The sequence below is a fragment of the Streptomyces xanthochromogenes genome, assembly GCF_014650455.1.
GTDB classification, from domain to species: domain Bacteria; phylum Actinomycetota; class Actinomycetes; order Streptomycetales; family Streptomycetaceae; genus Streptomyces; species Streptomyces xanthochromogenes.
This window is the reverse complement of sequence record NZ_BMUZ01000010.1, coordinates 114,178-171,012: the sequence shown is the minus strand read 5'-3', so window position 1 is coordinate 171,012 and position 56,835 is coordinate 114,178. Positions and strand designations below refer to the sequence as shown.

Genomic DNA, 56,835 nt, shown 5'->3' with positions numbered 1-56,835 from the left:
GTGTCACCACGCTAACGCCATCACTGGCGCGCTGAACAGAGGGCCCCCTGTGTTCTTGCGATGATCGGGCGGTGACCTCACCAGAACCGCACCCTCCGCACCAGCACGGCGGACACGGCCACGGGCACGGCCACTCCCACGCGCACGGGCCCGCCGCCCCCGTCTCCAAGCACCTCCGCAAGGTGATCGCCGCCGTGCTGATTCCCTTCTCCACGGCGGTACTTGTGGGTCTCGTGGTGCTCTGGCCGGGCGGGGCTCCACCGCACCAGCGCACCGGCGTCGGCTTCGACCGCCAGACCCAGCAGGCCAAGGTCGTCAAGGTCGACGAAGTCGACTGCAATTCGGCCAACGCCGGTCAGGCCCCGTCGAACGGTGACACCTCCACCGCCGAGAGCCAGCAGGCCAGGAGCACCGAACAGCGGGTGTGCAAGAAGGCCACCGTCGAGGTCACCTCGGGCAAGGAGAAGGGCCGCACCTTCACCGAGATCGTCCAGCCCGACTCGCCCCGCCAGCTGCGCACGGGCCAGGGCGTGATCGTCGCGTACGCCCCCGACGCACCCCATGACCTGCAGTATTCGGTGACCGATGTGAACCGCCGATTCCCGATGGCGCTGCTCGCCGGGATCTTCGCACTCGCGGTGGTGGCCGTCGGCCGGCTGCGCGGAGTGATGGCGCTGGTCGCTCTGGTGGTCTCCTTCGCCGTGCTGACGCTGTTCATCCTTCCGGCGGTGTTGCAGGGTTCCAACCCGCTCCTTGTAGCGGTGGTCGGGGCGAGCGCCATCATGCTGATCGCGCTCTACATGTGCCACGGTCTGTCCGCCCGGACCTCCGTCGCCGTCCTCGGCACCCTCGTCTCACTGATGCTGATCGGGCTGCTCGGCTCGCTCTTCATCGGCTGGGCCTCACTCACCGGCAACACCGACGACAACACGGGTCTGATCCACGGCCTCTATCCCAACATCGACATGTCCGGCCTGCTGCTCGCGGGCGTCATCATCGGATCGCTCGGCGTACTCGACGACGTGACGGTCACCCAGACATCGGCGGTGTGGGAGCTGCACGAGGCGAACCCGACCATGGGCCCGCGCGGCCTGTACCGGGCGGGCATCCGGATCGGCCGCGACCACATCGCATCGGTGGTCAACACCCTGGTGCTCGCGTACGCGGGCGCCGCGCTGCCGCTGTTGCTGCTGTTCTCGATCGCGCAGAGCAGCGTGGGCACGGTGGCCAACAGCGAGCTGGTCGCCGAGGAGATCGTCCGCACCCTGGTCGGCTCGATCGGCCTGGTCGCCTCGGTGCCGCTGACGACCGCGCTCGCCGCCCTGGTGGTCTCCGCCGACCGACCGGGAGCAGCGGGCGCCGCGGCGCCCCGCGTGGGGGCGCCGCGCGTAGGAGCAGGGCGCGGCGGAGGCGGTCACCGCCGCAAGAAGTAACGGATCAGCCGGCGTTCTCCTCGGCGAGAATGCGCCCGAGCGCGTCCTCCAAGTGCTCGTCGAACTCCCCGAGGGTCCACTCCTGCCCCAGCGGTACGAGCTTGTCGGTGCGGTCCAGGAAGGCGACGAGCGGCGCCGCGCCGGCCCGGAAGAGGGCGGTGTCGGCGCCCACTTGGAGCCGGATGTGGACGTCCGAGAGCTCCCCGGGCTCGGTGGGCTCGATTCTCACATCGCCGTCCCCGGTCGCCCCGTTGATGCCGTCGAGCAGCAACTCGCGGCCGAACGCCCAGGTCACGGGCGCGTCGCCCGGGAGGTGGAAGGTCATGCGCACCGCATAGGGGTCCGCCGCCTCGTACTTCAGCTCCACGGGGATCTTGAAGGAAAGCTCCTCGGAGACGAGGAAGCCCATCATCACTTCTGCCTGAACCGATTCACGCACCGCACGTACCCCGCTCTAGCCGAAACTGGCCAGGAATGATCCCGCATGGCCCTCTTGACGCAATCGTGCTGTAAGCCCAAACAGATCACAAGGAGTGATATTTCAGATACTGATAGAGAAGGCCAGGGAGCGGAAGAGACCCCCCACTTCGCCACGTAGCTGCTCAATGGCGGGAAGCAGACGTTCTTCCTGGTGAAGGGGTACGGAAATGGCAATCGTGGCGGCACTGGAACCGGCCGTGATCGGGATCGCGGCGCAGACCGTGCCCAGCGCGTACTCCTGCCGTTCGACCACGGGTTGCATACGCTCCGTAGCCGCCAACCGCTCCGAAAGGGTGTGGCGGTCCCGCACGGTGAAGGGCGTGATGGCCTCGACCGGATGCCGGTCCAGGTAGTCCTCGCGGGTGCGTTCGTCGAGCTGGCTGAGCAGACACTGGCCGATCGCGTGGGCGTGCCCGGTCTCGCGGAAGTCCGCCCACTCCTCGACGGCGGGCGCCGCGGGGGTGTCGGCCACCCCGGCGATCTCGATCTCGCCCTCGCGGTAGAGGGCGAAGTAGACGGGCACCCCGATGGAGTCCCGCCAGCGCACCAGGGAGTCGGCGATCTTGATGCGACGATTCTGCAGTGCTCCGCCGTCGGCCAGCCGCTCGGCCGCGGGCCCGAACACGAACACCCCCTGTTCGCGCCGCAGATAGCCCTCGTGGGTCAGGGTCCGCAGCAGGTGGTACGCGGTCGGCAGCGGCAGTCCGGCCTCGCGCGCCAGCTGTTTGGCGGGGGCGCCGTCCCGGTGGGACCCGACTGCCTCCAGCAGGCGCAGGGCCCGCTGGACCGAGCCGATCAGGGTAGGGACGGCGGCGTTCGAAGCCATGGCCACAGGTCACCCCCAGGCGTGCCGACGGGCAACGCGCCCGCCCGCGGGGGCCACCCCCGCGCGCCCGCCGCACGCCCGGAGAGCCGGCACGGGCCGGTCGAACCGGAGCTCGGGATCGATCGGGGCCCGTGGTTCCCAGGGGGCGGCAGAGACCAGCCACTCTATTGGCCGATCCTGACGGGAAGGGGGTTTCACCAGGTTCGTTCCCCCGGCCGGGCTAATCCCCGTACGTCCTGGGCGCGGCGTGCGCGCCGGTCCGGTAGCGGCGGGGCCGTCCCGGGCTCCGGGCGGAAGGTCTTGTTCCGCCCGGGGCCGGCTACCAGTCGCCGCGCGAGGACGACGAGGAGGACATGAACCTCCGCACCACGTAGATCAGACCGCCGACCAGGGCCACGAAGACCAGGAGCTTGAAGAGCAGCCCGAACAGGAAGCCCACCACGCTCGCGATCAGACCGCCGAACACCACCAGGGCGATGACGGGCACGGCGACCCACTTCACCCACCAGGGCATCCCCGCGAATATCTCCCGTGCCGCCATCGTCCCTACCTCTTTCGTCAGTTCACCGGTCGTGTGCTTTCGACACTCCTGATGCTAGGCGCGAGGGGGTGCCGCGCGGGGCGCTCGCAGCCCTTGAACACCCCTGATCGAACCCCTAGGGAGAATCGGGGACGACCCTCAGCTCTCAGGGGGAGAGAACACGACCAGAACCCTCAGGTCCTCGGTGATGTGGTGGAACTTGTGCGCCACTCCGGCCGGCACATAGACCACGCTGCCCCGCGCGACCTGCGTCGTCTCCAGGCCCACGGTGATGGAGGCCCGGCCGCTGACCACGAAGTAGATCTCGTCCTGGGCGTGCGGGGACTGAGGGTCGTGTGCGCCCGCATCGAGCGCGTACAGCCCCGCCGACATGGTGCGCTCCCGCAGGAACTGCAGATACGCACCGTCGTTGGCGGCCCGTTCCGCCTCCAGCTCGTCGAGTCGGAAGTCTTTCATCGCCGTCTGCCCCTGCGCTCGTGCCGATCACGTCTGCCACGATCAGACCCATGAAGAATTTCGTAGTCAAGACGATCGCCAATGCGGCCGCCCTGGCAGTGGCCATCTGGCTGGTGAAGGACATCACCCTGACCGGTGACAACACCGGCAAGAAGGCACTGACGCTGATTCTGGTCGCGCTGGTCTTCGGCGTGGTGAATTTCGTCGTGAAGCCCGTGGTCAAGCTGCTGTCGTTCCCCCTCTTCATCCTCACGCTCGGGCTGATCACGCTGGTGATCAACGCGTTGATGCTGCTGCTGACCTCCTGGCTCGCCGACAAGCTCGACCTGAGCTTCCACGTCGAGGGGTTCTGGACCGCCGTGCTCGGCGCCCTGATCATCTCGATCGTGTCCTGGGCGATGCACATCGTTCTGCCCGACGACAAGGACTGAGTCTTGGCCACCCCCTACTGCCATGAAATGGAGCGTGCGGCATGACAGGTGACGGCACCCGATCCGTACGCGCGGGGCTCCCCGAGCCGGTGGCCTATGAACCCACCCTGCCCGGGCCGGTGTTCGCCGCCCACTTCCACCTGCCGGGCGAGGCGGACGGGCCGTACACCTACGGCCGTGACACCAACCCCACGTGGACGCATCTGGAGCGGGCGATAGCCGAGCTGGAGTCCCCGGACGAGAGAGCCGAAGCGATCGTCTTCGCGTCCGGAATGGCGGCCATCTCGGCTGTGCTGCTCTCCCACGCGCGCTCCGGCGACACGGTGGTGCTGCCGGACGACGGTTACCAGGCCCTGCCGCTGATCCGCGAGCAGTTGGAGGCGTACGGCATCGAGGTGCGCACCGCGCCCACCGCCGGCGACGCACAGATCGCCCACCTGGACGGCGCGAAGCTGTTGTGGATCGAGACCCCGTCCAACCCGGGTCTCGATGTGTGCGACGTGGCCCGCTTGGCACGGGCCGCACATGACGCGGGCGCCCTGGTGGCGGTCGACAACACCCTGGCCACGCCTCTCGGGCAGCGTCCGCTCGAACTCGGCGCGGACTTCGCGGTGGCCAGCGGCACCAAGGGCCTGACCGGCCACGGCGATCTCCTGCTCGGCTATGTGGTGTGCCGCGACGCCGGCCTCGCCGCACGGGTACGCAAGTGGCGCAAGGTCGTGGGCGCCATTCCGGGCCCGATGGAGGCCTGGCTCGCCCATCGCTCCCTCGCGACGCTGCACCTGCGCGCCGACCGGCAGGCCGCGAACGCCCTGGCCCTCGCCGAGGTGCTGGCCAAGCGGGAGGAGGTGACCGGCCTGCGCTATCCGGGGCTTCCCTCCGACCCGTCCCACCGGCAGGCCTCGGCGCAGATGCGGCGTTTCGGCTGCGTGGTCTCCTTCGACCTGCCCGACCGGGGCTTCGCCGAGCGGTTCCTGGAGGCGCTGCGTCTGGTCGACGACGCCACCAGCTTCGGCAGCGTCCGCTCCACCGCGGAGCGCCGCGGCCGCTGGGGCGGCGACGCGGTGTCGGAGGGCTTCATCCGCTTCTCGGTCGGCGCCGAGGACGCCCCCGACCTGATCGCGGACGTGGAACGCGCCTTGGATGGGGCAGGCTCGACGGCCGGACCCCGTACGTAGGACGGACGGTCCGAGCCTCCCCCCTCATGGCTCGGACCGCCCCCGGTTCCCGCGTCCGGGAACCGCCCGCACAAGGCTAGTTGACTCTGCGTCAGTGTCCAATCACGGTAGCGACAGAGACCTATCGACATATTTATAGTTGTGTCCGGCCGGGGACGTCGTGAAGCAGTTCGGGACGGGAGGGCACCATGGACCTTGCCCTGCTGCGTACGTTCGTCACCGTGCACCGAGCGGGCTCGTTCACCCGGGCCGCTGCGTTGCTCGGGCTTTCGCAGCCCGCGGTGACGGGCCAGATACGCACCCTGGAGCGGCAGTTGGGCCATCCGCTCTTTCTACGCCAGGCGCGCGGGGTGACCCCGACGACCATGGGCGACGAGCTGGCCCAGCGGGCCGCGCCGCATCTGGACGCGCTGGTCGAGATCACCGAGTCCGGCCTCGGCGAGGCACCGGCCCTGCGAACCCTGCATCTGGCCGGACCGCCGGAGTTCACCGCATTGCGCGCCCTGCCCGCACTCACCCGGCTCATCCCCCAGGGCCTCGCGTTGCGGGCGTCCTTCGGGAACGCCGAGGAGACCCTCGAAGGCCTGGCTGCCGGCCACCACGATCTCGCCATCGCCACCGCCAGGCCGCGCGGCGGGCTGCTGACCTCGACCGCACTGTGCGACGAGGAGCATGTGCTGGTCGCCGGGGTGCGCTGGGCCGCGCGGCTCGGGCCTGGCGCGGTGCGGCACGGCGGGCCCGACGTCCTGGAGCCCATCCCGGTGGTGGAGGTCCACGAATCGCTGCCACTCGTCACGCGCTACTGGGCCTCGGTGTTCGACGCCAAGCCCGCCGCCGCGGGCACGGTCGTGGCCCCCGATCTGCGGGCCGTTCTCGCCGCGGTGACCGCCGGAGCGGGACTCGCCGTACTGCCGCGCTACCTGTGCGAGACGGCCCTGGAACAAGGCGAGGTGGTGGCGCTGCTCAACCCTCCGGTGCCGCCGCTGCGCACCTATTTCCTCGCGGCGCGCACCGGCACACTCGGCCTCCCGCACATCGCGCGGGCGCAGGAATGGCTGCTGCGTGCCGCGGCCGACTGGAGCTGAAGAGCGGTGGACGAGGCCCGGAGAGTTTCGCAGGCGCCCCTTCGGGCCACATTTCTCCCATGACCGTACGTCCAGTGGTCAAGCGCACCGCACGAGCCGTTCTGCTTGACGGTGACGCCCTGATCCTGATCAAGCGCACCAAGCCCGGCATGGACCCGTACTGGGTCACCCCCGGTGGCGGGGTCGAGCCCGAGGACGCCACTGTCGTCGAGGCCCTCCACCGCGAAGTGGACGAAGAGCTCGGAGCGAAGATCACCGATGTGGTGCCCTGCTTCGTCGACACCGTCGAGCACATCGGTGCCGACGGCGGCGCGACCGGCGTGAAGGTGCAGCACTTCTTCGTCTGCCGCCTCGATTCCATGGACCTCTCGCTGCGGCACGGCCCCGAGATCGAGGAGCCCTGCGGCGAGTACGAGATCGTCCGCATCCCGTTCACCCGCGTCGGGATCGCCTCGGTGCACCTCGTGCCGCTGTCCCTCCGGCACTACCTCGACGGCAACATCGAGGGCGTGCGGGCCATGCACGCACCCGACCTGGGCTGACCACAGCTCACAGAGCCGAGCGGACCAGGGCGTAGGCCTCCCGGAGGTCGTCGCCGGTGTAGGTGTGGGTGGCACGGTCCGCGAGGTGGTGGTCCGCGTTCACCGCGACCGACACGGGGACGGCCGCGAAGAGGTCCACGTCGGACATCGAGTCCCCGTAGGCAACACAGTGCCGGCTGTCGACGCCGAACTCGGCGCACAGCCGGTGCATGACGGTCACCTTCGCGGCCGGGCTCAACAGCCCCTCCTTGTCCACGGGCCGGGTGAAGGGCAACTCCGGGAAGAGCGAGCCGTGGGCCGCATGAGCGCCCCAGCCGAGCAGCCGTTCCACGAAGAAGGACGGGGACAGCGAGATCACGGCACAGTAGTCGCCCGCTTCACGAATCTCCCGCCAGACGTCCTGGATGCCTGTGATCCAGGGGGCCGTCTCGAAAGCGGTCGTCACATGCGCCTCGGTGAGCCCGGCCCACAGAGCGTGCACCCGCACCGCGTACTCCGGCGGCCCGATCCGGCCGCTGGACAGCGCCACCTCCAGCTCGCCGATCTCGTCAAGGAGCCCGAGCTGCCGCGAAATCTCGACCGGCGCGGCGGAGCCCCGCATGAGGGTGCCGTCGAGGTCGAAGAGGTGAAGTCTCGCCATGTACGCCGAGCCTAGTACGCGGGGTTACTCCCCCTGTGGGACGTCCGACGCGGGCTTCCGACGGCACGCTGTTTCACGTGAAACATCCACCTCTCCCCGCATCCGACCGCACGATCCGGTCGCCGTTTCACGTGAAACATCTGCGGCGTACCGTCCGGAAGGGCTGGCTGGTGGCCCATGTCGCCGTCTCGGTGAGCTGGCTGGGCCTCACCCTCGGCCTTCTCGCGCTCGGCATCACCGCATACACAACGGACTCGCCCGCCATGACCGACGCCGCGTACCGCGCCATGAAGGTCTTCGGCGACTGGCTCGTGCTGCCCATCGCCCTGCTGACACTGGTGACCGGAGTGGTGCTCTCGCTGGGCACCCGCTGGGGACTCGCTCGTCATCGCTGGGTCTGGATCAAGTTCTGGCTGACCCTGGTCACGCTCTGCCTGTCGGCCTTCCTGCTGCGACCGGAGATCAATGGCGCGGTCGCGGCCGGAGTGCCCGACACCAGTCTGGTGGCCGCACCGATCGTGTCCTCCAGCGCCTACTTCTTCATGACGGCAATCTCGGTGCTCAAGCCCTGGGGACTGACGCGGCGTGGGCGGAAGCACCGTGTCGAGAGCCGGAAAACGGTGGACGCCGCGCCGGTGGGTCGGACAACCTGAGCCTCATGCCGTCATCGCTCGCCGAGCTTCCCCTGCGCCGTTTGACCACCACAGACCTCGTCGCCTGCGCCGACCTGTCCGAGGACCGGGGCTGGCCACGCGAGGAGCACAAATGGGGGCTGCTGCTCGCGGCGGGAACGGGTTACGGGATCGACGCCCCGGACGGCAAGGGCCTGGTCACCGCCTGTGTCGTCACCTCGTACGGCCCCGGTCTCGCGGCCATCGGGATGGTCCTGGTCGCCGAGCGCTTCGCCCGGCAGGGCGTCGGACGCCGGCTGATGACGGACGTGCTGCGGGAGTGGGACGGCACTCCGCTCACCCTGCACGCCACGTCGAGCGGACGACCGCTGTACGAGGAGCTGGGCTTCGAGACGACCGGCCGGGCCGAGATGGTGCGGGGTCATTTCCGGCCGTCGGGCCCGGCTCCGACGGTGGCCACCCGCCCCGCGACCGCGGACGACCTGCCGGCGATCCTCCGGCTGGACACCGAAGTCTTCGGCCAAGACCGCACTCACATGATCACGCGCCTGCCGGCTTTCTGCGATCAGTTGAGGGTCGCGGAGAACGCGGCCGGGCTGACCGGCTTCGCGGCGGCTTGGCCCAACATGAACACCCATGTGGTGGGCCCACTGATCGCCCGGGACACGGAGACCGCGAAGGCTCTGGTCGCCTCGCTCGCGGCCGGCACGGACCGCCCCCTGCGCACGGACGTGGACGTACGCCACGAGGAGCTGCTGAGCTGGTTGAAGGCGTCCGGCGTCGAGTCGGCCGGCTTCAATGCGGTGATGACCTACGGCCTCCCGGCTCTCCCCGGCGACTGGACCCGCCGCTTCGCGCCGTTGACGGTGGCAGCGGGCTAGGTTCACGCGGCTCCCTCGACGGCGACCGCCCGCCCCATGTGCCGCGATCCAGCGGGCACTTGAGGGCGGGCCTCCCTGTGTCAGTGCGCTCAGCGCCGGACGAGGGCCTCCACGGCCGCGGTGGCGAAGCCGTGGTCCTGCTCTGGGGCGCCGCCGCCCACTCCGATCGCGCCGATCAGCCGTCCGTCACGGTGGACGGGCACACCGCCGGCGATGAAGAGGAGGGGCCGGTCCAGGGCCGTCGGCAGGGTGTGGAAGAGGCCGCCCGGCTGGACCGCGTCCACCAGGTCTGCGGTCGGGGTGGCCAGCTGAAGGGCGGTGTAGGCCTTGCGGGTGCTGGTCTCACCGGCGATCAGTACGGCCCGGTCGTCCCGGCGGAAGGCGAGCAGATGGCCGCCCGCGTCGAGCACGGTGACGGCTACGGTGACCCCGGCCGCCTCGGCGGCGGCGCGGGCCGCTTCGAGGAGGGCTTCCGCATCCTGGGTGGTGAGCGGGGCTACGGCGACGGTGGGGGTGCTCATGAGGGGTAACTCCTAAAGAATGCTGGTCAGTTGGTTCAGTGGTGGGACGCGGTGGCCCGGGCCGGCTCGTGCACGGTGCCCGCGACGATGCGGCTGCCGCTGCTCGTACGCCGCTCCAGCGCGCTGGAGACGAAGGCGAGCACCAGGGCGGAGGCGGCCAGTGCGGCACCGACCCAGTTGGGGGCGGTGTAGCCGAGGCCTGCGGCGATGACGATGCCGCCGAGCCAGGCGGACAGCGCGTTGCCGAGGTTGAAGGCGCCGATGTTGACGGCGGACGCCAGGGTGGGTGCTCCGGCGGCCTGGTCCAGGACACGCTTTTGCAGCGGGGGCACGGTCGCGAAGCCCAGTGCGCCGATGAGGAAGACCATGACGGCGGAAGCGAGCTTGTCGTGGGCGGCCACCGTGAACAGCGCCAGGACCACGGCCAGCCCGGACAGCGCCACGTAGAGCATGGGCATCAGCGCCCGGTCGGCGAACCGGCCGCCGATGAGGTTTCCGGTGACCATGCCGAGGCCGAACAGAACGAGCAGCCAGGTGACGGAGGTGTCGGCATAGCCGGCGACGTTCGTCATCATCGGCGTGATGTAGGTGATCGCTGCGAAGACTCCGCCGAATCCGAGCACGGTCATCGCCATGGCGAGCAGCACCTGGACATTGCGGAACGCGGCGATCTCGTGCCGCAGCCGTACGCCCTCGGCCTTCGGCATGTCCGGTACGAGCTTGGCCACCCCGAGCAGACCGAGCACGCCGAGCGATGCGACGACGAAGAACGTGGCACGCCAGCCGACCTGCTGGCCGATGAGCGTGCCGGCCGGCACGCCCACCACATTGGCGACGGTCAGCCCGGTGAACATCATCGCGATGGCCCCGGCCTTCTTCTCGGGGGCGACCAGATCCGCGGCGACGACCGAGCCGATGCCGAAGAACGCACCGTGTGCGAGAGAGGCGACGATCCGCCCGGCCAGCATCAGCTCGAAGGCGGGCGCCAGCGCGGAGAGCACGTTGCCCGCGATGAAGAAGCCCATCAGCAGCATCAGCATCCGCTTGCGGGTGATCTTCGTGCCCAGAACGGTCATCAGCGGGGCGCCGAGCATGACACCGACCGCATAGCCACTGACCAGGTATCCGGCGGTGGGAATGGAGACATCGAAGGTGCCGGCAACCTCGGGGAGCAGCCCCATGATCACGAATTCTGTGGTGCCGATACCGAACGCCCCGATGGCGAGGGCTAGGAGGGCGAGTGGCATGGGATGACCTTCCAAAACGTTGCGTGGGCCCCTTACGAGCGTTCACAATAATTGCAGACGCCGACTAATTGCAAGCGCGGGCTATTGCGTCTGTGGACTATCCTGAGGACACGCCGCTCCGGACGGAGGACACACGCATGACCGCGACGGATCCCGCACTCACCGCCCTCGCCCAGGGCTGGTGCGCGCTCTCCCTGCTGCACGGCAAGATCGATGCTCACATCGAGCGCGCGCTGCAGTCGGGGCACGACCTCAGCGTGCGCGAGTACTCGCTGCTCGATGTACTCAGCCGCCAGCACAGCGGGCCGGGCGGGCACCTCCAGATGAAGCAGGTCGCCGACGCCGTGGTTCTCAGCCAGTCGGCCACGACCCGGCTCGTGACCCGCCTGGAGGACCGCGGCCTGCTCACCCGGTACCTCTGCGACACCGACCGCCGCGGCATTTACACCGATGTCACCGAGTCCGGTCTCGCCCTGCTCGCCGACGCCCGGCCCACCAATGACCGGGCCCTGCGCGAGGCCTTGGACGAGGCGGCTGAAAACCCTCAACTCGCGCCCCTGGTACGCACGGTCGAGGCTCTGAACGTGTCGGCGTGAAGCCGTTGGGCGTACGCTCCGGGCCATGAGTGATCTTGAGATCAGGCCTGCGACACCCGACGACCTCCCGGCGATCGTGGCGATGCTCGCGGACGATCCGCTGGGCGCCCAGCGCGAGTCGCCCGACGACCTGACGCCCTACCGCGCCGCTTTCGACCGGCTCGCGGGCGACCCCAACCAGCACGTGATGGTTGCGGACCGCGGCGGCGAGGTCGTCGGCACCCTCCAGCTCACCATCGTCCCCGGGCTCTCCCGGCGCGGATCGACCCGCTCGATCATCGAAGGGGTGCGTATTCACAGCGCGGAGCGCGGCAGTGGGCTCGGCACCCTCTTCATCGAGTGGGCCGTCGCCGAATCGGCGCGCCAGGGCTGTCAGTTGGTCCAGCTGACGTCGGACGTCACCCGCGTCGATGCCCACCGCTTCTATGAGCGGCTCGGGTTCGAAGCCTCGCACGTGGGGTTCAAGAAGGCGCTGTAAGCCTGCTCCGGAAACCGCTTCGGCCCCGTTGCGGGACAAACCCGCGCAAGGCCCTGTTTCACGTGAAACAGGGCCTGCACAGCGGCCTGGTCGGCCGTTTCACGTGAAACGTCAGATTCCGCGCCACCCCTCGGGGTCCACGCCGCCCGGCACCGCGGCCGCTTCAGGTCCGTACGGCTCTCGGGTGAACACGAACGACCCGAGATCGAGGTGGCTCACCGAGCCGTCCGCACGACGCACCGCGCGGAGGGTCTCTCCCCGGTAGTAGCCCTCGAGGCCGACCCAGGCGCCGTCGGCGGCAGCCTTGAACCGGGCAGCCCGCCCGCCTCCCCGCACGGGTGCCAGGGCCACTCCGCCGTCGGCGGTCAGCCGCAGCCCGAAGGCATGGGTGCCCCAGTACCAGGGCCCGGTGAGGGCCAGGAGCTCCCTATCCGCCGCGGGAAGGGGGCGCCAGGGCTCCGGGAAGCGCGGTTCGGACTCCGCCACGATCCGTACGAGATCGGCGGCCAGCGCGCCGACCAGCAGGCCGGAGGTGGCATTGGCGAGCACGACGGCGGCCACGCCGTCCGCCACACCCACCCACAGCGTCGCGACGAACCCGGGCAACGAGCCGGTGTGCCCGACGAGTTCGCGGCCATCGGTCCGGGTGAGCTGCATACCGAGGCCGTAACCGGCGTCCCAGTCACCCGGCTCCGGCGCCACGGCAGGGGTCCTCATCTCCGCCACCGAGTCGGCGCTCAGCACTCTCTCGTCCCCTGCCGTGAGGAAGACGGCGAAGCGGCTGAGGTCCGCGGCAGTCGACCAGAGCTGCCCGGCCGGGGCCATCAGTCCGAGGTCCTCGGACGGCTCCGGCAGCAACACATCGGCCCACGGGTGGACGGCCCAGCCGCCTGCATGGGGATGTACCGGCTCCGTGCTCGTGCGGTGCATGCCCAGGGGTTCGAGGATCTCCGTCCGCAGCGCATCCTTCCAGGGCACTCCGCGCACTGCCTCCACCAGGGCACCGAGCACCGCGTAACCCGGATTGGAGTAGTGATGGAGCAGCCCTACGGGATGCAGTTGCGCCTGGTCCCCCAGCACATCACCGAGCTCCGGGCGAAGGTCACCAGGTGTCCGTTCCCACCAGGGCGCTGGCGCCTCGGCGGTCAACCCGGCTGTGTGGGAGAGCAGTTGGGCGATAGTGGCGCCGCCCACCGCGGTACCGGGGAGGTACTTCTCCAACGGATCCCGGAGGTCGAGGAGCCCCTCGTCACGCAGCCTCAGCACCAGCACGGCCGTGAAGGTCTTGGTGATGGAGCCGATGCGGTACTGGACATCGGCGTCCGGCCCGTGCCCGTCGACGCAGGAACGCGAACCGGACCAGACCATCCGGCCGTCCCGCACCACGGCCGCCACCAGTGAGGGCGCCCGCCCTTCGGTCTGGGCGACCGCGATGCGGTGCAGGAGAGCACGCTCTGTGGAAGGCAGGAGGTCTTCGAAGGGGGCCGGCGATACGGGCGCATGCGATGAGGTCATGGAGCAAGTGTCTAATCGCGCAGCCGCGCCGAGTCGACCGCTTTTCGCCGGAGTCGTCCTCTCTGACCCACCATGACCTGCCCAGGGCTCCGGCCAGGGAAGCGTCGGAGCGATCAACTCGGCCCGAGGGGAGGGAATTTGATCACGCAGAACTCGAAGGTGCGACTACCGTCCGCGCGATCCCGGGCCGTCGACGTGCGGAGACGATCGCACCGAGCGGACTCTCGGCCGAGCTGAGTGTCGTCTGCGCCTCGACTGTAAAGCCGGCGTCATCGAGCCAGGCAGCCACCTGTGCGGGCTGACGCCGATGCACATGGACGTTCATGGGTTGGCCGCCATATCCCCGCGTCTTCAGCCGGGACCCGTCCCCCACGTGAAAGGCGAGCAGCACAAGGCCGCCGGGGCGCACGGCCCGATGGAAGTGGGCGAGGACGGGCCCCATCGCATGATCCGGGATGTGGATCAGCGAGTACCAGGCCACAAGGCCCGCCAACGAGGCTTCGGCAACGTCCAGTTCCGTCATGGAACCGACCGCGAACCGCAGACCGGGGTACTCACTCCGGGCCGTCTCGATCATCCCCGGCGACAGGTCGATACCGAACGCGTCCACGCCGAGCCCCCGTAGATGGGCCGCGATCCTTCCGGAACCGCATCCCACGTCCGCGACCTGCCCTCCGCCGGCCGCCCGCACCAGTTCGGCAAACAGAGCCAAGGCCGAGCGCTCACAGGGCGTTTTGTTCAGAAGGTCGCGCACCCGCTCCGCATAGCCGACGGCGACGGTGTCGTAGGACGTGCGGGTGTCGTCCAGCCAGCCTTCCATCTCCATGTGCGGCCACGGTAGTTGACGGCCGACGACGTCCTGGGATCAGGTCGCGGCCATGTCGACGAAGCGTGAGTAGTGGCCCTGGAAGGCGACGGTGATGGTCGCCGTCGGACCGTTACGGTGCTTGGCCACGATCAGGTCCGCCTCGCCGGCGCGGGGGGATTCCTTCTCGTAGGCGTCCTCACGGTGGAGCAGGATGACCATGTCCGCGTCCTGCTCGATGGAACCGGATTCACGCAGGTCGGAGACCATCGGCTTCTTGTCGGTGCGCTGCTCGGGGCCACGGTTCAGCTGCGAGAGCGCGATCACCGGCAGCTGGAGCTCCTTGGCGAGGAGCTTCAGGTTTCGCGACATGTCCGAGACTTCCTGCTGACGGCTCTCGGCGCGCTTGGAGCCGCCCGACTGCATCAGCTGCAGGTAGTCGATGACGACGAGGCGGAGGTCGTTGCGCTGCTTCAGACGGCGGCACTTGGCCCGGATTTCCATCATCGACAGGTTCGGCGAGTCGTCGATGTACAGCGGCGCCTGGGAGACGTCCGGCATGCGGCGGGCCAGCCGCGTCCAGTCGTCGTCGGTCATGGTGCCGGAGCGCATGTGGTGGAGCGCGACCCGGGCCTCGGCCGACAGCAGGCGCATCGCGATCTCGTTGCGCCCCATTTCGAGGGAGAAGATCACGCTGGGCAGGTTGTGCTTGATGGAGCACGCCCGTGCGAAGTCCAGCGCGAGGGTGGACTTACCCATGGCGGGACGGGCGGCGATGACGACCATCTGGCCGGGGTGCAGGCCGTTGGTGAGCGAGTCGAAGTCGGTGAAACCGGTGGGCACTCCGGTCATCTCACCGCTGCGTGAGCCGATCGCCTCGATCTCGTCGAGCGCGCCCTCCATGATGTCGCCGAGCGGCAGGTAGTCCTCGCTGGTGCGCTGCTCGGTGACCGCGTAGATCTCGGCCTGGGCGGAGTTGACGATGTCGTCGACGTCGCCGTCCGCCGCGTATCCCATCTGCGTGATCTTGGTGCCCGCCTCCACGAGCCGCCGCAGGACCGCCCGCTCGTGGACGATCTCCGCGTAATAGGAGGCGTTGGCCGCGGTGGGGACCGACTGGACCAATGTGTGCAGATAGGAGGCGCCGCCGACCCGGGTGATCTCGCCGCGCTTGACCAACTCGGCGGCGACCGTAATGGGGTCGGCCGGCTCACCCTTGGCGTAGAGGTCGAGGATGGCCGTGTAGACGGTCTCATGCGCCGGCTTGTAGAAGTCGTGGCCCTTGATGATCTCCACGACGTCCGCGATGGCGTCCTTGGAGAGCAGCATGCCGCCGAGCACGGACTGCTCGGCATCGATGTCCTGGGGCGGTACGCGCTCGAATCCGGAGGACCCGCCGTCCCAGTCGTCCTGCCCCCGGTCGTGCTGGTCGTCACGGCCTCTGCCACGTCCGCGGCCGCGGACCTCGCTGTCGCCGCGCTGGCGGGAAACAGGCAGACGGTCACTTGGACCGGTGTCGGCCCAGGGCTCGTCCAACGGCTCGGGAATGCTCACCGGGCCACCTCCTCCCGTCCGCTCCGCGGACCTAGCCGTGCCACTCTTTCTACGGCACGACACTGACAAATCGATGTGCCCGACTCCGGTTCCGGCGCGTCGGGCGCCGGACCACGTTAGGCCCGTGAGCGGCGTCAGCCAATCTGGTTATCCACAGGGCATGTGGACGAACGACCGGATGCTGTGGAGAAGTCTCCGGAACCTGTGCACGGACCGGGGGACAGCACTGTGGACAAAGTCATAGCCACTCACCGAAGGCCACTCTGACCTGCACTTTCTCCGTCCACCGGCTGTGGGGGAGAAAAACTTTCCCGACTGGCTCAAGATCCCGACGAGCGGCGTCTGCAAGAACCGGACACAGGACCTAAAGTAAGGATCGAAGAGCCATTGCATCTATTACCTGTGGAAGATTAGATTGACCCCATGAAACAGGCCCCCACGGCACCGGAGAACGACTGGCGGACCTCCCGGCGCCGGCACGACCGCGAGATCGTGTCCCTCGCCGTTCCCGCCTTCGGCGCCCTCGTCGCCGAGCCGCTCTTCGTGATGGCCGACAGCGCGATCGTGGGCCACCTCGGCACCCCGCAACTGGCCGGTTTGGGTATTGCCGCGCCGCTGCTCACCACGGCCGTGAGCATCTTCGTCTTTCTCGCCTACGCCACCACCGCCGCCGTTTCCCGACGGGTCGGCTCCGGCGATCTTCGGGCCGCGATCCGCCAAGGCATGGACGGCATCTGGCTGGCCCTGTTCCTGGGCGCCGTGGTCGTTGCCGCCGTACTTCCCACCGCCCCCTGGCTGGTCGCGCTGTTCGGCGCCTCGGACACCGCAGCCCCCTACGCCACCACCTATCTCCGGGTCTCCGCACTCGGCATCCCCGCCATGCTCGTCGTACTCGCCTCGACGGGTGTTCTGCGGGGTCTGCAGAACACCCGAACTCCGCTGTATGTGGCCATAGCGGGCTTCGCGGCCAACGGCGTGCTCAACGTGGGGCTCGTCTATGGTGCCGGGCTCGGCATCGCGGGGTCTGCCTGGGGCACCGTCATAGCTCAGTTCGGCATGGCCGCCGTCTATCTCGTCGTAGTCGTACGCGGGGCCCGGCGTCATCACGCCTCCCTGCGACCCGATCTCGCGGGCATAAGGAACAGCGCGCAGGCCGGCGTCCCCCTCCTGGTCCGCACCCTCTCGCTGCGAGCCGTTCTGATGATCGCGACCGCCGTCGCCGCCCGGCTCGGCGACGCCGACATCGCCGCGCACCAGATCATCCTGTCCCTGTGGAGCTTGATGGCCTTCGCGCTCGACGCGATCGCCATCGCCGGGCAGGCGATCATCGGCCGCTATCTGGGCGCGGACGACGCCAAGGGTGCCAAGCAGGCCTGTCGCCGCATGGTGGAGTGGGGCATCGCGTTCGGCGTACTGCTCGGTGTGCTCGTGGTGGCGGCCCGGCCACTGTTCGTCCCGCTCTTCACCGGCGACCACACCGTCCAGCACACTCTGACGCCCGCCCTGCTCGTGGTCGCGCTGATCCAGCCGGTCGCCGGAGTGGTCTTCGTGCTCGACGGCGTACTGATGGGCGCCGGCGACGGCCCCTATCTGGCCCGGGCCATGCTGGTGACCCTGGTCGTCTTCGCCCCGGTAGCACTGCTCGTACCCACCTTCGGCGGCGGCCTGACGGCACTTTGGTGGGCCATGGCCCTGATGATGGTGGTCCGCATGCTGACTCTCGGCTGGCGGGCCCGATCCGGGCGCTGGCTGGTCACGGGCGCGTCGCGCTGAATGCGTGGCGGCGGATCCTCTGTTTCACGTGAAACAGAGGCGTGAAACAGAAGAAGGGCCGCACCCCGAGGGGTACGGCCCTTCTTGTTGCGCTGAGCGGCGCTTAGGCGGCGATGACCTCGACGCCAAGCTTCGCGACAACGTCGGCGTGCAGACGCACGGACACCTGGTGAGCACCCAGGGTCTTGATCGGCGCACCGAGCTCGACGCGGCGCTTGTCCACGTCGGGGCCACCGGCAGCCTTGATCGCCGAAGCGACGTCAGCCTGGGTGACGGAGCCGAAGAGACGGCCGGCGTCGCCGGAGCGAACAGCCAGACGCACCTTCACGCCTTCGAGACGGGCCTTGACCTCGTTGGCCTGCTCGATGGTCGCGATCTCGTGGATCTTGCGCGCACGACGGATCTGCGCGACATCCTTCTCGCCACCCTTGGTCCAGCGGATCGCGAAACCACGCGGGACCAGGTAGTTGCGAGCGTAGCCGTCCTTGACGTCAACGACGTCGCCGGCAGTGCCGAGGCCAGAGACCTCGTGGGTGAGGATGATCTTCATTTTTCGGTCACCCTTCCCTTATCGCGCGGTGGACGTGTAGGGCAGCAGCGCCATCTCACGGCTGTTCTTGACGGCCGTGGCGACGTCACGCTGGTGCTGCGTGCAGTTGCCGGTAACGCGGCGGGCACGGATCTTGCCGCGGTCGGAAATGAACTTCCGCAGCATGTTCGTGTCCTTGTAGTCCACGTAAACGGTCTTGTCCTTGCAGAAAGCGCAGACCTTCTTCTTAGGCTTGCGCACAGGCGGCTTCGCCATGGTGTTTCTCCTGTGTGATCAAGAAGTGGGGATGACGAGTGCCCTAGAAGGGCGGCTCGTCCGAGTAGCCGCCGCCGGAGCTTCCGCCCCAGCCGCCACCGCTGCCACCCTGCGGCTGTCCGCCACCGGCCGGCGCGCTCGAGGCCCAGGGGTCGTCGGCGGGAGCACCGCCGCCGCTCTGCTGGCCACCGCTGGGGGTTCCGCCCCAGTTGCCGCCGCCCTGCTGCTGACCGCCGCCACCGCCGCCGCCGTATCCGCCCTGGCCGCCGCGACCGGTGGTCTTGGTGACCTTGGCCGTGGCGTTCTTGAGGCTGGGGCCGACTTCCTCGACGTCCAGCTCGAAGACCGTGCGCTTGACACCCTCGCGGTCCTCGTAGGACCGCTGCCTCAGCCGGCCCTGCACGACTACGCGCATGCCTCGCTGAAGCGACTCCGCGACATTCTCCGCCGCCTGACGCCAGACCGAGCAGGTCAGGAACAGGCTTTCGCCGTCCTTCCACTCATTGGTCTGCCGGTCGAAGGTGCGGGGAGTGGACGCGACACGGAACTTCGCGACGGCCGCACCGGAGGGGGTGAAGCGCAGCTCGGGGTCGTCGACGAGATTGCCGACGACCGTGATGACGGTCTCGCCTGCCATGGATGAACCTCTCGGCGGGGATTGCTGCTGGCTGCTGTGTTGCTACTCGAACCCGATTACCGCTGAGCGGAAGCTCAGTGGGTCTCGGGGCGGAGGACCTTGGTCCGGAGGACCGACTCGTTCAGGTTCATCTGACGGTCGAGCTCCTTGACGACCGCAGGCTCGGCCTGCAGGTCGAGGACCGTGTAGATGCCCTCGGGCTTCTTCTTGATCTCGTAGGCGAGACGCCGACGGCCCCAGGTGTCGACCTTCTCGACCTTTCCGTTGCCCTCGCGGACGACGGAGAGGAAGTTCTCGATCAGGGGAGAGACAGCGCGCTCCTCCAGATCGGGGTCGAGGATGACCATCACCTCGTAGTGACGCATGTGGAACCCACCTCCTTTGGACTCAGCGGCCACGGTCGTTCCGTGGCAGGAGGGTCGTGATGCGTAAGCAACGGTATCGGCCCCCACTGACAATCCCCCTCCGAGAGGAGCGGGAGGGCATGCGGGCACGGCTGACACCGGTGCAGACCGTCCAGAGTACCTGTTGACCCGCTTCCGGTTGAAATCCGGTGGGCAGGGGACGCAATCTGTACAGATCGGGTGTGTGCGGCGTCACCAGGCGCCGCCTTCCGCCAGGAGGTGCCCCATGGCACAAGCAGTGCGACCCAATGCCCCCGTCTCCCTCTTCGCCACCGACGGCAAGCCCCATCCGCTCCAGGACACGCTCGCGGCCGTCACGGTCGTCCTGGGCGTGCTGGCCTTCACCACCGCGTGGTTCTACAACCTCCACCTGGTCAGCTCGTGGGCCGGCCTGATCGGCATCGTCACGGGCGCCTACGGCCAGTTCATCTCGGCGACGACGCGCGAGCGGTTCCTGCTGATCCTCGGACTCGGCGCCTCCGCCGTCGGCTTCTTCCTCGGCATGGCACACGGCGGCCTCTTCGGCGGTGTCGTCGGCGGCTGACGGCCGCACATCCCCCACCACCACGGAAATCCCGTACGCCACTGAGCCGTACGGCCATCCGGGGCGCTCCTGTGGCCCAGTAGGCTTCGGCACGAGAGCCGGAGCCCCTGTACCCATGGGGACACACCTGCCGAGGAGCGCCCCGCATGAGCCTGACCCTGAGGACCATCAGTCGTGAGCAGCATCTGGCGTACATCCAGACCCTGCCCGCGGCGAGCCACTGCCAGGTCCCGGCGTGGGCTGACGTCAAGACGGAATGGCGTTCGGAGAGCCTCGGCTGGTTCGACAAGAGCGACCAGCTCGTAGGCGCCGGCCTGGTCCTGTACCGCCAGCTCCCCAAGGTCAAGCGCTACTTGGCGTACTTGCCCGAGGGCCCCGTCATCAACTGGTACGCGCCCAACCTGGACGAGTGGCTGAAGCCGATGCTCGCCCACCTCAAGCAGCAGGGCGCGTTCTCGGTGAAGATGGGCCCGCCGGTCGTCATCCGCCGCTGGGACTCGACCGCCATCAAGTCCGGCATCCAGGACCCCGATGTGAAGCGCCTGCGCGATGTCGAGGCCACCCACATCGAACCGCGGGCCTTCGAAGTCGCCGACCGGCTGCGCAAGATGGGCTGGCAGCAGGGCGAGGACGGCGGTGCCGGGTTCGGCGACGTGCAGCCCCGCTACGTCTTCCAGGTGCCGCTGGCCAACCGCTCGCTCGACGATGTCCTCAAGGGCTTCAACCAGCTGTGGCGGCGCAACATCAAGAAGGCCGAGAAGGCCGGCGTCGAGGTCGTCCAGGGTGGCTACGAGGATCTCGCCGAATGGCAGCGCCTGTACGAGATCACCGCGGTGCGCGACCACTTCCGACCGCGTCCGCTCTCGTACTTCCAGCGCATGTGGACGGTCCTCAACTCCGAGGACCCCAACCGGATGCGGCTCTACTTCGCCCGCCACAACGGCGTGAACCTCTCGGCCGCGACCATGCTCGTCGTCGGCGGGCACGTCTGGTACTCCTACGGCGCCTCCGACAACATCGGCCGCGAGGTGCGGCCGTCCAACGCGATGCAGTGGCGGATGCTCCGCGACGCGTACGCGATGGGCGCGACGGTCTACGACCTGCGCGGCATCTCCGACTCCCTGGACGAGACCGACCACCTCTTCGGTCTCATCCAGTTCAAGGTGGGCACCGGTGGTGAAGCAGCCGAGTACCTCGGCGAGTGGGACTTCCCGCTGAACAAGCTCCTCCACAAGGCGCTGGACATGTATATGTCGCGCCGCTGAGCGGTTGCGTAACCTCGTTCCTCGTACCTCCCACACATCGCAGCCATCAGAAAGGTCCGGACGGCCATGGCGCTCACCCTCTATGTCGACTCCGCTCGCTGGCGGGCGCACCAGAAGTCCGTGATCGACCAGTTCCCGGGCATCGTCCCGGTCTGCAAGGGCAACGGCTACGGCTTCGGCCACGAGCGGCTCGCGGACGAGGTGTCCCGCTCCGGCTCGGACATCCTGGCGGTCGGCACCACCTACGAAGCCGCCCGGATCAAGGACTGGTTCAGCGGCGATCTGCTCGTCCTGACGCCGTTCCGGCGCGGTGAGGAGCCGGTGCCGCTGCCCGACCGGGTCATCCGCTCGGTCTCCTCCGTGGACGGCGTGCACGCCCTGGTGGGCGCCCGTGTAGTCATCGAGTGCATGAGCTCGATGAAGCGCCACGGCGTGAAGGAGGAGGAGCTCGGCATGCTCCGCTCCGCCATCGAGGACGTACGCCTCGAAGGCTTTGCGCTGCACCTTCCGCTGGACCGCACCGACGGCTCGGACGCCGTCGAGGAGGTCATCGCGTGGATGGACCGGCTGCGCGCGGCCCGGTTGCCGCTGCACACCATGTTCGTCAGCCACCTGCGCGCCGAGGAGCAGGCCCGGCTGCAGCAGCAGTTCCCGCAGACCCGCTTCCGGGCCCGCATCGGCACGCGGCTGTGGCTCGGCGACCACGAGGCGACCGAGTACCGGGGATCCGTCCTCGACGTCACCCGTGTCACCAAGGGCGACCGGTTCGGTTACCGCCAGCAGAAGGTCGCCTCCGACGGCTGGCTGGTCGTGGTCGCCGGCGGCACCTCGCACGGGGTGGGCCTGGAGGCTCCGAAGGCCCTGCACGGTGTGATGCCGCGCGCCAAGGGCGTCGCCCGCGCGGGGCTCGCCACCGTCAACCGCAACCTGTCGCCCTTCGTCTGGGCGGGCAAGCAGCGCTGGTTCGCCGAGCCGCCGCACATGCAGGTCTCGATCCTGTTCGTGCCGTCGGATTCTCAGGAACCGCACGTGGGCGACGAGTTGGTGGCCCATCTGCGGCACACCACGACGCAGTTCGACCGTCTCATCGAGCGCTAGTAAGCCGCCTCCGGGCACTCACGACATCGGGCCCCTGACCGACGACAGCCGCCGTCGGTCAGGGGCCCGAGCCCTGTCCGCGCTGCTCTAGGGGGCCGGGGTCCGCGTGCCCCAGTCGACCCGCGGTCCCTCTTCGAGCAGGGCCGCGTGCCGCGGCGGATGCGCCGCGTGGCCCAGGACGAACACGTCCTCCGCCCGGTCGAGGACACCACCCGACGGATCGTCGGAACCGTCCCGGCGTACGACGTCCCGGTCCGGCAGCAGAATGTCGCGCACCACGACGGCGCACAGGTAGAGCGTGGTCAACAGATGTGCCGCGATGGCCAGTTGATAGCCCTCGGGGGGCAGGCCCTGATGTTTCTCCCCGCTCATCGTGTAGGCGAGGTACAGCCAGATCCCCAGGAAGTAGACGACTTCTCCGGCCTGCCAGATCAGGAAGTCCCGCCAGCGCGGCCGTGCCAGCGCGGCCAGCGGGATCAACCACAGCACGTACTGCGGTGAGTAGACCTTGTTGGTGAGGATGAAGGCCGCGACGACGAGGAATGCGAGCTGCGCGAAGCGCGGCCGACGCGGCGCGGTGAGGGTGAGGACCCCGATTCCCGCGCAGGCGAGCACCATCAGGACCATGGCCAACGTGTTCACCATGTCGGTGTCCAGGCCCTTGCCCGTACGCTGCGAAATGACCAGCCAGAACGACCCGAAGTCGACGGACCGTTCCTGGCTGAACGTGTAGAACTTCTTCCACCCCTCGGGGGCCAGCATCATCACCGGCAGGTTCACGACCAGCCAGGCGCCGGCGGCACCCAGCGTCGCGGCCCCGAACTCCCGCCACTTTCCGGCCCGCCAGCACAGCACGAGCAACGGCCCGAGGATCAGTACGGGATAGAGCTTGGCAGCCGTGGCAAGGCCGATCAGGATGCCGAAGGCGAGGGTCCGGCCGCGCGACCACATCAGCATCGCGGCCGCGGTGAGGGCGACGGCGAACAGGTCCCAGTTGATGGTGGCCGTGAGCGCGAAGGCCGGAGCCAGGGCGACGAGGAGCGCGTCCCAGGGCCGACGGCGGTGGGTCCGGGTGACACAGACGGCGATGACGGCCGTGCAGGCCATCAGCATCCCCGCGTTGACCAGCCAGTACATCTGCTCGCGGTGCTGCATGTCGCCGCTGCCCGGCGTCAGCCAGGAGGCGACTTCCATGAACAGCCCGGTCAGCACCGGGTATTCGAGATAGTTCATGTCGCCGTTGAGCCGGTCGAAGTACGGCACCAGATTGTCGGCGAAGCCGCGCAGCGAGTAGAGGTGCGGGATGTCCGAGTAGCAGGCGTGGGTGTACTGCGAATTGGCGCCCCGGAACCACGCCCAGTCGTAGCAGGGCAGCTTCTGGACCATCCCCAGAGCGAACATGCCGATCGCGACAAGCACTACGACTCGAATCGGGATGAGCCAGTGCCGCCCGGGCTTGGCCCAGCGTCCGAGCGGGCCCCCGATCAGCTGACTGCCGGCCGCGGCGACCTCGTCCTGTTCGGTCGGGCGCACGACGGGTTCCGCGCAGGCTCCGCGTCGATCCTCGTACGCACGGGGGCTCGTCTCGCTCGTCATGCCGACATCCTGCCGTACAGCGCTGTGGATACGGGGAGCGGCCGTGTTTCACGTGAAACGACGAAGCTGTTTCACGTGAAACAGCGGGGGCGGTGTTTCACGTGAAACACCGCCCCCGCCGTCAGTCTGCCGAGCTAGCCACCGGTATTGCCGAACCAGCCACCGGTTCCGCCACCGCCGGGCCCGCTACCGGGTTTCGACCTGCTGGGCGACGGGCTGGGCGGCGGCCCGCCGTCCGTTCCCCCGGTCGCCGGGTCCCCGTTGGCGCCGCCCGTGTTGTTGCCGCAGGTCCAGTCCCACTTGCTGCAGGAGGCGCTGGGGCTCGGAGACGGGGTGAGCGAGGGGCTGGGGGACGGCTTGAGGGACGGGGAGGGCGAAGGAGCCGGGGCGCTCGGGGTCGGGGAGGGGGTGGGGCTGGGGGACGTCCCACCGCCGTACACCTTGTCGCCGATCTTCTCTGCGGTCGGGAACGACTCGGCGGGGGAGTCGCCCAGCGCCTCCTGCATGTAGTCGTGCCAGATGGTCGACGGGAAGGAGGCACCGTGGATCTTCTTCTGGTTGCCCGTCCCGAACATGCTCAGGAACTCGCGCTTCTTGCTGGTCTCGTTGTCGTCGAGGCGGTACATGCCGACGGCGGTCGAGTACTGCGGGGTGTAACCGACGAACCAGGCCGACCGGTTGCCGTCGGTGGTACCGGTCTTGCCCGCCACCTGTCGGCCGCTGAGCTGGGCGTTCGTGCCGGTTCCCTTGTCGACCACGCCCTTCAGCACGTCCGTGACGTTGTTGGCCACCGCGGCAGGGAAGGCGCTCTTCGCGTCGTCCTTGTGCTCGTAGATGGTGGCCCCGCTCTTGAGGACCTTGGTCACGGAGTACGGGTCGCGCTGTGTGCCGCTGGCGGCGAAGGTGGCATACGCCCCGGCCATCCGGATCGCGCTGGGCGACGACGTACCGATCGAGAACGACGGCACGCTGGAGGAAGCCATGCTGGTCTTGTTGTCGCGCAGCCCTGCCGCCATGGCGGCCTGCTTCACCTTGTCAGTGCCTACGTCCATACCGAGTTGCACGTAGGGGCTGTTCACCGATTCCTGCATCGCATAGCGAAGGTCGATGCCGAAGCTCGGCGGGTTGTACGACTGGTCGCCGTCGTTGGTCTGGAGCCACTCGCCGCCGTGCTCGTCCTTCCAGACGGTCCCGTCGTAGTTCTTGATCTTCAGCTTGTTCTTGCCGCTGTAGATACTGTCCGGCGAGACGGGGGTGCGGGACGAATCGCTCTGCGACGCCGGCTTGCTCGGGTCGCGCTTTCCGTACTGCATCGCGGCCGCGAGGACGAAGGGCTTGAAGGTCGAGCCGACCTGGGCACCGGTCTCATCGGCGTTGTTGGTGAAGTGCTTGGTCGCGTCCTCACCGCCGTAGATGGCCACGATGGCGCCGGTCTTCACATCCACCGACGCGGCGCCGAACTGGACGAACGTGTCCTTGTCGGGTCGCTTCTTCGGGTCGATGTTCTTCTCCCGGACCTTCTTGACCACGCCTTCCATCTCCTGGACCTTCTTCTTGTCGAAGGTCGTGTAGATGCGGTAGCCGCCCTTGGCCAGGTCGATGTCCGGGTTGCTGTTCTTCGCCGACGCCTGCGCGAGGGAGACGAGATAGCCGATCTGACCGCTGAGGTTCGCGTTCTTCTTCGGTTTGTCGGGCATCGGGAAGGTCCGGTACTTGTCCCGCTCCGCCTGGGCCAGGTGCTTGTCCTTGACCTCCTGGTCGAGGATCCAGCCCCAGCGCTCCTTGGCGTTCTTGGTGTTCTGCTCGGCCGTGGCCGCCGGGTCGATCTCGGGTGCGCCGGCCGGGTCGAAGTAGGTGGCGCCCTTGAGGAGGGAAGCCAGGAAGGCGCACTGACTCGGATCGAGGTCCTTGGCGTCCTTGCTGTAATACGTGCGGGCAGCGGCCTGCAGGCCGTAGGCGCCTCGGCCGTAGTACGCGGTGTTCAGGTATCCGGCCATGATTTCGCTCTTCGGCTGGGTCGCGCCGACCTTGATGGAGATGAAGAGCTCTTTGAACTTGCGGGAGATCGTCTGCGACTGGTCGTCGAGACGGGCGTTCTTCACGTACTGCTGGGTGATCGTCGAACCGCCCTGCGTCTGGCCGCCCTTGGCCATGTTCACCAGGGCCCGAGCGATGCCCTGGGGATCGACACCACTGTCCGTCTCGAAGGTCTTGTTCTCGGCCGAGATGACCGCGAACCGCATCGCCGCCGGGATCTGCTCGTACGTGATGATCTGCCGGTTGATCTCACCACCAGTGGCGACCATCTCCGTGTTGTCGGACCAGTAGTAGACGTTGTTCTGGGCCGTGGCAGCCTTGGCGACATTTGGAATGGCCACCAAGTAGTACGCGATCCCGATGAAGGCGATCAGCAGGCCGAAGCAGCCCAGGCTGCAGGCGGTGACGAGCTTCCAGGACGGCACCCAGCGTCGCCAGCCGTGTCGGCCGTACCGCGGATAGTCGACGAACCGCTTCTTGCCCGGCCGGTCGCCGCCCGCACCGCCCCGGCCCGCCCGGCGTCCCGGACCCCCGGGAGGCCCCGCGCCGTCGGGTGCGCGCCTGCGGCCGCCGCCCCGCTGGGCCCGCCGCGCTTCGGCACGCCCGCCGTAAGCGGGCTCCTCCGCCGGCGATGCTGAGGTCGATCCGTGCGAACCTGACGGCGACTGGGCCGACGGCTCCTGGGATCCGGCCGCCTGCCGGGCCGCCCGACGGCCGGAGGGCTGCTGCGCGGCGCGTCGGGCCGCGGCACGTCCACCGCCCTGAGGCTGCGGCGGTTTGCGACGGTGCTCGCTCATCGAACGACTACTCCTCGGGCAGGCGAAAGCGCCTGGAAACGGCAGCTGAGTTCCTGTCCCCCCAGTGCACGAGCCGTCCCTGCGAAGGAACCGGCCGCACTGCAGCCCGTGTGCCGATGACGCTGAACACGCCGACGCCCCCTGACGTCACTCGGCACACAGTGATCTGCATGGCGCACAGACTACGCACGCTCAAAACCTCCCTAGGGCCGAAGTTCACCCCAAATCAGGCAACTTGCCTCCTGTGAATTGATGATGTGACGCCGTTCACCATGGCCCCTCTTGTCGCAGCCGCTACTCGGCTCTATCGTGCTGATGTATCGAGTCGATACATCAGCACGGCATAAAGGTCCCCGACGAACGAGGAGGCGAAGGATGAGCAGGCGCTCCGGCATCCTCGAATTCGCCGTACTCGGGCTGCTCCGCGAGGCTCCGATGCACGGTTACGAGCTGCGCAAGCGGCTCAACACCTCGCTGGGAATCTTCCGGGCCTTCAGTTACGGGACCCTCTATCCCTGCCTCAAGACGCTGGTCGCGAACGGCTGGTTGATCGAGGAGCCGGGCAGCGCTCCCGAGGATGCGCTCGCCGCTTCACTCGCAGGGCGCCGCGCCAAGATCGTCTACCGGTTGACGGCGGAAGGTAAGGAGCACTTCGAGGAGCTGCTCTCCCACACCGGCCCCGACACCTGGGAGGACGAGCACTTCGCCGCCCGTTTCGCCTTCTTCGGCCAGACGGAGCGAGAGGTGCGGATGCGCGTGCTGGAAGGTCGCCGCAGCCGGCTGGAGGAGCGCCTCGAAAAGATGCGCGCCTCCCTGGCCCGTACGCGCGAGCGCCTGGACGACTACACGCTTGAGCTGCAGCGCCACGGCATGGAGTCCGTGGAGCGCGAAGTGCGCTGGCTGAACGAGCTCATCGAGAGCGAGCGGGCGGGACGGGATCAGCGATCCGGCCCCGCCACCGGCTCCGCTCAGCAGGACCACACATCAGGAGAGACGGGCGGTCTGCCCCGGCACCGGGACAGCACCCGGCCGGATCCGTCCGAGGACACCGCCAACTGAAGGCCCTGCGTACGCAGGACTTCGAAGAGATCGAACAGGGAGCAACCGGAATGGGTTCGGTTCGCGTAGCCATCGTCGGCGTGGGCAACTGCGCCGCCTCGCTGGTGCAGGGCGTCGAGTACTACAAGGACGCCGACCCGGCCACCAAGGTCCCGGGTCTGATGCACGTCCAGTTCGGCGACTACCACGTCGGTGACGTGGAGTTCGTCGCCGCGTTCGACGTCGACGCCAAGAAGGTCGGCCTCGACCTCTCGGACGCCATCGGCGCCAGCGAGAACAACACCATCAAGATCTGCGACGTCCCGAACAAGGGCGTCACGGTCCAGCGCGGCCACACCCTGGACGGTCTCGGCAAGTACTACCGGATGACCATCGAGGAGTCCGCCGAGGCTCCCGTCGACGTCGTCAAGGTCCTCAAGGACCAGCAGGTCGACGTTCTCGTCTGCTACCTGCCCGTCGGCTCCGAGGACGCGGCGAAGTTCTACGCCCAGTGCGCCATCGACGCCAAGGTCGCCTTCGTCAACGCCCTTCCGGTCTTCATCGCGGGCACCAAGGAGTGGGCGGACAAGTTCACCGAGGCGGGCGTCCCGATCGTCGGCGACGACATCAAGTCGCAGGTCGGCGCCACCATCACGCACCGCGTGATGGCCAAGCTGTTCGAGGACCGCGGTGTCCGTCTTGAGCGCACCATGCAGCTCAACGTCGGCGGCAACATGGACTTCAAGAACATGCTGGAGCGCGACCGCCTCGAGTCCAAGAAGATCTCGAAGACGCAGGCCGTCACCTCGCAGATCCCGGACCGCGACATGGGCGAGAAGAACGTCCACATCGGCCCCTCGGACTACGTGGCCTGGCTGGACGACCGCAAGTGGGCGTACGTGCGCCTCGAGGGCCGCGCCTTCGGCGACGTTCCGCTGAACCTGGAGTACAAGCTCGAGGTCTGGGACTCCCCGAACTCCGCGGGCGTCATCATCGACGCGCTGCGCGCCGCGAAGATCGCCAAGGACCGCGGCATCGGCGGCCCGATCCTGTCGGCGTCGAGCTACTTCATGAAGTCCCCGCCGGTCCAGTACTTCGACGACGAGGCCTTCGCCAACGTCGAGAAGTTCATCAAGGGTGAGGTCGAGCGCTAGAGCTCGCACCCCTGAGAACGGCTGAGGGTCCCCGTGCGCCAGGTGTGCACGGGGACCCTTTTCATATGTGACGCTTGCTCACATGCCTGTCGTACGTGACCTATGCGTGCTCCTGCGACTGAAGCACTTCCGGCGCCTGCTGACCGTACGACTGTTGTCCCAGGCCGCGGACGGTGTTTATCAGGTCGCCCTGGCCACCTACGTCGTCTTCTCCCCCGAGAAACAGGCCTCTCCCGGCGCGATCGCCTCCGCCATGGCCGTTCTGCTCCTGCCGTACTCGCTCGTCGGACCGTTCGCGGGAGTCCTGCTCGACCGCTGGCAACGGCGTTCGGTCTTCCTGTACGGCAACCTCCTACGGGCCCTTCTCGCCGGCTGCACGGCGCTCCTCGTGCTCGGGTCCGCGCCCGACTGGCTCTTCTACGCCTCCGCCCTGGCCGTGACGGCCGTCAACCGCTTCGTCCTCGCCGGGCTCTCCGCGTCCCTGCCCCGGGTGGTCGACGCCGAGCGGCTGGTCATGGCCAACTCGCTCTCCCCCACGGCCGGAACGCTGGCCGCCACAGCAGGCGGCGGCCTGGCCTTCGTCCTGCGGCTGGTGATCGACGCGGATGCCGCCACCGTCGTTCTGGGCGCCGTCCTCTATCTCTTCGCCTCCCTCGCCTCTCTGCGACTTCCGCCCGCCCTGCTCGGGCCCGACCCCACGGACGCCCGGCCCGGCCTCGCCACGGCGCTCCGTTCCACGGTCCGCGGACTCGCCGACGGCGTGCGGCACTTGAGCCGGCGCAGGCCCGCGGCCCTTGTGCTCACCGCGATGACCCTGATGCGGTTCTGCTACGGCGCGCTGACCGTGATGCTCCTGATGCTGTGCCGGTACGCCTGGTCCGACGGGCCGGAGAAGAACAGCGGCACGGGCGGCCTCGCGCTCCTCGGGCTCGCCGTGGGTGTCTCCGGAGCGGGCTTCTTCGCGGCGGCGGTCCTGACCCCGTGGGCAGTGGCGCGGCTCGGCCCGTTCCGGTGGATCGTGGTGTGCTCGGTGGCTGCCGCCGTCCTCGTGCCGGCCCTCGGCCTGCCCTTCGAGCCCACGCCGATGCTGGTCGCCGCCTTCGTTCTCGGCCTCGTCACACAGGGAGCGAAGATCACGACCGACACGGTGATCCAGTCCACGGTGGACGACTCCTATCGCGGCCGGATCTTCTCGCTCTACGACGTCCTGTTCAACATGGCCTTCGTCGGCGCCGCAGCGGTCGCCGCCCAGATGCTCCCGGCAGACGGCCGCTCCGCCACCCTCGTCGTCACGGTGGCCCTCATCTACGCGGCGGTAGCGGCGTTTATGACCCGGTTTTCGCGCGCCTGAGTGTCACATCGGGGATACGGAGTGGCCTGCGGTGTCGGCGAATTCCTGGGAGCCCGCTAACTTACGGGCGTCATACATCGCCATCTTTTTAGGGGGACCTTCTCCGTGACCACGCCGCCCCAGGGCCAAAACCCGTACGCCCAGACCCCGAACGCCCCGTACGGACAGCCCGGACAGCCCGGCCAGCCCGGCCAGCCCGGCCAGCCCGGCTTCCCGGCGCAGGGCGCGCCTTACCAGGGCGTTCCGATGGCCCCGCAGGGCACACCGACGCGCGGCGGCGGCAGGAAGGTGGTCAAGGCCATCGGCATCGCCGTCGGCCTGGTCGTCATAGCCGGCGCCTGGTACTTCAACCACGACAGCGAGGACGCCAAGCAGCTGGCCGTCGGCGACTGCCTGTACAACAAGGGCAGCGACAACAAGCCCGACATTCAGCAGGTGGACTGCACGGACTCCAAGGCGACCAACAAGGTGCTCAAGAAGAGTCCCGGCGCGAGCGTTCCGCAGTTGACCTGCCAGAACGTCACGGGCACCACCGCGGCCTTCACCTGGGACGAGAAGGGCAACTCCTTCACCCTCTGCCTGGGCGACGCCAAGTAACTCGTCATGCGTGGGGGCGGTGTTTCACGTGAAACACCGCCCCCACGTCATGCCGACTCGTCATGTTTCACGTGAAACATGACCTCAACCCTGCGCGGCCCACCACTCCTTCAGCGCTGCGACCGCCGCGTCATGCTCCATCGGACCGTTCTCCAGGCGCAGTTCCAGCAGGTGCTTGTACGCCTGACCGATCGCCGGACCCGGGCCGACTCCCAGGATCTCCATGATCTGGTTGCCGTCGAGGTCGGGCCGGATCGAGTCCAGCTCCTCCTGCTGCTGAAGCTCCGCGATCCGGTCCTCCAGCCCGTCGTAGGCACGGGACAGAGCAGCCGCCTTGCGCTTGTTCCGCGTGGTGCAGTCCGAGCGGGTCAGCTTGTGCAGCCGGTCGAGAAGCGGGCCGGCATCACGGACGTAGCGGCGCACTGCCGAGTCGGTCCACTCCCCGGTGCCGTAGCCGTGGAAGCGGAGATGCAGTTCCACCAGCTTCGAGACGTCCTTGACCATCTCGTTGGAGTACTTCAGCGCGGCCATCCGCTTCTTGGTCATCTTCGCGCCGACCACCTCGTGGTGGTGGAACGAGACCCGTCCGTCCGACTCGAAGCGCCGGGTCCTCGGCTTGCCGATGTCGTGCAGCAGCGCCGCGAGCCGCAGCACCAGGTCCGGCCCGTCCTGCTCCAGATCGATCGCCTGGTCCAGCACGATCAGCGAGTGCTCGTAGACGTCCTTGTGCCGGTGGTGTTCGTCACTCTCGAGCCGCAGGGCGGGCAGCTCCGGCAGAACGTGATCGGCCAGACCCGTGTCGACGAGGAGCCGCAGCCCCTTCTTCGGCTGGGCCGAGATCAGCAGCTTGTTGAGCTCGTCCCGTACCCGCTCCGCCGAGACGATCTCGATGCGGCCGGACATGTCCGTCATGGCGGACACGACCTCGGGCGCCACCTCGAAGTCCAGCTGGGCGGCGAAGCGCGCGGCCCGCATCATCCGCAGCGGGTCGTCGGAGAAGGACTCCTCGGGCGTCCCCGGCGTGCGCAGTACCCGCGCGGCGAGGTCTTCGAGGCCTCCGTACGGGTCGACGAACTCCTTCTGCGGCAGCGCCACGGCCATCGCGTTGACGGTGAAGTCCCGCCGCACGAGGTCTTCCTCGATGGAATCGCCGTAGGACACCTCGGGCTTGCGGGAGCTGCGGTCGTACGCCTCGGACCGGTAGGTCGTGACCTCGATCTGGTAGCCGCTCTTCTGGCAGCCGACCGTGCCGAAGGCGATCCCGACCTCCCAGACCGCGTCCGCCCAGGGCCGCACGAGCTTCAGCACGTCCTCGGGACGGGCGTCCGTAGTGAAGTCCAGGTCGTTGCCGAGCCGCCCGAGCAGAGCGTCCCGGACCGAGCCGCCGACGAGGGCGAGCGAGAACCCCGCCTCCTCGAATCGGATGGCGAGGTCGTCCGCGACGGGGGACACCCGCAGCAGTTCGCTCACCGCGCGGCGCTGCACCTGGCTCAGTGCACTGGGATTGTCTTCATTGGCGTTCGGCACAACAGAAAAGGGTACGTGGCCCGGCCGACCGGGTCGTCACCGTTTATAGCGGGACCCGGTATGCGTCACCGGCCGGCGGTACGGCACTCTTCCGATCATGTGGAGCAGTCCGCGGCACTTCGCCACAGTCCGCATCGTTACCATGCGTGGACGCAGCAACCGACAGCGAGGGACGGGCGAGCGCGTGGCCGAGGCGGCAGATTCCCAGGGGATGACTCCCTCTCCTGCCCGCCGGTGGCTCCGGCGTACGGCGGCACTGCTCGTCGGCGCCCCCTTGTTCGCCGGCCTGCTGTCCGCCACGGCCGCCCCGGCGGCGCACGCGGCCACGGAGGCGGTGAGCGGTCAGAGCGTCCAGGTGTCGCTCGACTCGGTGGCCCCCCAGGCCCCGGTCAAGAGCGACACGCTGACGATCTCCGGCACGGTGACCAACAACGGCAAGCAGGCCGTCACCAGCGCCCATGTGGGACTGCGGGTAGGACAGAAGCTGTCCGGGCGCTCGGCGATCGACGAAGCGGCCCGTCACAGCGCTTCCCCGTCGGCGAGTGACGGCGCCGAACTCAGTGACGGCCCGACGGCCAAGTTCGCCAAACTGGACGCAGGCGTCAGCCAGGACTTCACGCTCTCCGTACCCGTGTCCAAGCTGGGCCTGGGCGACGACGGGGTGTACCAGCTCGGCGTGTCCCTGTCGGGTCAGAGCGCGAACCAGCACTACGACCAGATGCTCGGCATCCAGCACACGCTCCTCCCTTGGCAGCCGGACGCAGTCGAAAGCAAGAAGAGCCAGCTCACGTTCCTGTGGCCGCTGATCTCCTCGTCCCACCTCACCGCCCAGACCGGCTCGGACGCCCAGCAGACGCCGGTGTTCGCCGACGATTCCCTGGCGCGGGACATCGGGCCCGGCGGCAGGCTGGAGCAGATGGTCTCGCTCGGCAAGCAACTGCCCGTGACCTGGGTGATCGATCCGGATCTGCTGGCCACGGTCGACGCGATGACCCGCAATTACAAGATCAAGGTCGGCGACACCCTGGTCAACGGCACCAGCCAAGACGTCGCTAAGGCCTGGCTGAGCCAGTTGGAGGCCGCGGTCCAGGGCGAGAAGGTGGTCGCACTGCCGTTCGCCGACCCCGATCTGGCCTCGCTCGCCCACCACGGCAGGGACGTCCCCGGCTCCCTCGGCCATCTGCAGACCGCCACCGAGGTCGCTCAGAAGACCATCGACACGATCCTGCACGTGACCCCGTCGGTCGACTACGCCTGGCCCGTGGACGGTGCCGTCGACCCGTCGATCGTGGACGTGGCCACCTCGGCCGGCGCGCACAACGTGATCGCGCGCAGCGACAGCCTGCGCGACGGCGCCCTGGCCTACACACCAACGGCGGCCAGGCCGATCGGCGGTGGCGCCAACGCCATCGTCGCGGACGCCCGGCTCTCCACCGCCTTCCAGGGCGATATGTCCATGGCGAACAACTCGGCCCTGGCCGTTCAGGAATTCCTGGCGCAGACCCTTGCGACCACCCTGCAGGACACCGACAAGCAGCGCAGCATCGTCGTCGCCCCGCAGCGCATGCCGACGGTCAGCCAGGCCCAGACGATGGCCACCGCGCTGCATGCTCTTGATCCGCAGCGCTGGACCCAGCCCCTTGTCGACCTCGGCGCGGCGGCCGCTGCCAAGCCCGATCCGCTCGCCACGACACGCGTGCCCGGTACGAACGCGTACCCCGACGCACTGCGTCAGCAGGAACTGCCGCTCGACGCCTTCCAAGACATGAAGGACACCCAGGGCACCCTGGAGCGGTTCAAGGTGATCCTGACCGCGCCCGACCGGGTGGTCACTCCCTTCGGCAACGCGATCAACCGGGAGATGTCGACCTCCTGGCGCGGCGACTCGGGCGGCGCGCAGAACTACCGTTCCGGCGTCCAGCTCTATCTGGACGGCCTGGCCGATCAGGTCCATCTCATCCAGAAGTCGACCGCCACCATGTCGGGGCGCAGTGCGACGATCGCCGTGACCGTGCAGAACAAGCTGGTGCAGGGCGTCGACCACCTGGTGCTGAGGATCCAGCCGAAGAGCCCCACCCGCCTGCAACTGGGTGACGACGGCGACGCGGTCGGCGAACAGCCCGTGAAGGTGGACGGCGACCGCAGCCAGTCCGTGAAGTTCACCGCGATCGCCAACGCCAACGGCCCCGTCCCGGTGACGGCACGGCTCTATACGCAGGACGGCACGCCGTACGGTGAGCCGATGGAGTTCACCGTCCAGGTCTCCGAGATCACTCCGACGGTGATGCTGGTCATCGCGGGCGGCGTCCTGCTCCTGGTGCTCGCCGGCATCAGGATGTACACCCATCGCAAGCGTTCCATGGCTCGTGAGGAGTCCGAGGGCGACGACGATCCGGGGCAGTCGAACGGTTCGGCGGACGCCGATCCCGGGCAGCCGAGTGACCCGACACCGGACACCGGTCCGGAAAGCGGGGCCACGCCCGGCCCGGGTGAGAAAGTGGACCATTGAGCTATGTCGTGGCCGGTCGGCCGGGGACGATGAGGTGGGGTAACCATGAACGCGCCGTACGACGGTGACCGTGGGCAGGGTGGCGGCAGCGGCGCCGCGCCCTCCGGGGGCACGCCCCCGGCACCCGCCCAGGCGGGGCAGATCCCGCCGCCGCAGTCCGCGCCGGACCCGTATGTCCAGGACGCCTACGCCTACGACCCGTACCGGTCGCAGGACCTGTCCGCCCAGGACCCGGTGACCGAGGCGCTCTACGACCGCGCGGCACACCCGCCGCCGCCCCCGGGCACCTACGCGGACCAGCAGCCGCTCTACCAGCAGCCCGCCGCGCAGCAGTACGCGCCCGATCCGCGGATCTGGGCACAGACACCGCCGCCCGAGCCCGAGGGCCCTTCGCGTCATCTGCCCTACGGCGACGACGCGCGGACCACCCAGTTCGTGGGCGTCGACGACCTGGTCACCCAGGCGGGCGAGGAACTGCCCGAGCAGGACGCCTTCGCACACCTCTACCGGGACCAGCAGGAGGCGGGCCAGCCCCCGGCCCCCGCCGTGCCGGAACCCGTGCCCGCGCCGCCCCGCAAACCGGCCGGCCGTGCCTCCAGCCTGATGAAGTCCAGCGCGGTGATGGCCGCGGGCACCCTGGTGTCCCGGCTCACAGGCTTCGTGCGCAGCCTGGTGATCACCGCGGCGCTGGGTGCCGCCCTGCTCGGTGACACCTTCACCATCGCGCTCACCCTGCCGACGATGATCTACATCCTGACCGTCGGCGGCGGCCTGAACTCGGTGTTCGTGCCGCAGCTGGTGCGCTCCATGAAGGACGACGAGGACGGCGGCGAGGCCTACGCCAACCGTCTCCTCACGCTCGTCATGGTGGCTCTCGGCACCATCGTGGCGCTCGCCGTCATCGGAGCCCCGCTGCTGATCCAGCTGATGTCGCCCACCATCGGCAACGACGCGGCGGCCAACAGCGTGGCCGTCACCTTCGCCCGGTACTGCCTGCCCACGATCTTCTTCATGGGTGTGCACGTGGTGATGGGCCAGATCCTCAACGCACGCGGCAAATTCGGCGCGATGATGTGGACCCCGGTCCTCAACAACATCGTGATGATCTGCACGTTCGGCCTGTTCATCTGGGTCTACGGCACGTCCGCCGAGTCCCACATGGGCGTCCAGACGATCCCTCATGACGGTGTCAGGCTGCTCGGCATCGGCACCCTGCTCGGCCTGGTCGTGCAGGCCCTGGCGATGCTTCCCTATCTGCGGGAGACCGGCTTCCGGTTCCGGCCGCGCTTCGACTGGAAGGGCCACGGGCTCGGCAAGACGGTCAAGCTCGCCAAGTGGACCGTGATGTTCGTGCTCGCCAACCAGGCCGGCGTCATCGTGGTCACGCGGCTCGCCACCGCGGCGGGCAAGGAGTCGGGACGCTCCGGCGCCGGTTTCCTCGCCTACTCCAACGCCCAGCTGATCTGGGGCATGCCGCAGGCCATCATCACCGTCTCGGTCATGGCGGCGCTGCTGCCGCGCATCTCGCGTGCCGCTCACGACAACGACCCGGGCGCGGTCCGCGACGACATCTCGCAGGGCCTGCGCAACTCGGCGGTCGCCATCGTGCCGGTCGCCTTCGCGTTCCTCGCGCTGGGCGTCCCGATGTGCACCCTGCTGTACGCCTCCAGCGGCATCCAGGCCGCCCAGTCCATGGGCTTCATCCTCATGGCGTTCGCCCTCGGCCTGATCCCGTACTCGGTGCAGTACGTCGTGCTGCGCGGTTTCTACGCGTACGAGGACACCCGCACGCCGTTCTACAACACGGTGATCGTGGCGGCCGTCAACGCGGCGGCCTCGGCCGCCTGCTACGTAGTGCTGCCCGCCCGATGGGCGGTCGTCGGCATGGCCGCCGCGTACGGCCTGGCGTACGCCGTGGGCGTCGGGGTGGCCTGGCGGCGGCTGCGCAACCGGCTGGGCGGCGACCTGGACGGCGCACACGTCCTGCGTACGTACGCCCGCCTCTGCCTCGCCGCGGTCCCGGCCGCGGTGGTCGGTGGCGCGGTGGGCTTCGGTCTGCTGAAGTTCCTGGGCGAGGGTGCGGGAGGATCGGTCGTGGCGCTGGTCGTCGGCGGCGCCGTACTGCTCGGAGTCTTCTTCGTCGCGGCCAAGCGGATGCGCATCGAAGAGCTCAACGCGATGCTCGGCATGGTCCGGGGGCGGCTCGGCCGCTGACGCCGCAGCCCGCGCACAACCATCGACGGCCACCGCGTGTCGTGCATAGTGCCGGACTGTGGGCACAATTGGCATGACTTTGCATGGCTGGCCTACAGCACGCAACGGATGGGGAGGCAGGAGCGACGGTGGCGGAACGTAGCACGGCTGCCGTCGACGTGGCCGACAACAGCGGCGACAACCCGCTGACCGCCAAGGCGGACAAGGCGACGACCGACGGGGTGACGGAGTCCATCGACACGGCAGACGCGGCGGAGCAGGGCGCGAACGGCGGCGGCGGCGAGCGCAAGGCCACCGAGCCGTCCATCGCGACGCCCGAGCTGCACAGCGGCCACAAACTGGCCAGACGCTACCGTCTCGAGGAGTGCGTCACCCGTCTGGACGGTTTCAGCAGCTGGCGTGCCGTCGACGAAAAGCTCCGCCGGGCCGTCGGCGTCCATCTGCTGCCCGCCGACCACCCGCGGGCCCGCTCCGTACTGGCCGCCGCCCGTTCCTCCGCACTGCTGGGTGACCCCCGCTTCGTACAGGTCCTCGACGCCGTCGAGGAGAACGACCTCGTCTACGTCGTCCACGAGTGGCTGCCGGACGCGACCGAGCTGACCGCCCTGCTGGCGCTCGGGCCGCTGGAGGCGCACGACGCCTACCAGATGGTCACGCAGGTCTCGCAGGCCATGGCGGCCGCCCATCGCGAGGGCCTCGCGCACCTCCGGCTCACCCCGAGCGCGGTCCTGCGGACCTCTACGGGGCAGTACCGCATCCGCGGGCTCGCCGTAGCCGCCGCCCTGCGCGGCATCAGCTCCGACACCCCGCAGCGCAGTGACACCGAAGCCATCGGCGCGCTCCTGTACGCCGTGCTCACCCAGCGCTGGCCGTACGAGAGCGACGCCTACGGGCTGCACGGGCTGCCCAAGGGCGTCGGCCTGATCGCCCCCGACCAGGTGCGGGCGGGCGTCCACCGGGGACTGTCGGAGCTCGCCATGCGGGCGCTGGTCAACGACGGGGCCACCGCGTCCCGCCAGGAACCCCCGTGCACCACCCCGGACGAGCTGGTCAAGGCCATCGGGGAGATGCCGCGCATCCGCCCGCCGGAGCCGGCGTTCACCGCGCCGCCCGAATACCAGCGCACCACCTACCAGCAGGGGACGTACGGCCGTCCGGCCACCGGTCCGGGCCCCTCGGTCGCCCAGGCCGTGACGCCGCCGCCTCCGCCGCTCCAGGGGCGCACCGGCAAGGCACTCAAGTGGGCCGTCTCGGCCCTCCTGATCGCCGCGCTGGGCCTCGGCAGCTGGCAGCTCGCCGACGCCCTGCTGCAGCACGACAAGGGCAGCTCCAACGAGACGGGCAACACCCGGACCACGGACCAGAACGGCGACGACGGCGACAAGCCGAAGGCACCGCTGCCCCTCGCGATCCAGGGCGCCCAGGAGTACGCGCCGGACGGGTTGCCGCAGGACACCGCCGACGTCGGCAAGACCTACGACGGCAACACCTCGACCTACTGGCGCACCAAGAGCTACGACGACGGCCCGGACCTGGCGCCTTCGGTGAAGGCCGGTGTGGGCATCGTCTACGACCTCGGCTCCGCCAAAGACGTCTCCACCGCGTCGATACTGATGCGCTACGGCGGCGATCACACCACGATCACGCTGTATGCGGCGGACTCGCTCTCGCCGTCCGCACCGGTCGGCTCGATGAAGCGGATCGCCACCGTCCAGACAAGTGACACAAAGGCTGCTCTCAAGGCGAGCACCCCGGTCAAGTCGCGCTACGTACTGCTCTGGATCACAGCGATGCCTGATTCGCCCAAGGACGAATACAGTCGGGCGGGGCACAAGCAGGCCATCACCGATGTGAAGTTCGCCGGCTGACCGAACGGCAGGGGGAGGCTCACCGTTGGACGAGGCCACACTGGGCGACATAAGTGACCAGGATCTCCTGGCCCGCCATGTCGCAGGAGACCCCGACGCCTTCGGTGAGATCGTGCGGCGTCACCGCGACCGATTGTGGGCGGTGGCGCTGCGCACGCTGGGGGACCGCGAGGAGGCCGCTGACGCCGTCCAGGACGCGCTCGTCTCCGCCTACCGGGCCGCCCACACCTTCCGCGGCCAGTCGGCCGTCACGACCTGGCTGCACCGCATCACGGTGAACGCCTGCCTCGACCGGGCCCGCAAGGCGGCGTCCCGCAAGACGTCCCCGGTCGACGACACCGAGCGCTTGGACCAGCTCATCGAGCCGCACGAGTCGGCCGAGGCTCCGGCCGAGCGACAGGATCTGCACCGCCAGCTCATCGAGGCCCTGGGCACCCTCCCGCCGGACCAGCGCGCCGCGCTCGTGCTCGTCGACATGCAGGGCTACCCCGTGGCCGAGGCCGCCGAGGTGCTCGATGTCCCCACCGGCACGGTGAAAAGCCGCTGCGCACGGGGGCGAGCACGGCTGTTGCCGCTCCTCACTCATCTGCGCGCCGATACGGGGGGTAGCGGTGAGTCCAGTGGGGGAAGGAACCGGACGCCGGGGACATCCGTCCCACCGGCGTCGGAAACGAACGACGCAGGACCGAGCGGTTCGGCTGCCGTGAAGGGCGGAGGTGGGCGCGCGTGACAACCACGACCGGAACGACACAACACCCGGACGTCTCGGAGATCTCCGAGCTCACCGAAGGGCTTCTGCCGCCGTCCCGCTCCGCGGACGTCCGTCGGCATCTGGAAGGCTGCGCGCTCTGCACCGACGTACGGGCCTCACTCGATGAGATCCGCGATCTGCTCGGCACACTGCCCGGGCCGCAGCGGATGCCCGCCGATGTGGCGGGACGCATCGACGCGGCCCTCGCCGCAGAGGCGCTTCTCAACTCCACCGTCCCCGACACCGGCGAGCGGGAAACCGCGCATGTTTCACGTGAAACAGCCCCCGCGCCGAACGCGTCGGCGAGCGAGGACGCCCCCGTGAGCCAACCTGCGGCCGAGGCTGCTACGGGCTCCGCCGGTCCGACTCCGTCTCCGGCCGGGCGCCCCGCCGGGCACAGTCGCGCGGCCACGGGCCCAGGACGCGCCACCAGGGCACGCCGCCGCCGGACGGCCGTGCTCAGCGCGGTGATCGGCGTCGCCGCCGTCGGTGCCGGGATCTTCTTCGTGCAGAACAGCCACACCTCTTCGTCGTCCCCGCAGGCCCAGCGAGCCTCCTCCCCGGCGTCCTCGCCCGGCGGCACCGTGTTCTCCACGGGCACGATCGAAGGCCGGGTCCAGTCGCTGCTGGCCCAGCACGGCGGCCAGAGTTCCGGGAAGGCTCCCTCGGCACAGATCGCGCCCTCGACGAAGAACGCCCCCGACAGCGACAACCCTTCGGACAGCCTGCGCTCCGCCGCCAGTGTCCCGCCCTGTGTCCAGGCGGGCACGGGACGCCCCTCCCAGGCGCCTCTCGCGGCCGAGCAGGGCACGTACGAGGGAACGAAGGTGTATCTCGTCGTGCTGCCCGACCTGGCGAATCCCGCGAACGTGGAGGCGTACCTCGTCGACGCGGCCTGCGAGAACACCGGCTCATCGGCACCGGGCAAGCTGTTGCTGACGCACTCCTATCCTCGGCACTGAGAGGTCTCGGAGGACCTGGCTCCGTGCTGCCCGTCCGGCTCGGGAATGCATCCCCCGTAGGATCCGTTGGGTGGGGTGAGAGTCCTGGACCGGGGCCCCGACAGGCAGTAGGCAGTCCGTAGAGACGAGGAAGAAACCCGTGAGCGACGTCCGTAACGTGATCATCATTGGCTCGGGGCCGGCCGGATACACGGCCGCGCTGTACACCGCACGTGCGTCGCTGAAGCCGCTGGTGTTCGAGGGCGCCGTCACCGCGGGCGGTGCGCTGATGAACACCACCGAGGTGGAGAACTTCCCGGGCTTCCAGGACGGCATCATGGGCCCGGAGCTCATGGACAACATGCGTGGCCAGGCAGAGCGCTTCGGTGCCGAGCTGGTCCCGGACGACATCGTCGCCGTCGACCTGACCGGTGAGATCAAGACCGTCACGGACACCGCCGGCACCGTCCACCGTGCCAAGGCCGTCATCGTGACCACCGGCTCGCAGCACCGCAAGCTGGGCCTGCCCAACGAGGACAAGCTCTCGGGCCGCGGCGTCTCGTGGTGCGCCACGTGCGACGGCTTCTTCTTCAAGGACCAGGACATCGCCGTGGTCGGCGGCGGCGACACCGCGATGGAGGAGGCGACCTTCCTCTCGCGGTTCGCCAAGTCGGTCACGATCGTCCACCGCCGCGACAGCCTGCGCGCCTCCAAGGCGATGCAGGAGCGCGCCTTCTCCGACGAGAAGATCAAGTTCGCATGGGAGAGCGAGGTCGCGGAGATCCACGGCGACCAGAAGCTCTCAGGTCTGACGCTGCGGAACACCAAGACCGGTGAGACGTCCGAACTCCCCGTGACGGGCCTGTTCATCGCCGTGGGCCACGACCCGCGCACCGAGCTCTTCAAGGGCCAGCTCGACCTGGACGACGAGGGCTACCTGAAGGTCGACGCTCCGTCGACCCGCACCAACCTGACGGGCGTCTTCGGCGCCGGTGACGTGGTCGACCACACCTACCGGCAGGCCATCACCGCGGCCGGCACCGGCTGCTCGGCCGCTCTGGACGCGGAGCGCTTCCTCGCCGCCCTCGCCGACAGCGAGAAGGCCGCCGCCGGCGTCTGAACCGCCCCTTCCAGCTCCCCTCCTCCCCCAACACCCCTTAGGAGACTGCCGTGGCCGGCACCCTGAAGCACGTAACCGACACCGACTTCGACGAGGTCGTCCTCAAGAGTGACAAGCCCGTTCTCGTGGACTTCTGGGCCGAGTGGTGCGGCCCGTGCCGCCAGATCGCCCCGTCGCTCGAGGCCATCGCCGCCGAGCATGGCGACGAGATCGAGATCGTCAAGCTCAACATCGACCAGAACCCGGCGACGGCCGCAAAGTACGGCGTCATGTCGATCCCGACGCTCAACGTCTACCAGGGCGGCGAGGTCGTGAAGACGATCGTCGGTGCCAAGCCGAAGGCCGCGCTGGTGCGTGACCTCGACGGCTTCATCAGCGCGAAGTAAGTCGCGACGCGTTCGTTAGCGCGAAGAGAGTCGCGACGCGGTCGCTGTTTCACGTGAAACGGGCCCGCCCCCCTCGCGAGGGGGGCGGGCCCGTTTCGCATGGAAGCACCTTCTTCAGCGGCCCGACTACAACGGCCTGAGAGCAGGTTCCTTCTGGACCGCCCCGAGCAGCCGGTCCAGCGCCAGCTCGACGTCTTCCTTCCAGGACAGCGTCGTCCGCAGCTCCAACCGCATCCGCGGATACCGTGGATGCGGCCGTACGGTCTTGAAGCCCACAGCCAGCAGATGATCCGCCGGCAGCACACAGGCGGGCTCGGCCCAGCGAGCGTCCCCGAACGCCTCGATCGCCTTGAAGTTGCGCCGCAGCAGGTCCTTGGCGACGGTCTGCACCAGCACTCTCCCCAGCCCCTGGCCCTGATAGCCCGGCATGATCCAGGCGGTGATCAGCTGGATGGCGTCGGCGGCCACCGGGCTGGTGGGAAAGGCGGTGGAGCGGGGCACATAGGCCGGGGGCGCGTAGAGCACATAGCCGACCGGAATGTCATCGACATAGACGACCCGTCCGCAGGAGCCCCATTCCAGCAGCACGCCCGAGATCCAGGCCTCCTTCTCCAGTTCGGGTCTGCCGGCCTTTACCGCGGCTTCTCCGCTGACCGGGTCGAGTTCCCAGAAGACGCAGCCGCGGCAGCGCTTGGGGAGGTCCGGAAGGTTGTCCAGCGTGAGCGGTACGAGCCGACGCCCCATGGAGGCTGTTCCTCACTTCCCTCGCCTGCCGCACTCTGCGCGGCCGACAGCGCGCTCCGCTCCCGCAGCAGACTGCCGACGAACCCGCCGACCGCCCCGAGACCGAGTCCCGCCGTCACCAGATGAGTGCGGCTCACCGTTCGCATGGCCCTCGCCCTCCCTCAGAGGATGGATCAAGGTGGATGTGCCATACCAGAACGCATCGTATCCAGCCCCTCATGACGGGGGATACCGTCCGCATGCAAAGGGCGGGCCGTGTTCCGGTATGCACCGGAGCACGACCCGCCCGTCAAGCGGCATTGCAGGGAGCTCAGCTGTCGCCGTCCGCCGACGTCTCCTCGGCAAGGCCCTTTTCCAGGACCCGTCCCTCGCCCGGGGCGAGGGTGCCGAGAATCCGCTCCAGATCCTCCATCGAGGCGAACTCGACGACGATCTTGCCCTTCTTCTGGCCCAGGTCGACCTTCACCCGCGTCTCGAAACGATCCGAGAGACGGTGTGCCAGATCGGAGAGCGCGGGGGCGACACGCGTCCCCGCCCGCGGCCCCTTGGCCTTGGGAGCAACCTGAGGCTCCGAGGACATCAGGCTGACGATCTCCTCGACCGCCCGCACCGACAGCCCCTCGGCCACGATGCGGTGGGCGAGCCGGTCCTGCTCCCCGGTGTCGTCCACCGACAGCAGGGCTCGCGCATGGCCCGCCGAGATGACGCCGGCGGCGACCCGGCGCTGCACGGGGGCCGAAAGGCGCAGCAGACGCAGCGTGTTGGAGACCTGCGGCCGGGAGCGGCCGATGCGGTCGGCCAGCTGGTCATGGGTGCACTTGAAGTCCCTGAGCAACTGGTCGTAGGCGGCGGCCTCTTCCAGCGGGTTCAGCTGGGCCCGGTGCAGGTTCTCCAGGAGGGCGTCGAGCAGGAGCTTCTCGTCGTCCGTCTCGCGGACGATCGCGGGGATCCGCTCCAGCCCCGCCTCGCGGCAGGACCTCCAGCGCCGCTCGCCCATGATGAGCTCGTAGCGCTCGGGGCCGGTCTGGCGGACGACGACGGGCTGGAGCAGCCCGACTTCCTTGATGGAGGTGACGAGCTCCGACAGGGCGTCCTCGTCGAACACCTCACGCGGCTGGCGCGGGTTGGGCGTGATCGAGTCGATCGGCAGTTCGGCGAAGAACGCGCCTGCCGGGCCGATCGGCTCGGGTGTGGCCTCCGGCTCCGGCTCGGGAGTCGTTTCACGTGAAACAGAGGCCGCGGGCAGCGTCGTCACCTTCGCGGCCGCCACCCCTCGCTCCGCGGTCAGTACCGGCACCGACGAGGGGGACGTGGAAGCCGTCCCCACCGAAGAGCCCGGCTTTTCCTGCGCGGCTGATGGGATCAGCGCACCGAGCCCACGCCCCAGTCCTCTGCGTCGCTCACTCACTGGATCCCCTCCGACATGCTGTGCTGGTTGTTCTGGCTGACCACATGCGCGTGCGTGGGGTCGTACTGCATTCCGACACCGCGCAGGGCGATCTCTCGGGCAGCTTCGAGATACGACAGTGAGCCACTGGAACCCGGATCGTAGGTGAGAACCGTCTGTCCGTAGCTCGGCGCCTCGGAGATGCGCACCGAGCGCGGAATGCTCGTGCGCAGCACCTCCTTGCCGAAGTGACTGCGCACCTCGTCGGCCACCTGAGAGGCGAGCCGGGTCCTGCCGTCGTACATGGTGAGCAGGATCGTCGAGACGTGCAGCGTGGGGTTGAGGTGGCCGCGTACGAGATCGACGTTCCTCAGGAGCTGGCCCAGGCCCTCCAGCGCGTAGTACTCGCACTGGATCGGGATCAGGACCTCGGCCCCGGCCACCAGCGCATTGACTGTCAGGAGGCCCAGCGAGGGCGGGCAGTCGATCAGGATGTAGTCCAGCGGCTGCTCGTACGCCTGGATGGCGCGCTGCAGCCGGCTCTCCCGGGCCACCAGGGACACGAGTTCGATCTCCGCACCGGCGAGATCGATCGTGGCCGGGGCGCAGAAGAGGCCCTCCACGTCCGGGACGGGCTGGACGACTTCGGAGAGCGGCCTGCTCTCCACCAGTACGTCATAGATCGACGGGACTTCGGCGTGGTGGTCGATACCCAGTGCCGTCGAGGCATTGCCCTGCGGATCGAGGTCGACGACCAGCACCCGGGCGCCGTGCAGGGCCAGGGATGCGGCGAGGTTGACCGTGGTGGTGGTCTTCCCTACGCCGCCCTTCTGGTTGGCAACGACCATGATTCTGGTCTGCTCCGGCCGGGGCAGACCCTCACCGGCCCGGCCGAAGGCTTCCACCGCCAGCTGGGCAGCACGACCGATGGGGGTGTCGTCCATCGGGGGCGGTGTTTCACGTGAAACATCCTCCCCCGCCGATTCGGTTCGGGGACCGGGGACCGGGTCGGTCATCGGTCCCGCGATGTTGGCGTCGGACCGCAAGGATTCACTCTCCTCGACTTCAGGCTCGCAATGAGCAGAGCCTCCCATGTCTTCGGGGTCGTGAACCAGCGAGGCCCGGTCTTCTGTGGATGAATCCACCTCTGTGGACAACTCCGTAGCCCTCGTGGGGGACTCAAGGCCCCCCGCGAACGGCTTGCGGTCGCGCGGCGAGGAAGCCGCACGGCCGCGGCTGATGATTCCATGCAGCAGTGAGCGACGTTTCACGTGAAACACGATGCATCCGCGCTACCGAGAGACCGTTACGACACTCCGAAATGCGTACGTATACGGCCTTCTATGGAGCATTTGCCCATGTAGCGCCCGATATCGCGGCCCAAGTTCAGCGTCGGCGTCGCGTACGGCTCGTCCGGGCGGCCTTGGCGCGCTTCGCGGCGAACCGCACACCGCCCGGGCTCTCGCCGACCTCGACCCGTACGACCGTGGAAAGCGGGTCCACCACGCCCTCGCCCACATGCAGCACCGTCGTCTCCACCACGCCGAGCTTGCTCAGCGCGGCGCGGGCGCCGACGATCTCCTCCTCGGCCGTGTCGCCCTTGAGCGCCAGCATCTCGCCGTAAGGACGCAACAGCGGAACGCCCCAGCCGGCCAGCCGGTCGAGCGGCGCCACCGCGCGGGCGGTCACCACGTGGACCGGAGTGACCTTGCCCAGCATCTCCTCGGCGCGGCCCCGCACCACGGTGACGTGGTCGAGCCCCAGCAGCTCCACGACCTCCTGGAGGAAGTTGGTCCGCCGCAGCAGCGGCTCGAGGAGCGTGATCTTCAGATCCGGGCGCACCAGCGCCAGCGGGATACCGGGCAGCCCGGCCCCGGAGCCGACGTCGCACACCGTGACGCCCTCGGGCACCACCTCGGAGAGCACCGCGCAGTTGAGCAGATGCCGCTCCCACAGGCGCGGTACCTCGCGTGGGCCGATCAGACCTCGCTTGACCCCCGCATCCGCGAGCAGCTCCGCATACCGCACGGCCTCGGGGAAGAACTCCCCGAAAACCTCCCGCGCCTCCTCGGGCGCCGGGGGAAGCTCCGCTGCTGCCTCTGCCTCCGTCACGGGGACCGTCCTTCCCTACCTATGCGTGACCGCACTCCGGCGGCTGACTATCAGGCTGACAAAGATCGGCCCCGCCTGCGAACAGACGGGGCCGACAAAGCAATGACCGCTCAGGCGGGCAGTACGACGACGAAGCGCTGCGGCTCCTCGCCCTCCGACTCACTGCGCAGTCCCGCGGCCGCGACGGCGTCGTGCACGACCTTGCGCTCGAACGGCGTCATGGGGTCCAGCTTCACCGGCGCACCGGTGCTCTTGACCTCGTCCGCCGTCTTGGCGCCCAGCTCGGCCAGCTCCGTGCGCTTCTTGGCCCGGTAGCCGCCGATGTCCAGCATCAACCGGCTGCGGTCGCCGGTCTCCCGGTGCACTGCCAGGCGCGTGAGCTCCTGAAGCGCCTCAAGCACCTCGCCGTCGCGGCCGACGAGCTTCTGCAGATCGCGCCCGCTGTCGCTGATGATCGAGACCGCGGCCCGGTCCGCCTCGACGTCCATGTCGATGTCGCCGTCGAGGTCGGCGATGTCGAGCAGGCCCTCGAGGTAATCGGCGGCGATCTCCCCTTCCTGCTCCAGGCGGGAGAGGGTGTCGACGCCCTCAGCGGCCGGGGAGGTGGTGCCTTCCGTCACGGATGGACTCCTTCTTACTTCTTGGTCGGGTGCTTGGGCCGCTGCTGACCCTTGCGCTGACCCGACTTGGCTCGTGCCTGGCCCGCGGTGGGCTTGCCCTGCTTCGGCTTGGTGTCCTGCTTGGGCTTGGCGTCCTGCGGCGCGGCCTGCTCCTCCGAAGACGCCGCGTCCGAGGTCTCGGCGGAGTCCTTGGTCAGCGAGGTCTTCGCGACCGCCTCGTCCTGCTGGGCCGCACCGGCCTGGCGCTGCGCCTTGGTCTGCCGCTTGGGCTGCTGACGCTTGGGAGCCGCGCCCTCGGCCTCCAGAAGTGCCGTGTCGCTCTTCACCACGGAGCCGTCGGCCTGGGCCGCGAAGCCCTGCTTGGAGAGGCCGGTGACGAACTTGCGCTCGTTGTCGTTGCGGTCCGGGCCCTTGGCCACGATCGCCTGGACGACCGCGCGCCGCCGCTTGCCGCGCACCTCACCGTGCTGGGTGACGCTCTTGACCAGGCGCTCCAGGTAGTGCTCCTGGGCCTTGGAGCCCGGCGTCGGGTTCTGGTTGATGACGTACATCTGCTGGCCCATGGTCCACACGTTGGTGGTCAGCCAGTAGACGAGGACACCGACGGGGAAGTTGATGCCCATCACGGCGAACATGACCGGGAAGACGTACATCAGCATCTTCTGCTGCTGCATGAACGGCGTCTTGACCGTCAGGTCCACGTTCTTCGTCATCAGCTGGCGCTGGGTGAAGAACTGCGAGGCCGACATCATCACGATCATGATCGCGGTGACGACCCGCACGTCGGTGAGGGAGGCGCCGAGGCCCTCGACCTTGGAGGCGCTGTCCATGAACTTCGCGGCCAGCGGGGCACCGACGATGTGGGCCTTCTGGGCGCTCTCGAGCAGCGGCTGGTTGATGACGCCGATGGTCTTGCCGTTGGCGATGCCGGCGAGCACGTGGTACAGCGCAAAGAAGAACGGTGACTGCGCGAGGATCGGAAGGCACGAGGAGAGCGGGTTGGTGCCCGTCTCCTTGTACAGCTTCATCATCTCTTCGGACTGACGCTGCTTGTCGCTCTTGTAGCGCTCCTGGATCGCCTTCATCTTCGGCTGGAGCGCCTGCATGTTCCGGGTCGACTTGATCTGCTTCACGAAGAGCGGGATCAGGCAGATACGGATCAGCACCACGAGGGACACGATCGACAGGCCCCAGGCCCAACCCGTGTCCGGCCCGAAGATCGCGCCGTACAACTTGTGGAACTGGACGATGACCCAGGAAACGGGCCAGGTGATAAAGCTGAACAGACTGGCAATCGTGTCCACTAATCAGGCTCCTTGAGCATTGGGCGGGGTCTCTGCGGCCGGGCTTGTCTCGGTCTCAGCGGCGGACTGCCCGCCCTTGTCACCTCGCCAGGCAGCGCGCAGCGCCTCGTGCCAACGAGGTCGCTTGCGCTCCGGCACGTAGTCCACGCCACCGGGCGACCACGGATTGCACCGCAGAATGCGCCAGGCGGTCAGGGCGGTGCCTTTGACGGCACCGTGCCGGTCGATCGCCGTATATCCATAGTGGGAACACGACGGGTAGTACCGGCAGACGGGCCCCAGAAGTGGGCTGATCGTCCACTGGTACAGCTTGATCAGGGCCAGCAGCGGGTACTTCATCGCGCGCCCCCTCCCAGTAGCCGCGCGAAGGCGGCATCCAGGTCTCGGGCCAGCTGTGCATGGTCTGCATCGCCCGCACCGGGCAATGCCCGTACGACCACCAGGCTACCGGCGGGCAACTGAGGCAGCCGTTCGCGCATGAGGTGGCGAAGCCTGCGCTTCACCAGATTGCGGACGACAGCCACGCCGACAGCCTTGCTGACAACGAAACCCGCACGCGTCGGGGGAGCGCTCTCCCCAGGCGCATGCGGGTCCGTTGTACCGCTGCGTAGATGGACGACGAGGAGCGGGCGGCCGGCCCGGCGTCCTCGGCGTACCGCGGTCGCGAAGTCCTCGCGCCGCCTCAGCCGATTCTCGGTAGGCAGCACGTCATGACCTTTTGCTGTTTACGCGGACAGGCTCGCGCGACCCTTGCCACGGCGGTTCGCGAGAATCGCGCGGCCGGCGCGGGTACGCATCCGCAGGCGGAAGCCGTGGGTCTTGGCGCGGCGACGGTTGTTCGGCTGGAAGGTGCGCTTGCTCACTCGGGGGCTCCAGAAATGATTCGTTGGCGGCGGGACATCGCCTGGCTGTCACCGTGCGCCCACGAGTAGCTCGCGTATACGCCCGTGTGCACCGCTTCACGATCACAGATCGTGATCTTTGCCCATCGGAGGCAGGCGGCAGCAGCCATCGACAACTCGACCTGGTTACGGTACGCGCGGCTACGCCATCCGGTCAAACCGGCGTCGCTCCGGGCCCCGGTATGCACAGGCTGTGGACAACAACTTGAACCACGTCAGTGGGCCCGACTACCGTGGCTGAACTCCGAATCTTTTCCCGTTGTGTCCTTGCCTGTCTGTCTATGCCATCCCATCCCGTCCCGAGAACCACACATTCGTGGGACCTGCGAGAGAGCGTGCCCTGTGGCTGACGTACCTGCCGATCTTGCCGCAGTGTGGCCACGAGTGCTGGAGCATCTCCTCGGAGAGGGGCAGCAGGGCATCGAGCCCAAGGACAAGCAGTGGATCGAGCGCTGCCAGCCGCTCGCACTGGTGGCCGACACGGCGTTGCTCGCCGTCCCCAACGAATGGGGCAAGCGCGTCCTGGAGGGCCGGCTGGCCCCGCTGATCAGCGAGACGCTGAGCCGCGAGTGCGGCCGCACCATCCGCATCGCGATCACCGTCGACGACTCGGTGGGCGAGCCCTCCCCACCCGCCCCGCAGCAGCAGCCCTCCCAGCAGCCGCGCTACCAGGACGACCCCTACGGCCGGCCCTCCGACGACGGACTGCCGACGGCCCGCCCCGCCTACCCCGGCGAGTACCAGCAGCGCCCCGAGCCCGGGGCCTGGCCGCGGGCCCAGGAGGACCTCTGGCAGCAGCCTCGGCTCGGCGGCTTCCAGGACCGCGACTCCTCGGGCGAGCAGTGGCGCGAGCCCTACGGCGGCGCCCGTCCGCAGCAGCCCCAGCACGACTACCGCTCGCCCCCGCCGCCCGAGCGCGGTCAGTACGACCAGGACCACAGCCCGTACGACCAGGGCCGGGGCTCCTACGAGCAGCCCAAGCCGCAGCCCTACGAGCAGCAGCGGCACGAGCAGCGCCCCGAGCGGCGTGAGCTGCCGGACGGGCAGCCCCCGCAGCGCGGCGGGTCCGGCCATCTCGCGCCGTCGCCGTCCGGTCAGGCACCCGCGCAGGGCGGTCCGGGCGAGCCGCACGCACGGCTGAACCCGAAGTACCTCTTCGACACGTTCGTCATCGGCTCGTCGAACCGGTTCGCGCACGCCGCGGCCGTCGCGGTCGCCGAGGCGCCGGCCAAGGCGTACAACCCCCTGTTCATCTATGGGGAGTCGGGCCTCGGCAAGACGCACCTGCTGCACGCGATCGGGCACTACGCGCGCAGCCTGTACCCCGGCACGCGCGTGCGGTACGTGAGCTCCGAGGAGTTCACCAACGAGTTCATCAACTCGATCCGCGACGGCAAGGGCGACACCTTTCGCAAGCGGTACCGCGATGTCGACATCCTCCTGGTGGACGACATCCAGTTCCTGGCGAGCAAGGAGTCGACGCAGGAGGAGTTCTTCCACACCTTCAACACCCTGCACAACGCCAACAAGCAGATCGTGTTGTCCTCGGACCGGCCGCCCAAGCAGCTGATGACCCTGGAGGACCGGCTGCGCAACCGCTTCGAGTGGGGTCTGACCACCGATGTGCAGCCGCCCGAACTGGAGACGCGCATCGCGATCCTCCGCAAGAAGGCGGTGCAGGAGCAGCTCAACGCCCCGCCGGAGGTACTGGAGTTCATCGCGTCCCGCATCTCGCGGAACATCCGTGAGCTGGAGGGCGCGCTGATCCGGGTGACGGCGTTCGCCTCGCTGAACCGGCAGCCGGTCGACCTGGGGCTCACCGAGATCGTCCTCAAGGACCTGATTCCCGGCGGCGAGGACGCGGCCCCGGAGATCACCGCGAGCGCCATCATGGCGGCGACCGCCGACTACTTCGGTCTGACGGTGGAGGACCTCTGCGGATCCTCGCGCAGCCGCGTCCTGGTGACGGCCCGCCAGATCGCGATGTATCTGTGCCGCGAACTCACCGATCTCTCGCTGCCCAAGATCGGGGCCCAGTTCGGTGGCCGCGACCACACGACGGTGATGCACGCCGACCGCAAGATCCGCGCGCTGATGGCGGAGCGCCGCTCCATCTACAACCAGGTCACCGAGCTCACCAACCGCATCAAGAACGGCTGACCACACCGGCACGGACACCCCGAAGGGCGCCCAGGGATCGATTCTCCGGGCGCCCTTCGGCATGTGTGGCCCCGATCCGGGCTTGTGGGGAACCTCCTGAGGGCGCCTCGGCGGCCCGAAGCGGGCTCCGCGGAGCGCCGAAATCCGCGCGTACGACGGCGAAGGAAGCGTGTGTACGACCCCGGCGGAGGCTCCGATGTTCGAATACCGGCTGGTCAGAGGCCGTTCTCCACAGATCCGGCTACTTTCTTCCATCCACACCCTGGGGACCGCGAAGTTGTCCAGATTGCTTCCACAGGCGCCACGGCTGATACTCCATCACCCCAGGTCAACAGCCTGTGGATTTGTGGGCATCGCTGCTCCACAGCTTGTGGACGAATCCTCTGTCCACAGCCTGTGGGCGAAGTTTTCCACCGGCGGCCCACAGGTCTTGATCCGTTGTCCCCAGCTTCTCCACAGCCCTGTCCACTGTTCGGCAACGAAACGCCCGGGGTCACCGGGGCGAGTGAAAGCCGTCACACGAAGGAGACGGGTTGGGCTGTGGGGAACCGGGGTAAAGCTGGGGACAGGGCTGGGGAGAACTACCCCTGTCCTGTGCACGGGATGTGCAGAACTTTCGGGCGTCCACAGAAACCCCGAGTTGTCCACCGGTGCCACCCACAGGGGCAGTGGACAAAAAACGGGGCTTGACCTGCGAAAACGGGGTTATCCACGGTTTCCACAGGCCCTACTACTACTCCCACTTAGAGTTAGCTGGGAATCCGTTTCGAAGTGGGGCCTGTGCACAACTGGCCGCCGGAGCTCCCGACACCGCTCGACGCGACTTGACCCCGACGCGCACCGACTGTCAGCGGCGTACGTCAGACTGGTCCCCGGCGATACAGCCGACGACGAAAGCCAGCAGGGCGAGCCAGCAACAGCAGGAGGCGGTTCCGGTGAAGATCCGGGTGGAGCGCGATGTACTCGCGGAGGCGGTGGCCTGGGTGGCCCGCAGCCTCCCGGCCCGTCCGCCCGCGCCCGTACTCGCGGGCCTTCTTCTGAAGGCGGAGGACGGCGCGCTCAGCTTCTCCAGCTTCGACTACGAGGTCTCGGCGAGGGTCTCGGTCGACGCCGAGGTCGACGAGGACGGCACGGTGCTCGTCTCCGGCCGCCTGCTCGCCGACATCTGCCGCGCCCTGCCCAACCGGCCGGTGGAGATTTCCACAGACGGTGTACGGGCGACCGTGGTCTGCGGCTCCTCCCGCTTCACCCTCCACACGCTCCCTGTGGAGGAGTACCCGGCGCTGCCGCAGATGCCGACCGCCACGGGCACCGTTCCCGGTGAGGTCTTCGCCTCGGCCGCCGCCCAGGTGGCCATTGCGGCCGGCCGGGACGACACCCTGCCCGTGCTCACCGGTGTGCGCATCGAGATCGAGGGCGACACGGTCACCCTCGCCTCCACCGACCGCTACCGCTTCGCGGTCCGCGAGTTCCTGTGGAAGCCGGAGAACCCGGACGCCTCCGCGGTCGCCCTGGTCCCCGCCAAGACGCTCCTGGACACCGCCAAGGCGCTCACGAGCGGCGACACGGTCACCCTGGCGCTGTCGGGCTCCGGTGCCGGTGAGGGTCTGATCGGTTTCGAGGGCGCGGGCCGCCGCACGACCACACGTCTTCTCGAGGGCGACCTGCCGAAGTACCGGACTCTTTTCCCCACCGAGTTCAACTCGGTCGCGGTGATCGAGACCGCGCCGTTCGTCGAGGCCGTCAAGCGCGTGTCCCTGGTGGCCGAGCGCAACACCCCGGTGCGGCTCAGCTTCGAGCAGGGCGTCCTCATCCTGGAGGCCGGTTCCAGCGACGACGCACAGGCTGTGGAAAGGGTCGACGCCAACCTGGAGGGTGACGACATCTCGATCGCCTTCAACCCGACCTTCCTGCTCGACGGCCTGAGCGCCATCGATTCGCCGGTCGCCCAGCTGGCCTTCACCACCTCGACCAAGCCGGCCCTGCTCAGCGGCAGGCCCGCCCTGGACGCCGAGGCGGACGACGCGTACAAGTACCTGATCATGCCGGTGCGCCTGTCCGGCTGAGTGGCTTGAGGACGTACGTCCCGGGCACCCGGGGCGTACGTCTGAGCGGCTGACCCCGCAGGTGTGTACCAGGGTCCCGGCGTAGGCTCGGACGCGGGTACGAAACGCCACAACGTCAAAGGATCATGTGATGGAGCTCGGTCTCGTCGGCCTCGGCAAGATGGGCGGCAACATGCGCGAGCGCATCCGCCGCGCAGGCCACACCGTCATCGGTTACGACCGCAACCCGGACGTCGCTGATGTCCACAGCCTCAAGGAGCTTGTGGACAGTCTCAAGGGCCCGCGCGTGGTGTGGGTGATGGTCCCGGCCGGTGCCGCGACCCAGTCCACGATCGATGAGCTCGGCGAGCTCCTGTCCCCCGGCGACGTCGTCGTGGACGGCGGCAACTCCCGCTGGACGGACGACGAGAAGCACGCCGTCGAGCTGGGCATCAAGGACATCGGCTTCGTCGACTGCGGTGTCTCCGGCGGCGTCTGGGGCCTGGAGAACGGCTACGCGCTGATGTACGGCGGCACCGCCGAGAACATCGCCAAGGTCCAGCCGGTCTTCGACGCGCTGAAGCCCGAGGGCGACTTCGGCGCGGTGCACGCGGGCAAGGTCGGCGCCGGCCACTTCTCGAAGATGGTCCACAACGGCATCGAGTACGCCATGATGCAGGCCTATGCCGAGGGCTGGGAGCTCCTGGAGAAGGTGGACTCCGTCACCGACGTCCGCGAGGTGTTCCGCAGCTGGCAGGAGGGCACGGTCATCCGTTCCTGGCTGCTCGACCTCGCGGTCAACGCCCTGGACGACGACGAGCACCTCGACAAGCTCAAGGGCTTCGCGCAGGACTCCGGCGAGGGCCGGTGGACGGTGGAGGCGGCCATCGACAACGCCGTCCCGCTGCCCGCGATCACCGCGTCGCTGTTCGCCCGCTTCGCGTCCCGTCAGGACGACTCCCCGCAGATGAAGATGATCGCCGCGCTGCGCAACCAGTTCGGCGGCCACGCGGTCGAGTCCAAGTAGCCGTAAAGAGCAGTAGGTAAGCCGGGGGAGGTCGGCGACACCATGCACGTCACCCATCTCTCGCTGGCCGACTTCCGCTCGTACGCCCGGGTCGAGGTTCCGCTCGACCCGGGCGTCACCGCTTTCGTGGGTGCCAACGGCCAGGGCAAGACCAATCTGGTCGAGGCCGTCGGCTACCTCGCCTCGCTCGGCAGCCACCGGGTCTCCTCGGACGCGCCGCTGGTGCGCATGGGTGCCGAGCGGGCCGTGATCCGCGCGGCCGTCACCCAGGGCGAGCGCTCCCAGCTGATCGAGCTGGAGCTGAACCCGGGCCGCGCCAACCGAGCCCGTATCAACAGGTCCTCGCAGGTCAGACCCCGCGATGTACTGGGGATCGTGCGGACCGTCCTGTTCGCGCCCGAGGACCTCGCGCTGGTCAAGGGCGACCCGGGCGAGCGGCGCCGCTTCCTCGACGAGCTGATCACCGCGCGCTCGCCCCGGATGGCGGCCGTACGGTCCGACTACGAGCGCGTCCTCAAGCAGCGCAACACCCTCCTGAAGTCCGCCGCGATGGCCCGCCGGCACGGCGGCCGTGGCATGGACCTGTCCACGCTCGACGTATGGGACCAGCACCTGGCCCAGGCCGGCGCCGAGCTTCTCGCCCAGCGCCTCGACCTGATCGCCGCACTGCAGCCGCTCGCCGACAAGGCGTACGAGCAACTCGCCCCGGGCGGCGGCCCGTTGGCCCTGGAGTACAAGCCGTCCGCGCCCGGCACCGGGCACACCCGCGAGGAGCTGTACGAGCAGCTCATCGCGGCCTTCGCGGACGTGCGCAAGCAGGAGATCGAACGCGGGGTGACGCTGGCCGGGCCGCACCGCGACGACCTGCTGCTCCGCCTCGGCGAGCTGCCCGCCAAGGGATACGCGAGCCACGGCGAGTCCTGGTCGTACGCGCTCGCGCTGCGCCTCGCCTCGTACGACCTGCTGCGTGCCGAGGGCAATGAGCCGGTCCTGGTACTCGACGACGTCTTCGCGGAGCTGGATGCCAAGCGGCGCGACCGCCTCGCGGAGCTGGTCGCCCCGGGCGAGCAGGTGCTGGTGACGGCCGCGGTGGACGACGACGTGCCGGGAATCCTCGCGGGCGTCCGGTACGAGGTCGCGGCGGGCGAGGTGGCACGGGTATGAGCGAGGCGTCACCGGGGGCCGAGCAGCCGAAGGTGCCGGAGGCGTCCGGCATCGACCTGGCGCGGGTCGCGCTGCGCACGGCCAGGGAGCAGGCCAGGGCGCGCGGCGAGGCGGCGCAGCAGCGGCACCAGGCGCGCAGGGGCGGCGGGCTCCGTTCCGGGGCGCGTGCGGACGGGCGCGATCCGCTGCCGCTCGGCGCCGCCATCAACCGGCTGATCAGCGAGAGCGGCTGGGAGACGCCGACGGCGGTGGCCGGGGTGCTCGGCCGCTGGCCGGAGATCGTCGGAGAGGAACTCGCCAACCACACCGTGCCGGGTCCGTACGACAAGGAGGACAAGGTCCTCGTCGTGCGCTGCGACTCGACGTCCTGGGCGACCCAGCTGCGGCTGCTCGCGCCCCAGCTGGTGGCGCGCATCAACGCCGACCTCGGCCACGGCACGGTCCGGCTGATCAAGGTCTATGGCCCGAGCGGCCCGCCGCAGCGCTACGGCAAGCTGCGCGCCCCCGGGAGCACCGGGCCCGGCGACACCTACGGCTGAGCCGGCGTCCCGGCCGGGACGCCTCTGCGCGGCCCCCGTACGTACCCCTTGTGACGTGCGAAAACGAGGCTCCAGAGGGCTCCGGTGACGGGTGTGGGGTACGAGGTGTCCCTCACCGTAGTCGGAGGTTGACAGGCCGAAGCGCTGAATGCCCGTGTGAGGCTCTTGGGGCCCCTCCCCGGATATGGGGAGTCGGAAGGCGCCCGCCTAGGGCGGCACATGCGGACTCAGGTACCGGCAAACCCCCATTCATGTCGGCGCTACCGGTAGACTGGTCAATAATCCCGCCGTCCTCGCGGGACCCACCGAAAGACGCGGCCGGACGCTTGCCCCCGAGGCAGCGCCCGGCGCCGACCATCGCTGAACGACGCAGCCGCCCTTGGCCTTTACAGGGGAAGGCTTGTGCTGTGCCAGAAAGGGCGCTTCGTGGCCGATTCCGGCAACCCCAACGAGAACACCCCGTCCACTGCCGTCGGCGAGAACGGCGAGGTCACCGCCTCGTACGACGCCAGCGCGATTACCGTCCTCGAAGGTCTGGACGCGGTCCGCAAGCGACCCGGCATGTACATCGGCTCGAC

At 68.7% G+C, this 56,835-nt stretch carries 56 protein-coding genes (1 of these 56 only partly in view); 30 read left to right on the top strand and 26 right to left on the bottom strand.

Features of this window, described 5'->3' with window-relative positions; all coding sequences use genetic code 11:
• Positions 1-71 precede the first annotated feature (71 nt).
• A complete protein-coding gene (locus IE267_RS25595; RefSeq protein ID WP_229861412.1) occupies positions 72-1,433 on the top strand; it encodes a YibE/F family protein in 1,362 nt (453 codons plus the stop codon).
• Between the two features lie 4 nt (positions 1,434-1,437).
• On the opposite strand, the gene IE267_RS25590 is transcribed toward IE267_RS25595, so the two are convergent.
• From IE267_RS25590 to IE267_RS25575, 4 genes are all read right to left on the bottom strand, one after another.
• Positions 1,438-1,872 (bottom strand): SsgA family sporulation/cell division regulator, encoded by a 435-nt coding sequence (locus IE267_RS25590; RefSeq protein WP_161247816.1) that lies wholly within the window; start codon positions 1,870-1,872, stop codon positions 1,438-1,440.
• A 102-nt stretch (positions 1,873-1,974) separates the two neighbouring features.
• Complete coding sequence (locus IE267_RS25585; RefSeq protein WP_189764839.1) at positions 1,975-2,739, bottom strand: IclR family transcriptional regulator; 765 nt, start codon at positions 2,737-2,739, stop codon at positions 1,975-1,977.
• Positions 2,740-3,058: 319 nt separating this feature from the next.
• The gene (locus IE267_RS25580) at positions 3,059-3,280 is read right to left on the bottom strand and encodes a DUF5326 family protein (protein WP_100575660.1); all 222 of its coding nucleotides are present in this window, start codon (positions 3,278-3,280) and stop codon (positions 3,059-3,061) included.
• A 138-nt stretch (positions 3,281-3,418) separates the two neighbouring features.
• Entirely contained in the window at positions 3,419-3,736 is a 318-nt protein-coding gene (locus tag IE267_RS25575) for a cupin domain-containing protein (RefSeq protein ID WP_100575659.1), read from the bottom strand.
• A 50-nt stretch (positions 3,737-3,786) separates the two neighbouring features.
• Between IE267_RS25575 and IE267_RS25570 the strand changes: the two genes are divergently transcribed.
• The 4 genes from IE267_RS25570 (at position 3,787) to IE267_RS25555 (ending at position 6,972) form a co-directional block, all read left to right on the top strand.
• Positions 3,787-4,167: a phage holin family protein gene (locus IE267_RS25570; protein ID WP_161247810.1), complete on the top strand. Its 381-nt coding sequence runs from the start codon at positions 3,787-3,789 to the stop codon at positions 4,165-4,167.
• 41 nt (positions 4,168-4,208) lie between these two features.
• The gene (locus IE267_RS25565) at positions 4,209-5,345 is read left to right on the top strand and encodes a cystathionine gamma-lyase (protein ID WP_189764838.1); all 1,137 of its coding nucleotides are present in this window, start codon (positions 4,209-4,211) and stop codon (positions 5,343-5,345) included.
• A 188-nt stretch (positions 5,346-5,533) separates the two neighbouring features.
• Entirely contained in the window at positions 5,534-6,430 is an 897-nt protein-coding gene (locus IE267_RS25560; RefSeq protein WP_161247806.1) for a LysR family transcriptional regulator, read from the top strand.
• A gap of 59 nt (positions 6,431-6,489) precedes the next feature.
• A complete protein-coding gene (locus IE267_RS25555) occupies positions 6,490-6,972 on the top strand; it encodes an NUDIX domain-containing protein (protein WP_189764837.1) in 483 nt (160 codons plus the stop codon).
• Between the two features lie 7 nt (positions 6,973-6,979).
• Here IE267_RS25555 and IE267_RS25550 read toward each other — a convergent pair whose 3' ends face one another.
• On the bottom strand, positions 6,980-7,612 hold the full coding sequence (locus tag IE267_RS25550; RefSeq protein WP_189764836.1) for an HAD family hydrolase: 633 nt from the start codon (positions 7,610-7,612) through the stop codon (positions 6,980-6,982).
• Positions 7,613-7,743: 131 nt separating this feature from the next.
• On the opposite strand from IE267_RS25550, the gene IE267_RS25545 reads away from it, so the two are divergent.
• Together IE267_RS25545 and IE267_RS25540 are read left to right on the top strand one after the other, a co-directional pair.
• A complete protein-coding gene (locus IE267_RS25545) occupies positions 7,744-8,265 on the top strand; it encodes a DUF2269 domain-containing protein (RefSeq protein WP_189764945.1) in 522 nt (173 codons plus the stop codon).
• 5 nt (positions 8,266-8,270) lie between these two features.
• Positions 8,271-9,125, top strand: coding sequence for a GNAT family N-acetyltransferase (locus IE267_RS25540; protein WP_189764835.1), 855 nt, complete (start codon positions 8,271-8,273; stop codon positions 9,123-9,125).
• Positions 9,126-9,214: 89 nt separating this feature from the next.
• On the opposite strand, the gene IE267_RS25535 is transcribed toward IE267_RS25540, so the two are convergent.
• Together IE267_RS25535 and IE267_RS25530 are read right to left on the bottom strand one after the other, a co-directional pair.
• On the bottom strand, positions 9,215-9,646 hold the full coding sequence (locus tag IE267_RS25535) for a GlcG/HbpS family heme-binding protein (RefSeq protein WP_167158426.1): 432 nt from the start codon (positions 9,644-9,646) through the stop codon (positions 9,215-9,217).
• Positions 9,647-9,681: 35 nt separating this feature from the next.
• On the bottom strand, positions 9,682-10,893 hold the full coding sequence (locus IE267_RS25530) for an MFS transporter (protein WP_189764834.1): 1,212 nt from the start codon (positions 10,891-10,893) through the stop codon (positions 9,682-9,684).
• 137 nt (positions 10,894-11,030) lie between these two features.
• Between IE267_RS25530 and IE267_RS25525 the strand changes: the two genes are divergently transcribed.
• Complete coding sequence (locus IE267_RS25525; RefSeq protein ID WP_161247794.1) at positions 11,031-11,489, top strand: MarR family winged helix-turn-helix transcriptional regulator; 459 nt, start codon at positions 11,031-11,033, stop codon at positions 11,487-11,489.
• Between the two features lie 25 nt (positions 11,490-11,514).
• Entirely contained in the window at positions 11,515-11,967 is a 453-nt protein-coding gene (locus IE267_RS25520) for a GNAT family N-acetyltransferase (protein WP_161247792.1), read from the top strand.
• A 111-nt stretch (positions 11,968-12,078) separates the two neighbouring features.
• On the opposite strand, the gene IE267_RS25515 is transcribed toward IE267_RS25520, so the two are convergent.
• The 3 genes from IE267_RS25515 to dnaB all read right to left on the bottom strand — a co-directional run bounded on the left by IE267_RS25515 (position 12,079) and on the right by dnaB (position 15,841).
• Positions 12,079-13,482 (bottom strand): serine hydrolase domain-containing protein, encoded by a 1,404-nt coding sequence (locus tag IE267_RS25515; RefSeq protein ID WP_189764833.1) that lies wholly within the window; start codon positions 13,480-13,482, stop codon positions 12,079-12,081.
• 142 nt (positions 13,483-13,624) lie between these two features.
• The gene (locus IE267_RS25510) at positions 13,625-14,308 is read right to left on the bottom strand and encodes a class I SAM-dependent DNA methyltransferase (protein WP_189764832.1); all 684 of its coding nucleotides are present in this window, start codon (positions 14,306-14,308) and stop codon (positions 13,625-13,627) included.
• Positions 14,309-14,347: 39 nt separating this feature from the next.
• A complete protein-coding gene (gene dnaB, locus IE267_RS25505) occupies positions 14,348-15,841 on the bottom strand; it encodes a replicative DNA helicase (RefSeq protein ID WP_120722417.1) in 1,494 nt (497 codons plus the stop codon).
• Between the two features lie 423 nt (positions 15,842-16,264).
• On the opposite strand from dnaB, the gene IE267_RS25500 reads away from it, so the two are divergent.
• On the top strand, positions 16,265-17,614 hold the full coding sequence (locus IE267_RS25500) for an MATE family efflux transporter (RefSeq protein ID WP_189764831.1): 1,350 nt from the start codon (positions 16,265-16,267) through the stop codon (positions 17,612-17,614).
• 103 nt (positions 17,615-17,717) lie between these two features.
• Here the strand turns inward: IE267_RS25500 and rplI are convergent, their stop codons facing one another.
• From rplI to rpsF, 4 genes are all read right to left on the bottom strand, one after another.
• Entirely contained in the window at positions 17,718-18,164 is a 447-nt protein-coding gene (gene rplI, locus IE267_RS25495) for a 50S ribosomal protein L9 (RefSeq protein WP_100575643.1), read from the bottom strand.
• A gap of 18 nt (positions 18,165-18,182) precedes the next feature.
• On the bottom strand, positions 18,183-18,419 hold the full coding sequence (rpsR, locus tag IE267_RS25490) for a 30S ribosomal protein S18 (RefSeq protein WP_003956534.1): 237 nt from the start codon (positions 18,417-18,419) through the stop codon (positions 18,183-18,185).
• 43 nt (positions 18,420-18,462) lie between these two features.
• Positions 18,463-19,056 carry a single-stranded DNA-binding protein gene (locus tag IE267_RS25485; protein ID WP_167158435.1) on the bottom strand — a complete coding sequence of 198 codons (594 nt, stop codon included), beginning with the start codon at positions 19,054-19,056 and terminating at the stop codon, positions 18,463-18,465.
• A 74-nt stretch (positions 19,057-19,130) separates the two neighbouring features.
• The gene (gene rpsF / locus IE267_RS25480) at positions 19,131-19,421 is read right to left on the bottom strand and encodes a 30S ribosomal protein S6 (RefSeq protein ID WP_100575641.1); all 291 of its coding nucleotides are present in this window, start codon (positions 19,419-19,421) and stop codon (positions 19,131-19,133) included.
• Positions 19,422-19,686: 265 nt separating this feature from the next.
• On the opposite strand from rpsF, the gene IE267_RS25475 reads away from it, so the two are divergent.
• The 3 genes from IE267_RS25475 (at position 19,687) to IE267_RS25465 (ending at position 22,367) form a co-directional block, all read left to right on the top strand.
• Positions 19,687-20,004: a hypothetical protein gene (locus tag IE267_RS25475; protein ID WP_161244128.1), complete on the top strand. Its 318-nt coding sequence runs from the start codon at positions 19,687-19,689 to the stop codon at positions 20,002-20,004.
• Positions 20,005-20,150: 146 nt separating this feature from the next.
• Positions 20,151-21,269, top strand: a complete 1,119-nt coding sequence (locus IE267_RS25470; protein WP_167158437.1) for a lipid II:glycine glycyltransferase FemX — start codon at positions 20,151-20,153, stop codon at positions 21,267-21,269.
• A gap of 66 nt (positions 21,270-21,335) precedes the next feature.
• On the top strand, positions 21,336-22,367 hold the full coding sequence (locus IE267_RS25465) for an alanine racemase (protein ID WP_161244130.1): 1,032 nt from the start codon (positions 21,336-21,338) through the stop codon (positions 22,365-22,367).
• Between the two features lie 87 nt (positions 22,368-22,454).
• On the opposite strand, the gene IE267_RS25460 is transcribed toward IE267_RS25465, so the two are convergent.
• Both IE267_RS25460 and IE267_RS25455 read right to left on the bottom strand, forming a co-directional pair.
• Positions 22,455-23,963 carry a glycosyltransferase family 87 protein gene (locus IE267_RS25460; RefSeq protein WP_189764830.1) on the bottom strand — a complete coding sequence of 503 codons (1,509 nt, stop codon included), beginning with the start codon at positions 23,961-23,963 and terminating at the stop codon, positions 22,455-22,457.
• Positions 23,964-24,097: 134 nt separating this feature from the next.
• Positions 24,098-26,797 (bottom strand): transglycosylase domain-containing protein, encoded by a 2,700-nt coding sequence (locus tag IE267_RS25455; RefSeq protein ID WP_189764829.1) that lies wholly within the window; start codon positions 26,795-26,797, stop codon positions 24,098-24,100.
• Between the two features lie 375 nt (positions 26,798-27,172).
• Here IE267_RS25455 and IE267_RS25450 point away from each other — a divergent pair, with 375 nt between their 5' ends.
• The 4 genes from IE267_RS25450 (at position 27,173) to IE267_RS25435 (ending at position 30,937) form a co-directional block, all read left to right on the top strand.
• Complete coding sequence (locus IE267_RS25450; RefSeq protein ID WP_161245733.1) at positions 27,173-27,856, top strand: PadR family transcriptional regulator; 684 nt, start codon at positions 27,173-27,175, stop codon at positions 27,854-27,856.
• A 50-nt stretch (positions 27,857-27,906) separates the two neighbouring features.
• Positions 27,907-28,989 carry an inositol-3-phosphate synthase gene (locus IE267_RS25445; RefSeq protein ID WP_161245734.1) on the top strand — a complete coding sequence of 361 codons (1,083 nt, stop codon included), beginning with the start codon at positions 27,907-27,909 and terminating at the stop codon, positions 28,987-28,989.
• Positions 28,990-29,071: 82 nt separating this feature from the next.
• Positions 29,072-30,340: an MFS transporter gene (locus IE267_RS25440; RefSeq protein ID WP_189764828.1), complete on the top strand. Its 1,269-nt coding sequence runs from the start codon at positions 29,072-29,074 to the stop codon at positions 30,338-30,340.
• Between the two features lie 105 nt (positions 30,341-30,445).
• Entirely contained in the window at positions 30,446-30,937 is a 492-nt protein-coding gene (locus IE267_RS25435; protein WP_189764827.1) for an LppU/SCO3897 family protein, read from the top strand.
• Between the two features lie 84 nt (positions 30,938-31,021).
• Here the strand turns inward: IE267_RS25435 and IE267_RS25430 are convergent, their stop codons facing one another.
• On the bottom strand, positions 31,022-32,464 hold the full coding sequence (locus IE267_RS25430) for a CCA tRNA nucleotidyltransferase (RefSeq protein ID WP_189764826.1): 1,443 nt from the start codon (positions 32,462-32,464) through the stop codon (positions 31,022-31,024).
• Positions 32,465-32,648: 184 nt separating this feature from the next.
• On the opposite strand from IE267_RS25430, the gene IE267_RS25425 reads away from it, so the two are divergent.
• The 7 genes from IE267_RS25425 to trxA all read left to right on the top strand — a co-directional run bounded on the left by IE267_RS25425 (position 32,649) and on the right by trxA (position 42,253).
• Complete coding sequence (locus IE267_RS25425; protein ID WP_189764944.1) at positions 32,649-34,973, top strand: DUF6049 family protein; 2,325 nt, start codon at positions 32,649-32,651, stop codon at positions 34,971-34,973.
• A gap of 45 nt (positions 34,974-35,018) precedes the next feature.
• The gene (gene murJ / locus IE267_RS25420) at positions 35,019-37,187 is read left to right on the top strand and encodes a murein biosynthesis integral membrane protein MurJ (protein ID WP_189764825.1); all 2,169 of its coding nucleotides are present in this window, start codon (positions 35,019-35,021) and stop codon (positions 37,185-37,187) included.
• Positions 37,188-37,315: 128 nt separating this feature from the next.
• Positions 37,316-39,055 (top strand): protein kinase family protein, encoded by a 1,740-nt coding sequence (locus IE267_RS25415; protein ID WP_167158450.1) that lies wholly within the window; start codon positions 37,316-37,318, stop codon positions 39,053-39,055.
• Between the two features lie 25 nt (positions 39,056-39,080).
• Positions 39,081-39,785: an RNA polymerase sigma factor SigM gene (gene sigM / locus IE267_RS25410; protein WP_189764824.1), complete on the top strand. Its 705-nt coding sequence runs from the start codon at positions 39,081-39,083 to the stop codon at positions 39,783-39,785.
• The gene (locus tag IE267_RS25405) at positions 39,782-40,768 is read left to right on the top strand and encodes an RsmA family anti-sigma factor (RefSeq protein ID WP_189764823.1); all 987 of its coding nucleotides are present in this window, start codon (positions 39,782-39,784) and stop codon (positions 40,766-40,768) included. The genes sigM and IE267_RS25405 overlap by 4 nt, the downstream gene beginning before the upstream one ends.
• Positions 40,769-40,907: 139 nt before the next feature.
• Complete coding sequence (gene trxB, locus IE267_RS25400) at positions 40,908-41,867, top strand: thioredoxin-disulfide reductase (protein ID WP_100575626.1); 960 nt, start codon at positions 40,908-40,910, stop codon at positions 41,865-41,867.
• 50 nt (positions 41,868-41,917) lie between these two features.
• Positions 41,918-42,253 (top strand): thioredoxin, encoded by a 336-nt coding sequence (gene trxA, locus IE267_RS25395; protein ID WP_167158456.1) that lies wholly within the window; start codon positions 41,918-41,920, stop codon positions 42,251-42,253.
• Between the two features lie 126 nt (positions 42,254-42,379).
• On the opposite strand, the gene IE267_RS25390 is transcribed toward trxA, so the two are convergent.
• The 9 genes from IE267_RS25390 to rpmH form a co-directional block, all read right to left on the bottom strand.
• The gene (locus IE267_RS25390; RefSeq protein ID WP_167158457.1) at positions 42,380-42,997 is read right to left on the bottom strand and encodes a GNAT family N-acetyltransferase; all 618 of its coding nucleotides are present in this window, start codon (positions 42,995-42,997) and stop codon (positions 42,380-42,382) included.
• Positions 42,998-43,307: 310 nt separating this feature from the next.
• Positions 43,308-44,405, bottom strand: a complete 1,098-nt coding sequence (locus tag IE267_RS25385) for a ParB/RepB/Spo0J family partition protein (RefSeq protein ID WP_167158460.1) — start codon at positions 44,403-44,405, stop codon at positions 43,308-43,310.
• Complete coding sequence (locus tag IE267_RS25380) at positions 44,402-45,478, bottom strand: ParA family protein (RefSeq protein WP_167158462.1); 1,077 nt, start codon at positions 45,476-45,478, stop codon at positions 44,402-44,404. Before IE267_RS25380 ends, IE267_RS25385 begins: the two co-directional genes overlap by 4 nt.
• Positions 45,479-45,770: 292 nt before the next feature.
• Positions 45,771-46,496: a 16S rRNA (guanine(527)-N(7))-methyltransferase RsmG gene (gene rsmG / locus IE267_RS25375; protein ID WP_161245747.1), complete on the bottom strand. Its 726-nt coding sequence runs from the start codon at positions 46,494-46,496 to the stop codon at positions 45,771-45,773.
• 110 nt (positions 46,497-46,606) lie between these two features.
• Positions 46,607-47,116: a Jag family protein gene (locus IE267_RS25370; protein ID WP_161245748.1), complete on the bottom strand. Its 510-nt coding sequence runs from the start codon at positions 47,114-47,116 to the stop codon at positions 46,607-46,609.
• Between the two features lie 14 nt (positions 47,117-47,130).
• Positions 47,131-48,420, bottom strand: a complete 1,290-nt coding sequence (gene yidC / locus IE267_RS25365) for a membrane protein insertase YidC (protein WP_167158464.1) — start codon at positions 48,418-48,420, stop codon at positions 47,131-47,133.
• A 3-nt stretch (positions 48,421-48,423) separates the two neighbouring features.
• Positions 48,424-48,759, bottom strand: a complete 336-nt coding sequence (gene yidD, locus IE267_RS25360; protein WP_078966182.1) for a membrane protein insertion efficiency factor YidD — start codon at positions 48,757-48,759, stop codon at positions 48,424-48,426.
• The gene (gene rnpA / locus IE267_RS25355; protein WP_161245750.1) at positions 48,756-49,127 is read right to left on the bottom strand and encodes a ribonuclease P protein component; all 372 of its coding nucleotides are present in this window, start codon (positions 49,125-49,127) and stop codon (positions 48,756-48,758) included. The genes yidD and rnpA overlap by 4 nt, the downstream gene beginning before the upstream one ends.
• Positions 49,128-49,145: 18 nt before the next feature.
• Positions 49,146-49,283, bottom strand: coding sequence for a 50S ribosomal protein L34 (rpmH, locus tag IE267_RS25350; RefSeq protein ID WP_006381191.1), 138 nt, complete (start codon positions 49,281-49,283; stop codon positions 49,146-49,148).
• A gap of 381 nt (positions 49,284-49,664) precedes the next feature.
• Here rpmH and dnaA point away from each other — a divergent pair, with 381 nt between their 5' ends.
• From dnaA to gyrB, 6 genes are all read left to right on the top strand, one after another.
• The gene (dnaA, locus tag IE267_RS25345; protein ID WP_189764822.1) at positions 49,665-51,482 is read left to right on the top strand and encodes a chromosomal replication initiator protein DnaA; all 1,818 of its coding nucleotides are present in this window, start codon (positions 49,665-49,667) and stop codon (positions 51,480-51,482) included.
• Between the two features lie 935 nt (positions 51,483-52,417).
• Complete coding sequence (dnaN, locus tag IE267_RS25340; RefSeq protein ID WP_161245752.1) at positions 52,418-53,548, top strand: DNA polymerase III subunit beta; 1,131 nt, start codon at positions 52,418-52,420, stop codon at positions 53,546-53,548.
• A 130-nt stretch (positions 53,549-53,678) separates the two neighbouring features.
• Positions 53,679-54,554, top strand: coding sequence for a phosphogluconate dehydrogenase (NAD(+)-dependent, decarboxylating) (gene gnd / locus IE267_RS25335; protein WP_100575615.1), 876 nt, complete (start codon positions 53,679-53,681; stop codon positions 54,552-54,554).
• 42 nt (positions 54,555-54,596) lie between these two features.
• Positions 54,597-55,718, top strand: a complete 1,122-nt coding sequence (gene recF, locus IE267_RS25330) for a DNA replication/repair protein RecF (RefSeq protein ID WP_161245753.1) — start codon at positions 54,597-54,599, stop codon at positions 55,716-55,718.
• Complete coding sequence (locus IE267_RS25325) at positions 55,715-56,257, top strand: DciA family protein (RefSeq protein ID WP_161245754.1); 543 nt, start codon at positions 55,715-55,717, stop codon at positions 56,255-56,257. Before recF ends, IE267_RS25325 begins: the two co-directional genes overlap by 4 nt.
• 402 nt (positions 56,258-56,659) lie before the next feature.
• On the top strand, positions 56,660-56,835 hold the beginning of the coding sequence (gyrB, locus tag IE267_RS25320) for a DNA topoisomerase (ATP-hydrolyzing) subunit B (RefSeq protein WP_167158469.1). It continues 1,888 nt past the right edge of the window; only the first 176 of its 2,064 coding nucleotides appear in the window; its start codon is at positions 56,660-56,662; its stop codon lies off the right edge, out of view.

Bases quoted from the DNA above. Each gene is read 5' to 3' on its own strand.
- IE267_RS25585 (WP_189764839.1), bottom strand. From the start codon at position 2,739: ATGGCTTCGAACGCCGCCGTCCCTACCCTGATCGGCTCGGTCCAGCGG.
- IE267_RS25580 (WP_100575660.1), bottom strand. From the start codon at position 3,280: ATGGCGGCACGGGAGATATTCGCGGGGATGCCCTGGTGGGTGAAGTGG.
- IE267_RS25575 (WP_100575659.1), bottom strand. From the start codon at position 3,736: ATGAAAGACTTCCGACTCGACGAGCTGGAGGCGGAACGGGCCGCCAAC.
- IE267_RS25570 (WP_161247810.1), top strand. From the start codon at position 3,787: ATGAAGAATTTCGTAGTCAAGACGATCGCCAATGCGGCCGCCCTGGCA.
- IE267_RS25565 (WP_189764838.1), top strand. From the start codon at position 4,209: ATGACAGGTGACGGCACCCGATCCGTACGCGCGGGGCTCCCCGAGCCG.
- IE267_RS25560 (WP_161247806.1), top strand. From the start codon at position 5,534: ATGGACCTTGCCCTGCTGCGTACGTTCGTCACCGTGCACCGAGCGGGC.
- IE267_RS25555 (WP_189764837.1), top strand. From the start codon at position 6,490: ATGACCGTACGTCCAGTGGTCAAGCGCACCGCACGAGCCGTTCTGCTT.
- IE267_RS25550 (WP_189764836.1), bottom strand. From the start codon at position 7,612: ATGGCGAGACTTCACCTCTTCGACCTCGACGGCACCCTCATGCGGGGC.
- IE267_RS25540 (WP_189764835.1), top strand. From the start codon at position 8,271: ATGCCGTCATCGCTCGCCGAGCTTCCCCTGCGCCGTTTGACCACCACA.
- IE267_RS25535 (WP_167158426.1), bottom strand. From the start codon at position 9,646: ATGAGCACCCCCACCGTCGCCGTAGCCCCGCTCACCACCCAGGATGCG.
- IE267_RS25530 (WP_189764834.1), bottom strand. From the start codon at position 10,893: ATGCCACTCGCCCTCCTAGCCCTCGCCATCGGGGCGTTCGGTATCGGC.
- IE267_RS25525 (WP_161247794.1), top strand. From the start codon at position 11,031: ATGACCGCGACGGATCCCGCACTCACCGCCCTCGCCCAGGGCTGGTGC.
- IE267_RS25520 (WP_161247792.1), top strand. From the start codon at position 11,515: ATGAGTGATCTTGAGATCAGGCCTGCGACACCCGACGACCTCCCGGCG.
- IE267_RS25515 (WP_189764833.1), bottom strand. From the start codon at position 13,482: ATGACCTCATCGCATGCGCCCGTATCGCCGGCCCCCTTCGAAGACCTC.
- IE267_RS25510 (WP_189764832.1), bottom strand. From the start codon at position 14,308: ATGGAGATGGAAGGCTGGCTGGACGACACCCGCACGTCCTACGACACC.
- IE267_RS25500 (WP_189764831.1), top strand. From the start codon at position 16,265: ATGAAACAGGCCCCCACGGCACCGGAGAACGACTGGCGGACCTCCCGG.
- rplI (WP_100575643.1), bottom strand. From the start codon at position 18,164: ATGAAGATCATCCTCACCCACGAGGTCTCTGGCCTCGGCACTGCCGGC.
- rpsR (WP_003956534.1), bottom strand. From the start codon at position 18,419: ATGGCGAAGCCGCCTGTGCGCAAGCCTAAGAAGAAGGTCTGCGCTTTC.
- IE267_RS25485 (WP_167158435.1), bottom strand. From the start codon at position 19,056: ATGGCAGGCGAGACCGTCATCACGGTCGTCGGCAATCTCGTCGACGAC.
- rpsF (WP_100575641.1), bottom strand. From the start codon at position 19,421: ATGCGTCACTACGAGGTGATGGTCATCCTCGACCCCGATCTGGAGGAG.
- IE267_RS25475 (WP_161244128.1), top strand. From the start codon at position 19,687: ATGGCACAAGCAGTGCGACCCAATGCCCCCGTCTCCCTCTTCGCCACC.
- IE267_RS25470 (WP_167158437.1), top strand. From the start codon at position 20,151: ATGAGCCTGACCCTGAGGACCATCAGTCGTGAGCAGCATCTGGCGTAC.
- IE267_RS25465 (WP_161244130.1), top strand. From the start codon at position 21,336: ATGGCGCTCACCCTCTATGTCGACTCCGCTCGCTGGCGGGCGCACCAG.
- IE267_RS25460 (WP_189764830.1), bottom strand. From the start codon at position 23,963: ATGACGAGCGAGACGAGCCCCCGTGCGTACGAGGATCGACGCGGAGCC.
- IE267_RS25455 (WP_189764829.1), bottom strand. From the start codon at position 26,797: ATGAGCGAGCACCGTCGCAAACCGCCGCAGCCTCAGGGCGGTGGACGT.
- IE267_RS25450 (WP_161245733.1), top strand. From the start codon at position 27,173: ATGAGCAGGCGCTCCGGCATCCTCGAATTCGCCGTACTCGGGCTGCTC.
- IE267_RS25445 (WP_161245734.1), top strand. From the start codon at position 27,907: ATGGGTTCGGTTCGCGTAGCCATCGTCGGCGTGGGCAACTGCGCCGCC.
- IE267_RS25440 (WP_189764828.1), top strand. From the start codon at position 29,072: ATGCCTGTCGTACGTGACCTATGCGTGCTCCTGCGACTGAAGCACTTC.
- murJ (WP_189764825.1), top strand. From the start codon at position 35,019: ATGAACGCGCCGTACGACGGTGACCGTGGGCAGGGTGGCGGCAGCGGC.
- IE267_RS25390 (WP_167158457.1), bottom strand. From the start codon at position 42,997: ATGGGGCGTCGGCTCGTACCGCTCACGCTGGACAACCTTCCGGACCTC.
- IE267_RS25380 (WP_167158462.1), bottom strand. From the start codon at position 45,478: ATGGGAGGCTCTGCTCATTGCGAGCCTGAAGTCGAGGAGAGTGAATCC.
- yidD (WP_078966182.1), bottom strand. From the start codon at position 48,759: ATGAAGTACCCGCTGCTGGCCCTGATCAAGCTGTACCAGTGGACGATC.
- gnd (WP_100575615.1), top strand. From the start codon at position 53,679: ATGGAGCTCGGTCTCGTCGGCCTCGGCAAGATGGGCGGCAACATGCGC.
- recF (WP_161245753.1), top strand. From the start codon at position 54,597: ATGCACGTCACCCATCTCTCGCTGGCCGACTTCCGCTCGTACGCCCGG.
- IE267_RS25325 (WP_161245754.1), top strand. From the start codon at position 55,715: ATGAGCGAGGCGTCACCGGGGGCCGAGCAGCCGAAGGTGCCGGAGGCG.